At 47.8% G+C, this 57671-nt stretch carries 57 protein-coding genes (2 of these 57 running past the window's edge); 34 read left to right on the top strand and 23 right to left on the bottom strand.

From position 1 onward, the window contains the following. The 3 genes from EST55_RS11520 to EST55_RS11530 form a co-directional block, all read left to right on the top strand. Window positions 1–1784 carry the 3' portion of a DUF885 domain-containing protein gene (locus tag EST55_RS11520; RefSeq protein ID WP_129497576.1) on the top strand. Its footprint begins 85 nt before the window's first position, so only the last 1784 of its 1869 coding nucleotides appear in the window; the start codon falls outside the window, past its left edge; the stop codon is at window positions 1782–1784. A 134-nt stretch (window positions 1785–1918) separates the two neighbouring features. Continuing rightward, window positions 1919–3751, top strand: a complete 1833-nt coding sequence (locus tag EST55_RS11525; protein WP_129497577.1) for an ABC transporter ATP-binding protein — start codon at window positions 1919–1921, stop codon at window positions 3749–3751. Window positions 3752–3754: 3 nt separating this feature from the next. Beyond that, the gene (locus EST55_RS11530; RefSeq protein WP_088767276.1) at window positions 3755–4198 is read left to right on the top strand and encodes a YaiI/YqxD family protein; all 444 of its coding nucleotides are present in this window, start codon (window positions 3755–3757) and stop codon (window positions 4196–4198) included. Window positions 4199–4204: 6 nt separating this feature from the next. Here the strand turns inward: EST55_RS11530 and EST55_RS11535 are convergent, their stop codons facing one another. After that, a complete protein-coding gene (locus EST55_RS11535; RefSeq protein ID WP_276318905.1) occupies window positions 4205–4507 on the bottom strand; it encodes a peptidylprolyl isomerase in 303 nt (100 codons plus the stop codon). Between the two features lie 89 nt (window positions 4508–4596). Here EST55_RS11535 and EST55_RS11540 point away from each other — a divergent pair, with 89 nt between their 5' ends. Beyond that, complete coding sequence (locus tag EST55_RS11540; RefSeq protein ID WP_100691301.1) at window positions 4597–5274, top strand: DNA-3-methyladenine glycosylase I; 678 nt, start codon at window positions 4597–4599, stop codon at window positions 5272–5274. Here EST55_RS11540 and EST55_RS11545 read toward each other — a convergent pair. Continuing rightward, window positions 5271–6446: an MFS transporter gene (locus EST55_RS11545; protein WP_129497578.1), complete on the bottom strand. Its 1176-nt coding sequence runs from the start codon at window positions 6444–6446 to the stop codon at window positions 5271–5273. The genes EST55_RS11540 and EST55_RS11545 overlap by 4 nt on opposite strands. A gap of 72 nt (window positions 6447–6518) precedes the next feature. On the opposite strand from EST55_RS11545, the gene EST55_RS11550 reads away from it, so the two are divergent. Beyond that, entirely contained in the window at window positions 6519–6773 is a 255-nt protein-coding gene (locus EST55_RS11550) for a YkoF family thiamine/hydroxymethylpyrimidine-binding protein (protein ID WP_100691303.1), read from the top strand. A gap of 62 nt (window positions 6774–6835) precedes the next feature. Next, window positions 6836–7915, top strand: a complete 1080-nt coding sequence (locus tag EST55_RS11555) for a GGDEF domain-containing protein (protein WP_100691304.1) — start codon at window positions 6836–6838, stop codon at window positions 7913–7915. On the opposite strand, the gene EST55_RS11560 is transcribed toward EST55_RS11555, so the two are convergent. Both EST55_RS11560 and EST55_RS11565 read right to left on the bottom strand, forming a co-directional pair. Continuing rightward, window positions 7863–8012 carry a DUF2256 domain-containing protein gene (locus EST55_RS11560; protein ID WP_100691305.1) on the bottom strand — a complete coding sequence of 50 codons (150 nt, stop codon included), beginning with the start codon at window positions 8010–8012 and terminating at the stop codon, window positions 7863–7865. The two genes, EST55_RS11555 and EST55_RS11560, sit on opposite strands and share 53 nt — an antisense overlap. 6 nt (window positions 8013–8018) lie before the next feature. Further along, window positions 8019–8630, bottom strand: coding sequence for an isoprenylcysteine carboxylmethyltransferase family protein (locus EST55_RS11565; RefSeq protein WP_198511814.1), 612 nt, complete (start codon window positions 8628–8630; stop codon window positions 8019–8021). A 127-nt stretch (window positions 8631–8757) separates the two neighbouring features. Between EST55_RS11565 and EST55_RS11570 the strand changes: the two genes are divergently transcribed. Beyond that, a complete protein-coding gene (locus EST55_RS11570) occupies window positions 8758–9252 on the top strand; it encodes a hypothetical protein (protein WP_129497579.1) in 495 nt (164 codons plus the stop codon). Here the strand turns inward: EST55_RS11570 and EST55_RS11575 are convergent. Then, window positions 9239–9670 carry a nuclear transport factor 2 family protein gene (locus tag EST55_RS11575; RefSeq protein ID WP_129497580.1) on the bottom strand — a complete coding sequence of 144 codons (432 nt, stop codon included), beginning with the start codon at window positions 9668–9670 and terminating at the stop codon, window positions 9239–9241. The two genes, EST55_RS11570 and EST55_RS11575, sit on opposite strands and share 14 nt — an antisense overlap. Window positions 9671–9749: 79 nt before the next feature. Between EST55_RS11575 and EST55_RS11580 the strand changes: the two genes are divergently transcribed. The 3 genes from EST55_RS11580 (at window position 9750) to EST55_RS11590 (ending at window position 11588) form a co-directional block, all read left to right on the top strand. After that, the gene (locus tag EST55_RS11580; protein ID WP_100691308.1) at window positions 9750–10172 is read left to right on the top strand and encodes a secondary thiamine-phosphate synthase enzyme YjbQ; all 423 of its coding nucleotides are present in this window, start codon (window positions 9750–9752) and stop codon (window positions 10170–10172) included. 2 nt (window positions 10173–10174) lie between these two features. After that, a complete protein-coding gene (locus EST55_RS11585) occupies window positions 10175–10621 on the top strand; it encodes a GNAT family N-acetyltransferase (protein ID WP_129497581.1) in 447 nt (148 codons plus the stop codon). Window positions 10622–10691: 70 nt separating this feature from the next. After that, the gene (locus EST55_RS11590) at window positions 10692–11588 is read left to right on the top strand and encodes a TIGR00730 family Rossman fold protein (protein WP_129497582.1); all 897 of its coding nucleotides are present in this window, start codon (window positions 10692–10694) and stop codon (window positions 11586–11588) included. On the opposite strand, the gene EST55_RS11595 is transcribed toward EST55_RS11590, so the two are convergent. From EST55_RS11595 to EST55_RS11630, 8 genes are all read right to left on the bottom strand, one after another. After that, entirely contained in the window at window positions 11571–12686 is a 1116-nt protein-coding gene (locus EST55_RS11595; RefSeq protein WP_129497583.1) for an ABC transporter permease, read from the bottom strand. The two genes, EST55_RS11590 and EST55_RS11595, sit on opposite strands and share 18 nt — an antisense overlap. After that, entirely contained in the window at window positions 12687–15413 is a 2727-nt protein-coding gene (gene rbbA / locus EST55_RS11600) for a ribosome-associated ATPase/putative transporter RbbA (protein ID WP_129497584.1), read from the bottom strand. Beyond that, on the bottom strand, window positions 15410–16468 hold the full coding sequence (locus EST55_RS11605; RefSeq protein ID WP_129497585.1) for an HlyD family efflux transporter periplasmic adaptor subunit: 1059 nt from the start codon (window positions 16466–16468) through the stop codon (window positions 15410–15412). Before EST55_RS11605 ends, rbbA begins: the two co-directional genes overlap by 4 nt. 181 nt (window positions 16469–16649) lie before the next feature. Then, the gene (pgsW, locus tag EST55_RS11610) at window positions 16650–17801 is read right to left on the bottom strand and encodes a poly-gamma-glutamate system protein (protein WP_129497586.1); all 1152 of its coding nucleotides are present in this window, start codon (window positions 17799–17801) and stop codon (window positions 16650–16652) included. A gap of 15 nt (window positions 17802–17816) precedes the next feature. After that, window positions 17817–18392 (bottom strand): poly-gamma-glutamate biosynthesis protein PgsC, encoded by a 576-nt coding sequence (pgsC, locus tag EST55_RS11615; RefSeq protein WP_088767290.1) that lies wholly within the window; start codon window positions 18390–18392, stop codon window positions 17817–17819. Beyond that, on the bottom strand, window positions 18389–19594 hold the full coding sequence (pgsB, locus tag EST55_RS11620; RefSeq protein ID WP_129497587.1) for a poly-gamma-glutamate synthase PgsB: 1206 nt from the start codon (window positions 19592–19594) through the stop codon (window positions 18389–18391). Before pgsB ends, pgsC begins: the two co-directional genes overlap by 4 nt. Window positions 19595–19725: 131 nt before the next feature. Next, entirely contained in the window at window positions 19726–20064 is a 339-nt protein-coding gene (locus EST55_RS11625) for a zinc ribbon domain-containing protein YjdM (protein ID WP_129497588.1), read from the bottom strand. A 59-nt stretch (window positions 20065–20123) separates the two neighbouring features. Next, window positions 20124–21488 (bottom strand): SLC13 family permease, encoded by a 1365-nt coding sequence (locus tag EST55_RS11630; protein WP_129497589.1) that lies wholly within the window; start codon window positions 21486–21488, stop codon window positions 20124–20126. Window positions 21489–21549: 61 nt separating this feature from the next. Here EST55_RS11630 and EST55_RS11635 point away from each other — a divergent pair, with 61 nt between their 5' ends. Continuing rightward, window positions 21550–22491, top strand: a complete 942-nt coding sequence (locus tag EST55_RS11635; protein ID WP_129497590.1) for an alpha-L-glutamate ligase — start codon at window positions 21550–21552, stop codon at window positions 22489–22491. A gap of 76 nt (window positions 22492–22567) precedes the next feature. Here the strand turns inward: EST55_RS11635 and EST55_RS11640 are convergent, their stop codons facing one another. Beyond that, entirely contained in the window at window positions 22568–24706 is a 2139-nt protein-coding gene (locus tag EST55_RS11640; RefSeq protein WP_129497591.1) for a TonB-dependent receptor, read from the bottom strand. A 228-nt stretch (window positions 24707–24934) separates the two neighbouring features. Between EST55_RS11640 and EST55_RS11645 the strand changes: the two genes are divergently transcribed. Genes EST55_RS11645 through EST55_RS11655 form a run of 3 tightly spaced genes read left to right on the top strand, consistent with a single transcriptional unit; the run spans window position 24935 to window position 27631 of the window. Then, window positions 24935–25870, top strand: a complete 936-nt coding sequence (locus EST55_RS11645) for an META domain-containing protein (RefSeq protein ID WP_129497592.1) — start codon at window positions 24935–24937, stop codon at window positions 25868–25870. Between the two features lie 25 nt (window positions 25871–25895). After that, window positions 25896–26345, top strand: coding sequence for an Rrf2 family transcriptional regulator (locus EST55_RS11650; RefSeq protein WP_088767297.1), 450 nt, complete (start codon window positions 25896–25898; stop codon window positions 26343–26345). A gap of 14 nt (window positions 26346–26359) precedes the next feature. Further along, window positions 26360–27631, top strand: coding sequence for an amidohydrolase family protein (locus tag EST55_RS11655; RefSeq protein ID WP_100691321.1), 1272 nt, complete (start codon window positions 26360–26362; stop codon window positions 27629–27631). Between the two features lie 15 nt (window positions 27632–27646). On the opposite strand, the gene EST55_RS11660 is transcribed toward EST55_RS11655, so the two are convergent. Then, complete coding sequence (locus EST55_RS11660; protein ID WP_129497593.1) at window positions 27647–28534, bottom strand: MaoC/PaaZ C-terminal domain-containing protein; 888 nt, start codon at window positions 28532–28534, stop codon at window positions 27647–27649. A gap of 114 nt (window positions 28535–28648) precedes the next feature. Then, on the bottom strand, window positions 28649–30688 hold the full coding sequence (locus EST55_RS11665) for a BCCT family transporter (RefSeq protein ID WP_129497594.1): 2040 nt from the start codon (window positions 30686–30688) through the stop codon (window positions 28649–28651). A 146-nt stretch (window positions 30689–30834) separates the two neighbouring features. Between EST55_RS11665 and EST55_RS11670 the strand changes: the two genes are divergently transcribed. Next, window positions 30835–32001: a PAS domain-containing protein gene (locus tag EST55_RS11670; protein WP_240665307.1), complete on the top strand. Its 1167-nt coding sequence runs from the start codon at window positions 30835–30837 to the stop codon at window positions 31999–32001. Between the two features lie 16 nt (window positions 32002–32017). On the opposite strand, the gene EST55_RS11675 is transcribed toward EST55_RS11670, so the two are convergent. Further along, complete coding sequence (locus EST55_RS11675; protein ID WP_129497595.1) at window positions 32018–33253, bottom strand: AMP-binding protein; 1236 nt, start codon at window positions 33251–33253, stop codon at window positions 32018–32020. A gap of 1 nt (window position 33254) precedes the next feature. Beyond that, entirely contained in the window at window positions 33255–33632 is a 378-nt protein-coding gene (pyp, locus tag EST55_RS11680) for a photoactive yellow protein (RefSeq protein ID WP_129497596.1), read from the bottom strand. A 146-nt stretch (window positions 33633–33778) separates the two neighbouring features. On the opposite strand from pyp, the gene EST55_RS11685 reads away from it, so the two are divergent. Next, window positions 33779–34369 carry a TetR/AcrR family transcriptional regulator gene (locus tag EST55_RS11685; protein WP_129497597.1) on the top strand — a complete coding sequence of 197 codons (591 nt, stop codon included), beginning with the start codon at window positions 33779–33781 and terminating at the stop codon, window positions 34367–34369. Here EST55_RS11685 and EST55_RS11690 read toward each other — a convergent pair. Further along, on the bottom strand, window positions 34353–35504 hold the full coding sequence (locus EST55_RS11690; RefSeq protein ID WP_240665308.1) for a cyanate transporter: 1152 nt from the start codon (window positions 35502–35504) through the stop codon (window positions 34353–34355). The two genes, EST55_RS11685 and EST55_RS11690, sit on opposite strands and share 17 nt — an antisense overlap. Before the next feature lie 170 nt (window positions 35505–35674). Between EST55_RS11690 and gmk the strand changes: the two genes are divergently transcribed. The 4 genes from gmk (at window position 35675) to EST55_RS11710 (ending at window position 39251) form a co-directional block, all read left to right on the top strand. Continuing rightward, on the top strand, window positions 35675–36316 hold the full coding sequence (gene gmk / locus EST55_RS11695) for a guanylate kinase (protein ID WP_100691328.1): 642 nt from the start codon (window positions 35675–35677) through the stop codon (window positions 36314–36316). Between the two features lie 63 nt (window positions 36317–36379). Continuing rightward, window positions 36380–36649: a DNA-directed RNA polymerase subunit omega gene (gene rpoZ, locus EST55_RS11700; RefSeq protein WP_088767306.1), complete on the top strand. Its 270-nt coding sequence runs from the start codon at window positions 36380–36382 to the stop codon at window positions 36647–36649. 102 nt (window positions 36650–36751) lie between these two features. Then, the gene (gene spoT / locus EST55_RS11705; RefSeq protein ID WP_088767307.1) at window positions 36752–38857 is read left to right on the top strand and encodes a bifunctional GTP diphosphokinase/guanosine-3',5'-bis pyrophosphate 3'-pyrophosphohydrolase; all 2106 of its coding nucleotides are present in this window, start codon (window positions 36752–36754) and stop codon (window positions 38855–38857) included. A 1-nt stretch (window position 38858) separates the two neighbouring features. After that, entirely contained in the window at window positions 38859–39251 is a 393-nt protein-coding gene (locus EST55_RS11710; RefSeq protein WP_053953304.1) for a RidA family protein, read from the top strand. A 3-nt stretch (window positions 39252–39254) separates the two neighbouring features. Here EST55_RS11710 and EST55_RS11715 read toward each other — a convergent pair whose 3' ends face one another. Then, entirely contained in the window at window positions 39255–40598 is a 1344-nt protein-coding gene (locus EST55_RS11715; RefSeq protein ID WP_129497598.1) for a Na+/H+ antiporter NhaC family protein, read from the bottom strand. Between the two features lie 136 nt (window positions 40599–40734). Between EST55_RS11715 and EST55_RS11720 the strand changes: the two genes are divergently transcribed. The 3 genes from EST55_RS11720 to EST55_RS11730 are packed head-to-tail and all read left to right on the top strand — an operon-like array spanning window position 40735 to window position 43435. Further along, complete coding sequence (locus tag EST55_RS11720; RefSeq protein ID WP_129497599.1) at window positions 40735–41958, top strand: hypothetical protein; 1224 nt, start codon at window positions 40735–40737, stop codon at window positions 41956–41958. Beyond that, window positions 41958–42512, top strand: coding sequence for a hypothetical protein (locus EST55_RS11725; protein ID WP_129497600.1), 555 nt, complete (start codon window positions 41958–41960; stop codon window positions 42510–42512). Before EST55_RS11720 ends, EST55_RS11725 begins: the two co-directional genes overlap by 1 nt. Continuing rightward, on the top strand, window positions 42512–43435 hold the full coding sequence (locus EST55_RS11730; protein WP_129497601.1) for a cation transporter: 924 nt from the start codon (window positions 42512–42514) through the stop codon (window positions 43433–43435). Before EST55_RS11725 ends, EST55_RS11730 begins: the two co-directional genes overlap by 1 nt. On the opposite strand, the gene EST55_RS11735 is transcribed toward EST55_RS11730, so the two are convergent. Next, a complete protein-coding gene (locus EST55_RS11735) occupies window positions 43432–44640 on the bottom strand; it encodes an HDOD domain-containing protein (protein ID WP_129497602.1) in 1209 nt (402 codons plus the stop codon). The two genes, EST55_RS11730 and EST55_RS11735, sit on opposite strands and share 4 nt — an antisense overlap. Window positions 44641–44734: 94 nt before the next feature. Between EST55_RS11735 and trmH the strand changes: the two genes are divergently transcribed. The 11 genes from trmH to hemB are packed head-to-tail and all read left to right on the top strand — an operon-like array spanning window position 44735 to window position 55489. Beyond that, window positions 44735–45418: a tRNA (guanosine(18)-2'-O)-methyltransferase TrmH gene (gene trmH / locus EST55_RS11740; RefSeq protein WP_129497603.1), complete on the top strand. Its 684-nt coding sequence runs from the start codon at window positions 44735–44737 to the stop codon at window positions 45416–45418. A 9-nt stretch (window positions 45419–45427) separates the two neighbouring features. Then, window positions 45428–47509 (top strand): ATP-dependent DNA helicase RecG, encoded by a 2082-nt coding sequence (recG, locus tag EST55_RS11745; RefSeq protein ID WP_129497604.1) that lies wholly within the window; start codon window positions 45428–45430, stop codon window positions 47507–47509. 42 nt (window positions 47510–47551) lie between these two features. Then, on the top strand, window positions 47552–48307 hold the full coding sequence (gene ubiE, locus EST55_RS11750; RefSeq protein WP_129497605.1) for a bifunctional demethylmenaquinone methyltransferase/2-methoxy-6-polyprenyl-1,4-benzoquinol methylase UbiE: 756 nt from the start codon (window positions 47552–47554) through the stop codon (window positions 48305–48307). Continuing rightward, window positions 48307–48912, top strand: coding sequence for an SCP2 sterol-binding domain-containing protein (locus EST55_RS11755; protein ID WP_129497606.1), 606 nt, complete (start codon window positions 48307–48309; stop codon window positions 48910–48912). Before ubiE ends, EST55_RS11755 begins: the two co-directional genes overlap by 1 nt. Next, window positions 48912–50570 (top strand): ubiquinone biosynthesis regulatory protein kinase UbiB, encoded by a 1659-nt coding sequence (gene ubiB, locus EST55_RS11760; protein WP_129497607.1) that lies wholly within the window; start codon window positions 48912–48914, stop codon window positions 50568–50570. Before EST55_RS11755 ends, ubiB begins: the two co-directional genes overlap by 1 nt. Before the next feature lie 20 nt (window positions 50571–50590). After that, window positions 50591–50815, top strand: a complete 225-nt coding sequence (tatA, locus tag EST55_RS11765) for a Sec-independent protein translocase subunit TatA (protein WP_129497608.1) — start codon at window positions 50591–50593, stop codon at window positions 50813–50815. Continuing rightward, window positions 50816–51166, top strand: coding sequence for a Sec-independent protein translocase protein TatB (gene tatB, locus EST55_RS11770; RefSeq protein WP_088767319.1), 351 nt, complete (start codon window positions 50816–50818; stop codon window positions 51164–51166). Beyond that, the gene (tatC, locus tag EST55_RS11775) at window positions 51163–51906 is read left to right on the top strand and encodes a twin-arginine translocase subunit TatC (protein WP_129497609.1); all 744 of its coding nucleotides are present in this window, start codon (window positions 51163–51165) and stop codon (window positions 51904–51906) included. Before tatB ends, tatC begins: the two co-directional genes overlap by 4 nt. A gap of 2 nt (window positions 51907–51908) precedes the next feature. Further along, the gene (locus EST55_RS11780; protein WP_129497610.1) at window positions 51909–52688 is read left to right on the top strand and encodes a TatD family hydrolase; all 780 of its coding nucleotides are present in this window, start codon (window positions 51909–51911) and stop codon (window positions 52686–52688) included. A gap of 39 nt (window positions 52689–52727) precedes the next feature. Further along, a complete protein-coding gene (locus EST55_RS11785; RefSeq protein WP_129497611.1) occupies window positions 52728–54470 on the top strand; it encodes a diguanylate cyclase in 1743 nt (580 codons plus the stop codon). Window positions 54471–54484: 14 nt separating this feature from the next. Beyond that, window positions 54485–55489, top strand: a complete 1005-nt coding sequence (hemB, locus tag EST55_RS11790) for a porphobilinogen synthase (RefSeq protein WP_129497612.1) — start codon at window positions 54485–54487, stop codon at window positions 55487–55489. 3 nt (window positions 55490–55492) lie between these two features. On the opposite strand, the gene EST55_RS11795 is transcribed toward hemB, so the two are convergent. Together EST55_RS11795 and rhlB are read right to left on the bottom strand one after the other, a co-directional pair. Beyond that, window positions 55493–56458: a Ppx/GppA family phosphatase gene (locus EST55_RS11795; RefSeq protein WP_240665309.1), complete on the bottom strand. Its 966-nt coding sequence runs from the start codon at window positions 56456–56458 to the stop codon at window positions 55493–55495. Continuing rightward, window positions 56427–57671, bottom strand: the 3' portion of a protein-coding gene (gene rhlB / locus EST55_RS11800) for an ATP-dependent RNA helicase RhlB (protein WP_100691346.1). 27 nt of this gene lie beyond the right edge of the window; only the last 1245 of its 1272 coding nucleotides appear in the window; its start codon lies beyond the right edge, outside the window; it ends in the stop codon at window positions 56427–56429. The genes EST55_RS11795 and rhlB overlap by 32 nt, the downstream gene beginning before the upstream one ends.

Genomic DNA, 57671 nt, shown 5'->3' on the forward strand with positions numbered 1-57671 from the left:
CCACAGCAAATGCTCAGTCTCAAACCGCAACGTCTGAAAACACTACTCAGAATGCTGAACAGACTGAATCTGAAAAAGCCAATAAGCTGTTTGAAGACATTTTCATGGAAAATGTTATGCGCAGCCCAATGTACCAGTCCTACCTTGGTATTAAAGACGACCAGGATAAATGGGATGACATTTCTGAAGCACAGGCGGAAGAAGATCTGGCACTGACGAAGAAGCACTTAGAGCAAGTTAAAGCGATTGACGAGTCGAAGCTGAACGAGCAAACCAGAATCAGCTGGATGCTGATGAAGCAAAAACTCGAAAACGAGATCGCTGACTTTAAATGGCGCCATCACAACTACCCGGTTAACCAAATGTTTGGGTTGCACTCAAGCGTGGCATCACTGCTGATTAACCAACACCGCATTAGCAGCGTGGATGACGCGCAAGACTATATTTCTCGCTTAAATGGCTTACCGGAATTGTTTGAACAGTTAGCGGAAAACCTAGAGCTGCGAGCTGAAAAAGGCATTATCGCACCGAAGTTTGTGTACCCGTACGTCATTAGCGATAGCAAAAACATTATTACCGGTGCACCGTTTGACGATGGCGAAGCCAGTGCACTGTGGGGCGACTTCACCGGCAAACTGGATAAGTTGGAAATCGACGAAAGCCAGCGTGAACAGCTGCTCGCAGACGCTAAAAAAGCGATGTTAGAGTCAGTGAAACCAGCTTACGAAAACTTAATTACTGCGGTAGAGGGTATTGCCGAACAGGCCACGACGAAAGACGGTGCCTGGAAGTTCCCTGATGGCGAAGCGTTTTATAATAACGCGTTGCAGCGCACTACTACGACCGACCTGACAGCCGAAGAAATTCACGAAATTGGTTTAAGCGAGATGGAGCGTATTCATAACGAAATGCGCGGCATCATGGAGAAAGTGGGCTTTGAAGGCACGTTGCAAGAGTTCTTCGTGCACATGCGCAACAGCGATGAGTTCGTTTATCCGAATACCGAAGAGGGCCGTCAAAAATACTTGAATGAAGCGAAAGCGATCATTGATGATATGCGCGGTCGTTTGGATGAACTATTTATCAACAAGCCGAAAGCCGACCTGATTGTTAAAGCGGTTGAACCTTTCCGTGAAAAGTCAGCGGGTAAAGCCTTTTATCAGCAGCCTTCTATGGACGGCTCACGACCAGGCACCTACTACGCTAACCTGTATGACATGACTGCTATGCCAACCTATCAGATGGAAGCTTTGGCCTACCATGAGGGGATTCCCGGCCACCATATGCAGATCGCCATTCAGCAAGAACTGGAAGGCATTCCTAAGTTCCGCCGTTTTGGGCGCTATACCGCTTACAGCGAAGGTTGGGGTCTGTATACCGAGAAACTGCCAAAAGAGATTGGTCTATACAAAGACCCGTACTCAGACTTTGGTCGCTTAGCGATGGAATTGTGGCGCGCAGTTCGATTGGTTGTCGATACTGGCATCCACGCGAAAAAATGGACGCGTGAAGAAGGCATCGATTTTTATGTCACCAACACCCCGAATGCAAAATCTGACGCAGTGAAAATGGTCGAGCGTCATATTGTTATGCCAGGGCAGGCAACAGCCTACAAAATTGGCATGAACAAGATTCTTGAACTGCGTGAGAAAGCGAAGTCAGAGCTGGGCGAGAAGTTTGATATTCGCGAGTTCCATGATGTGGTCCTGGGTAGTGGCCCAGTACCGCTAAATATTCTGGAGCAGTTCGTTAACGATTACATTAACGAGAAGAAAAACGCGTAAAGCAATCGCGAATTAAAGCCTGCAACCCAAAATAAACAGCGCATTGCTTTAGTCGGCTCTGCGCTGTTTTTTTATAAAAGTCAGAACACCTTAAAACTGATATTATAGGCTCGATATTCATCGAGGAGTGATTCATGTTTTCCTGGTTTGAGCGCCGACTAAATCCCTTCCCACCTGAGGAGCCGCAACAGGCTCCAACAGGCTTTTTCGCTTTTTGTTGGCATTACACTAAGGGCGCGACACCGTTTATTCTTGTGACGGCTTTATTAATGGCGGGCATCGCCATTGCAGAAGTTTGGCTATTTGGCTTTTTAGGGCAAATTGTCGACTGGCTGGCTGCGCAAGACCGCAATACGTTTTTAAGTGACCAATTTTGGCCGCTTATTGGTATGAGTGCCTTGGTATTGCTGGGCTTACCTTTACTTGTATGGTTTCATTCGCTGCTGACGCATCAAACGCTGTTAGGCAACTTCCCTATGCGTATTCGCTGGCTGGGACACCGCTACCTGATGAAACAGTCTATGAGCTTTTATCAGGATGAGTTTGCCGGTCGTGTTGCTACTAAGCTGATGCAAACCGCGCTGGCGCTGCGGCAATGCATTATGACGTTTATTGAAATCGTCAACTATGTGGTGGTGTACTTTCTGGGGATGTTCGTCATTATCGGTAGTGCCGATTGGCGAATGATGCTGCCATTAGCTGGCTGGCTTGTGCTTTATGCGTTGCTGTTGCGTTATTTTGTGCCGAAGCTTGGCAAAGTGTCGGCAGAGCAAGCCGATGCCCGCTCCGTCATGACCGGCCGAATTGTAGACTCTTATACCAACATTCAAACGGTGAAACTGTTCTCCCACTCTCAACGTGAAGCTGCATTTGCGCACGAGGGCATGGACACCTTCTTAGGTACAGTTCATAAGCAAATGCGCCTGGTGACCCAGCTTTATGGCGCACTGTATTTCATTAACTGTGCATTATTGTTTGGCTCAGCGGCCACCGCCATTTATCTGTGGATGGATAACGCAGTCACGTTAGGTGCTGTCGCCGTAGTTATTGGTCTGGTTTTGCGGCTTTTTGGTATGTCACAGATGGTGATGTGGCAAATGTCGACGCTGTTTGAAAGCATCGGTACGGTGCAAGATGGTATCGGGTCTATTGCGGTGCCGCAGCGTATCGTTGATAAATCTAACGCGCCTGCATTAACCGTGGAGCGTGGTGACATTCAGTTTGATCACGTGCAATTTCATTATGGCAAGGGCCATGGCGTGATGGATGACTTTAACCTGCATATACAGCCGGGTGAAAAAGTGGGTATTGTCGGGCGTTCCGGCGCTGGAAAGTCCACTTTTGTGAATCTGCTATTGCGGTTTTACGACGTGGAGCGTGGCGAGATTCGTATTGATGGACAGGCGATACATAACGTTCAGCAAGACAGTTTGCGCGAAAATATCGGCATGGTCACACAAGACACGTCGCTGCTGCATCGTTCGGTGCGAGACAATATTTTGTATGGGCGCCCTGACGCCAGCGAAGAAGAGTTAATGAATGCAGTCCGCCGGGCGCATTGCGAAGAGTTTATTGATGAGCTCAGTGATAGCAAAGGACGCAAAGGTCTGGATGCTCATGTCGGTGAGCGTGGCGTCAAACTTTCCGGAGGTCAGCGACAGCGCATAGCTATTGCCCGTGTCATGTTAAAAGACGCACCAATATTAATTTTAGATGAGGCGACATCGGCACTGGACTCTGAAGTTGAAAATGCGATTCAGGAAAACCTGTATCAATTGATGCAGGGGAAAACGGTGATAGCCATTGCACACCGTCTTTCAACAATAGCGGCGATGGATAAGCTGGTGGTGATGGATCAGGGACAAATTATTGAGCAGGGCTCTCATGAAGAACTACTGGCAAAAGGCGGTTTATACGCCAAATTATGGCGTCATCAGTCCGGTGGCTTTTTGGCAGAAGAGGCATAATCAATGAATATTTGGGTAGATGCGGACGCTTGTCCCACGGTTATTAAAGACATTCTGTATCGGGCTGCAGAGCGCAAGCAGCTGCCGCTCATTTTAGTTGCGAATCAACCGCTGCGAGTACCGCCGTCAAAGTTTATAAGAACCATGCAAGTGTCCGCCGGTTTTGATGTTGCGGATGATGCCATTGCCGAGCAGTGTGAGCCGGGCGACTTAGTCATTACCGCCGACATTCCGTTGGCGGCGGACGTGATAAAAAAAGGTGGGCAGGCGCTGAGCCCACGGGGTGAGCTTTTTACAAAAAGTAATATTGGTTCGCGTCTTAATATGCGCGATTTCATGGACACCATGCGCAGTAGCGGTGAACATACTGGTGGTCCACCGCCTTTGCATCAGCGTGACCGCATGGCTTTTGCGAACGAGCTGGATAAAATTCTGGCGCGGGTTTAATGAACCTTAGCCGCGTGATAGCGTTTTTATTAAATGCCAGCCAAACGCGGTTTTTACCGGACCATGCACTTCCAGCGTGGGCTTGCCGAAAACGACTTTGTCGAAAGCCGGTACCATTTCTCCGCGGCGAAACTCACCCAAGTCGCCGCCCTTTTTACCCGACGGGCAAAGTGAGTGCTTACGGGCTAAATCTGCAAACTTAGCGCCGCCAGCCAACTTCTTTTTCAAGTCTTCTGCTTCTTCTTTGGTTTTCACTAATATGTGTACTGCGTGTGCTCGTGCCATATCGGACTCCTTAGTTTCTTTGATGCATTTTACCTAAATTTGCATCGTGAGCCGAATGGAATCATTATTTGGCTCAAAAGGTGAGCCGAATAGCGAGACTGGAGTAAACCAGAATGACTGACATTATCGACTTTTCAGTATTTTATGAGCGCGCCTGCGAACGCAAGGGCGGAGAACAAGCGATGCTTGCGTTAATGCCTAAGATGGCAAGTGACGCGGAGCTCGTGAAAATGACTGATGATCGCGTACTATCACTCATGACCCGTTGTATCTTTCGGGCAGGTTTCGTATGGCAAATTATTGACCGTAAGTGGCCACAGTTCGAAGAAGCCTTCAGTGGTTTTGTACCGCTTTACTGGCAGCAAGTGCCACCGGAGCGACTCGAAGAGCTGGCGCAAGACGAGCGTATTGTGCGTAATTTTCAAAAAATAATAACCGTACCGGTTAACGCCCGAATGATTGTCGAAGTGTCGGAAGAGCACGGGAGTTTTGGTAAGTTTTTGGCTAGCTGGCCGCATGATGACCAAGCTGGATTGCTGCTCTTTCTCAAGAAGAATGGTGCTCGCTTAGGCGGTAACACGGGGCAGTATTTATTGCGTATGTTGGGCTGGGACGGTTTCGTTTGCGCAAGCGATGTGCTCACTGCACTACGGAATTTTAATTTACTGGATGCCTCACCAACCAGCCAAAAGGGCCTTAAGCAAATACAAACAGCGATTAATCACTGGCACCAGGAAACTGGACTGCCACGTAGCCATATTTCCCGGATATTGTCATACAGCGTTGGTTAATGCGTACCAAATTTTCGCATTGCCCAAAGCCCTAAAACAGGGCCGGGTAATAGCAGCCAGGCAACCCATTCGTTTAATACTGGCCAGCTCCAGCTAGCTAACCAGATGGCCGGAATGGTCAGGGCAAAGCCAACCGAGTTCATTACGGCTAAGGCACTGCCAACTTTGTCAGCTGGCGCCTCTTGAGCGGCTAATGCTGAAAACTGAGGTGAGTCAGCAATAACCGAAATACCCCAAAGCGTTAGAGTTAAAAGGGCAACCGAGGCTGGCAATTCAGTAATGAATGGGTATAACAAGCACATTGCGCCGGAAGTGATAAGCGCGAGTCTGGCAACCGATATGCCGCCGTGCTTTTTGCTAAGCCAACCACCGCAGATACAACCAAGAGCGCCTACCCCAATTAACGAGAATGATAACCAGGGAATGGAAGACAAAGACCAGCCAAGCTGAGATACCGGTGCTAAAAGGAGCAGAGGTACCAGCATCCAGAAGGCGTAGAGCTCCCAACAGTGGCCAAAGTAGCCACCGGCAACCGCACGGAATCGTGGCTGTTTAAGCGCCGATAATCCCTGACTTAGCGCCGCAGGTTTAGCTGTTGCCGGCAAATGTGGCCCACTACCGAGGAGCCCCACGCCTATACCGCCTAAAACGGCTAGTATAGAGGCGGCAAACAATGAGATGTGCCAATCTAAACCAAGAGTGAAGCCTCTCATTAAGTGCGGAAGTGCGGTTCCTAAAGTCAGCATAGCCAGCAACCAAGACAATGCAGCGCCTGCGTATTTAGGTACCCATGAAATAACCAGTTTCATGCCCATTGGGTAGATACCGGCTAAACACAGGCCGGTCAGTAAACGCAGAAACCACGCGAGCGAGAAATGGTCGACGGCAACGATGAAAAGCGCATTAACTGACGCACCGAGTAAACTGGAAAGGCAGAAAATAGCGCTGGCTTTGTAGCGGTCAGCCAAACCGGTAAGTGCTAAAGATAAAGTGCCTACAATGAAGCCTAACTGAACAGCGAGAGTTAATGCCCCTAAGTCGGCTTCTGAAAGTCTTTGTTCTGACGAAAGACTTAACCAAACACCGTTAACACTGAACCATAACGAAGTACCCAGTAGCTGAGCTAAAATAATAACGGGTAAAGCAATGCGCGAACGGACATCCGATGTCATTCATAAACCTCGTGTTAGTATGAACGGTCTGGTATTTTGCGTCGCAATAGTAACGACAAAGGAGTGACTATCATGAAACTGACGGTTGAAATTAGCAAGTACCCACTGGCGGATGATTATATTGGTCCAATAAAAGGTTTTATTGATGAGCTTAATAAAACCGATGATGTAAAAACTATCACCAATACATTGAGTACTCAGGTATTTGGCGACTACGACAAGGTGATGGACGCCCTGCAACGCTGCATAAAATGGTCATTTGAGCGCTATGGCAAAGTCGTCTTTGTTTGTAAATTTTTACATGGTGATTTAAGTCCTGAAGACTAAGATGATAAGTATTCCAAGTATCGCTAGTTAGAGCTACTATAGTCAAAAATAGAGTGGCTTTTATGAAGTATTGGCGTAAGTATCATCCGGAAATTAATGTTGATGACCCGCGTTACCATCAGGTGTCGTTAATATACAGTATACTATTGATAATGCTGGCTTACTTTAGTGTTATAGGCCTGCTGAACGTTACGCTATTTGATGCGGCACATATTGCAGTATATGACTTTTCCGGCTTTCTTCTTATCGCTGGTATTTATTTTTATGTCAGCCGTGGAAGCAACTTTACGGTTGCTGGGTGGTTGGTTACAGGCACACTGATATTCGTGCTCTTGGCATTCATACACTTGGCGGAGGGCAGAAATTATTCATTAATTTGGGTCACAATACTTCCTCCTATTGCTTTTTTTCTTCATGGTCCTCGAGCGGGTGCCTGGGTAACCGGGGTTGTTTTTGCTTACTGCGGTTGGTTTCTTTACGTGCAGTTGAGTCGTGGGGTTCCGGGGGATTTGAGCCTTGGCGCATTTCTTAACTTTATTGAAGTTGCGACGGCACAGTTGTTTCTCTTCCGTTATTACGAGCGCTCCAGAAGAGAAGCTTATGAACAACTTCAGGCCACTTCTGTTACTGATCCTCTAACGGGTTTATATAATCGCCTGCATCTGGACGTTAATCTCAACATGTTACTTTCGTCCTCCCGGCATAAAGACTTAAACCTGTCTGTCTTATTAATCGATGTTGATCATTTTAAGAAAATTAATGATGAATATGGCCACTTAATGGGCGATAGAGTGCTTTGTTCTATCGCGACGATTCTCAAAGAAGCAGTGAGAGAGTGTGATTTTGTGGGTCGGTGGGGTGGCGAAGAGTTTTTAGTTGTTTGTCCTGAAACCGGCAGCAAAGAGGCGATGACTCTGGCTAATAGAATCGTCGAAACTATTCAGTCTCGGCCACTCGTTGAAAGCATACATGCTACCGTTAGCATTGGGGTTGCTGAGGCATCAAATAACACAAACTTGACGGCTGAAGGGTTACTGCACCTGGCTGATAAAAACTTATACATGGCCAAAAGTAGAGGAAGAAATAGGGCTATTTCAATGTTGAATGCCGATTCCTTCGACAACGCTCTGAGCAATATTTAACGCTATCCCAGCAGCCTTTCCATTTTTTTCGCCATGAAAATGGTCGTTGGCAGGTTTCACAAACCTTGTTAGGCAGGTGGGGCTTTTTGTGAGGCATAGCTAATTAGATCTTCAGCCATCTGGGCGTTTGAGCCTTATAGCTTTGATACTCATTGCCGTAAAGTTCGCTTAATGCCTGCTCCTCTTTAACCGCTTGAGCGCGCATCATGGCGATGCCGACCAATAAGCAAATCAAGGTGAAGACACTGGGGAGTGTCAGGAAGAGACCCAGTTGGCCGAGCATAATGGCTAAGAACATCGGGTTACGCGAGTGCGAAAAAGGCCCCTTCGTTAACAGTGCCCGGGAGTTATCGCTGTCGATACCTGAGCGCCAGTCCTGACGCATATAGGCGTGGCTGTAACTGACAAACCCAAGTGACACCAACATTGTGATCATGCCAATAGACAGCACCCAGGGTGTGTAAAGTGGTTCTATAATGCCGAGCCAGGTATCAATAGGGTAAAAGACCCGGGCAATACAAATAACCAAAATTGCACCGCGGAAAAGGTTAAAAACCTGGCGTATCCACCATGTCGTACTGCCTTTTTTACCGTATTGAATATGGCTTTTTGAGGTGCGGCTATTCAGTCCAATAGCGGTACTCGCGTAGTGGACTGCTATGAATAGAAAATACACGGCTAAAAAATGGCGGCTAATCAGGTCAATATCGAACAAAAAGATCTCCAACTTCGGAACACGCAATCGTTTTCCATTCTACGGTTCTTTAAAGAGATTGAAAGAGTCAGGTGAAATATCGTTTTATGTGCTATTGATTAATTATGTTCTTGGCAAAGGAAGTCGTATGCGTTTTATAACCTATAGTGCTGTTTTATTGTTTGGTATGGCGCTGACAGGCTGCGCGTCACCCACCTCTTCCATTCTAATTGGAGACGCTCGGCCGGAAATACCGGTAGCACAAGTAAAAGTGTACTTAGAGGCGCCTGAGAGCTATGAAGAAATAGCTTTAATTGAAGCAAGCAGTGATGCCTCCTGGAGCTTTGGTGAACAAGCGAAAATGGAAGCAGTATTGAAGCGGCTGAAACAGGAAGCGGCTAAAGTAGGTGCTAATGGCGTCTTGCTGCAAAAAACCGGCGACAAGCAAGGCGAGTCAGTTTATGTCGGGGCTGGCTCAGGTGGTTACTCAGGCAATGTGGGATTTGGGGTAAGTGTTGGTAAAGCCTTCGGTTTGACCGATAAAACAGGGGAAGGCATCGCCATTTATGTAAAACCAGACAATGGCGATGCGGCATCAGAGAACGACTCGTCAGAAATTAAGGAACCTGTTAAGGAACTTTAGTCGCGTTCCAGTTAACCGCTTGCCAACGGTCGTTGCGTTGAATTAAAACACCGGTATTATAAAAATATTGAGTGACTTTACCTTCCTCTTCAGCGGTTAACGTAAAGTTGAATACCACGGTGTCACCAAATTGTTTTACCTCGATGTCTTCAGCGCCATACCAGACACTAACGTTGTCTGGGTCTTTGGGTTTAGCGTCTTTCATACCCGACATAAGTTGCTCTTTACCAAAACGCTCGCCGCTGGAGCTGGTGTAGGTCAGTTCTTTCGCCCAGAAGCGATCATGCGCTTTAGGTGAACCAATGCTGGCGCCGTATAAAAAGGCCTCTACGGCTTTGGTTGTAGCTTCTTCAACGCTTTCTTGTGCGGTGCACGTGGCACTGAACAAAACCGCGATGGCTAATAATAAGTAACGCATTGTCGTTATTCCTTTCGGTTGTTTTTCGGTATGCTGTAAGCATATGGCAAGCACAGAGACACGGCAAACAGGTTTACAAATGCTTATCAAACAAACAGAACTGCAATTGGCTCCTCACCCAAGGGGCTTTCACCTTATTACTGACGAGATTGAACGGGCTCTGGTTGAGCTTGGGCAAGTATCAGCCGGGCTATTACAGGTGTTTATTCGGCACACATCGGCATCGTTGACCATTAATGAAAATGCAGACCCGACGGTTCGTCAGGACTTTGAAAGCCATTTTAATGAAATGGTGCCAGAAAATGCGCCGTACTACCGTCATACGTTTGAGGGGCCTGATGACATGCCAGCACATTTAAAGTCGAGCATATTAGGCAGTAACTTAACCCTACCGGTGACCAATGGACGTTTAAATTTAGGCACTTGGCAGGGAGTCTATCTTTGTGAACATAGAGATCACGGCGGCGCTCGCACCTTAATTCTGACTCTACAAGGCGAGTGAGCATGCTACAACGAGCAACAATAGATGAACTCAAAGAAGCACTGACTTGGCCGGACAATGCGGCGGAGTTTCGCCTGTGGTTTGGTGAAAAAGTACCTTATGGCAGTTCCGCAGAGGCTATTTGGGAGCAGATTAAAGCAGAAGAGCGTGGCACTTATACCTTTTATCAAGATGGTGAGTTTATCGGTTTTGCACAAGCCTACCAAAAAGTCGAAAACGGTATACACATCGCGTGTCTTATTGTGAACTCTGCAGTTCGTGGTCAGGGGCTGGGTAGAAAATTTGTCGAGGCTCTGTTTGAAAACGCTTGGTCACAGGAAGAAACTCAGTTTATTACTTTGAATGTGTATCCGGAAAACGAGCCTGCCAGACGGTTATACAACAGTCTGGGCTTTGATGAAGTTGGCGAAAATCAAGGTATGGTTGCAATGCGGCTGGAGTCTCAATAAATCAGCAGATTTAAGTCGTTTTTACGGTAAACTGATGCGAAACAATACATAAACCCCAACGGGACTCTCCATGACAGAAAAAGAATTGCATCGACGTCGCCTCATCTCGGCAAAACAGTCCGAAGAGTCTATCGCCAAAATTGAAGGGCAAGGCTCCTACAAATTGGCTTTTGCTGATCATGACTTTTTGCTGAGTGATGACTTACGAGCCGTGCGTCTTCAGCTGGAGTATTTGAAGCCACAGCTGACGTTAGAAAAGCATAATGTTGATGCCACTATTGTGGTGTTTGGCAGCGCCCGCTTTTTGCCGCCGGAGCAGGCGCAACATGATGTTGGTGTTGCTGAGCAAGCGTTGGAGAAAGACCCTGACAACGACACGTTGATGGGAAATTTGAAGCGAGCGAAAAGAGCACTTAAGAATAGTGCTTATTACCAACAAGCAATGGATTTTGCTCGCATCGCCACTGAACATAATCTCTGTCATGATGATGAAAACCTAATGATCGTCAGTGGTGGCGGCCCGGGTATTATGGAAGCTGCAAATAGGGGAGCTATGGAGGCAGGTGGGCACAGTATTGGCCTGAATATCGTGCTACCTCATGAGCAGCGACCGAACCCTTATATAACGCCTGAGTATTGCTTTCAGTTTCATTATTTTGCTATTCGTAAAATGCATTTTTTGCAACGAGCCCGTGCTCTGGTCGCTTTCCCCGGTGGGTTTGGTACGTTGGATGAACTGTTTGAGACGTTAACATTGGTGCAAACGAAAAAGTCCGAACCTGTACCTATCGTGCTCGTTGGAAAAGAGTTCTGGCAGCGGTTAATTGACTTTGATTTACTCGTCGAGGAAGGGACTATCTCCGAGCATGACTTAGCATTATTTGAAATTGTCGATACCGCTGAAGAAGCCTGGCAGGCCATTTGCCATTGTTATGATTTAAAAAATGGATCACGCCATATCCGCTAAGCGCTCTCGGAAGTGGCGCCACGAGATCCAAAAGAATAGAGCGCCAATAGCGCCTAATGCTAACAGCTGTGGCCAGACGATATTGATACCGGCCCCCCGGAATAAGATGCTCTGGCCAAACTCAGTAAAATGAGACGTTGGAGCAAAGTACATAACCGCCTGCACTACTGTTGGCATACTGTCGAAAGGTGTCATGCCACCGGACAGTATCTGCATCGGCATGATAATGAGCAAAAATAACAAGCCGAACTGTGGCATCGAGCGAGCGTAAATTCCTAAAAATATGCCGATGGATGTGGTCGCAAATAGATGCAATGCGGTGCCGAATAAAAAGAGGCTCAAAGAGCCACTCGTTGGTATTGCCAATGCTTGCTTTATAACCACGACTAAAGAAAAAGCGGATGCTACTAAGACCACTAAAGCCATGGACCAAACTTTACTGACCATAATTTGAAAAGGCGTTACCGGCATCACCATCAGATGTTCGACGGTGCCATGTTCTCGCTCCTTGATCAGCGCAGCGCCAGTTAAAATAATCGACAGCATGGTGATTTGGTTAATGAGCTCCATGATGGCGCTAAACCAGCCACTATCGAGCTCTGGATTGAACTGCGCTCGCACAGCAATATCGATGGGCAGTTGAGCTGCTGATTGAGTGAACGTACTGACCTCCCGGTTAATAATTGACTGAATGTATCCGTTACCAGTAAACGCCTGGCTCATTCGGGTCGCGTCGACAATAAGCTGAACTTGTGGTCGTTCGCCATTGAGTAAATCTCTTTGCAGCCCCTCCGGAATATCCAGAATAAAGGTGTAACGACCTTCGTCCATGAGCTGATCGGCTTGATCCGCCGAAACGGCTTCTGGTGGCAGAAAATAAGGCATTAAAAAGCTATTAATTAATTGGTTAGACAGCTGTGAGCGATCATTATCGATAACGGCTATGGGTGTTTTGTAAAGGGTTTGTGGTGTGGCTGATGCAGCGGTATAAACAAAGACGGTAAAAGCCAGCATAATAAATAAAAGCAGCATGGGATCGCGTGACAAGCTCACTAACTCTTTTATGCCTAAATGCGAAATGTTTTTGAGAGAACGCATTTATCGCTCCTGCTTTTTCACTAAGCTAATGCCAACCGCTATAAAAATAATGGCAGCAATAATGAGTCCTACCAACATGACGTGCAGCTCATTAAAGGACAAGGCTTTTGAGAAAACACCACGGCTAACAATCATGTAATAGGTCGTCGGGTAAACCTCCCCAATAATTTTGGCCAACCCTTCTAATGATGTGACTGGCGTTATCATGCCGGAAAACTGTGAGGCTGGAAGAATGGTGGCCAGAGCGGTGCCAAAAAGTGCGGCAATTTGGCTGTTCAGGAAAGCCGACATAATAAGCCCTAATGCAGTGGCGCAAATGACGTAGAAAAACGTGGCGAGAGTAAACGCCAGAAAACTGCCGGTAAGTTCGACCTCGAAAATAAATAAAGCCTGTCCAACCAGTATTAGGAAGTTAACCATCGCAAGGACGACATAAGGCAGCTGCTTACCCAGGAAAAACTCACTTTTACGCGTTGGAGTGACATAAAAATTGGTAATGGAGCCTAACTCTTTTTCCCGCACGACAGAGAGGGAAGTCAAAATAGACGGAAACAGCATTAACAGAAGCGGTATTACTGCAGGGACCATAGCCGGCAAGCTTTTAATATCGGGGTTGTAACGGTATCTGGAAGCAATATCGATAGTGGCTGTTTGGGGTGTAGGGGCACTCAGTTGCTGTTGTTGCTTCTGTAGCCAGTCTATGTGCATACCCTGAATATAACCCTGAGCAGTTTCTGCCCGCATAGGCATAGCGCCATCGACCCACGCACCGACGGTGACGTTGTCGCCTCTTTGTATATTGCGGGCGAAATTGTTGGGTATTTCAATGGCCAGACTAATGTCGCCACTCTGCAGGCGGGCATCAACTTCTCCATAGCTCTTTAAAGGCGGCTGCTCGTTAAAGTAGCGAGAGCCCGATAAGCTAAGAATGTAATCACGACTGGTGCTGGTCTTGTCACGGTCAAGTACGGCAAAGTCAATTTCATCGACATCCATATTAATACCGTATCCCAGCACGAACATCAGGATAACGCTACCGACTAAAGCCATGACAAGTCGAACGGGGTCCCGGAACAATTCTAATGTTTCGCGGTGACTGATGCTAAGCAGTCGTCTTACACTAAAGCCGTGACTTAGCTGAAGGTCACTATGAGTTTGTCGCCTTAGCGTCGGCTCTTCACGGTTATTATCGGGTTGCCCTGATGCCGCCTCTAAATAGTCAACAAAAGCGTCCTCAAGAGAGTTTTTGTTACAGCTCTGGATAATGCCGTTAGGTGTGTCGGTGACTAACACCTTTCCTGCGTGCATGAGTGACACTCTGTCACACCGTTCCGCCTCATTCATAAAGTGAGTGGATATAAAGATAGTGACGCCGTGCTCGCGGGAAAGTCTCAATAAAATATGCCAGAAACTATCGCGGGCGACAGGGTCGACACCGGAGGTTGGCTCGTCCAGAATCAGTATTTCTGGCTCATGAATCATGGCGACAGCCAGTGATAAGCGCTGGCGCTCACCAATGGGTAACTGCTTGGGGAGCTGCTGGAATAGCCGTTGTAAATCGAATTGCTCCGCTATCGCCTCTATTCGCTCGTCAATGTTCTCTTTAGGAATATCAAATAGCTGAGCGTGCAATTTAAGATTTTGGTAGACCGTAAGCTCGCTATATAGAGAAAAGCTTTGCGCCATATAGCCAACGCGCTTACGAGTTTCTAAAGAGTGACTGTCAATGGGCTCATCGAAAAGCCAGGCTTTACCTGAGCTGGCTGTTAGCAGCCCGGTCAGCATTTTCATTGTTGTTGTTTTACCGCATCCATTCGACCCTAAAAAGCCGAAAATCTCACCTTTCTGAATACGAAAGCTGGCCTTATCAACAGCGGTAAAATCGCCAAAACGCATGGTCAGTTCTTTTGCCTCTATCGCTGTAGGGCTGTCTTTGTCGGACTGATGCGGCTGGCTCGTAAAAGGCTCTATAGATTGAGCACCAAGCAGTGATACGAAAGCGTGCTCTAAAGAAGACGTTGAGGTCTGAGTTAAAAGTTGGGTGGGAGATCCTGATGCGAGCACCTCTCCGTTATTCATGGTCGCTAACCAATCAAAGCGTTTGGCTTCATCCATATAAGCCGTTGCCACCAGCACGCTCATGTCCGGGTGTTGTTGTCTAATGTCGTCGATAAGCTGCCAAAACTGACGGCGAGACAAAGGATCAACTCCTGTTGTCGGCTCATCCAATATCAGCAGTTCTGGCTCATGAATCAATGCGCAACATAACCCCAGTTTTTGCTTCATTCCGCCTGACAGCTTTGCGCTGGGGCGGTCTTTAAACTCCCACAGACGGGTCGCTTTTAATAAGCGAAAAACGTGTTGTTCGCGCTGTTGGCCCTTAAGTCCAAAAAGCTGCGCAAAAAAGCTGAGGTTTTCTTCCACTGACAGTGTAGGGTAGAGGTTTTTCCCCAACCCTTGCGGCATATAAGCAACACGGCGATACAGCCGCTTGCGTTGACGAGATTTACTCAGATCTTCGCCTAACACAAACAGCTGGCCTGACTGTAACGCTCTAGCGCCGGAGATAAGGGATAGTAACGTTGATTTACCAACGCCATCAGGGCCAATGACACCGCACAACTTTCCTCGAGGGACAGCCAAAGATACAGAGCGCAGTGCTGGTTGCTTGCTGTAGTGATAGTTGAGCTCATTTAGAGAGACAACAACGTCATTCTCTTGGGTCATTCATTGAGCTCCGACTTGAGCTCTTCGGGCCAAGCTTCTTGCTCATCAAGCTTCACGTAGGCAACGCCAGGTAGTCCCGTTTTTACACGTTCAAGATGCTTCTCTAAGAGTGCTTTGTCGATGCTGGCACGAACTCGAAACATGAGTTTTTCTCGTTCTTCCTGGGTTTCAACCGTTTTGGGTGTGAACTGTGCGATATCCGATATAAAGCTGATACTAGCGGGTATGCGATAGTTTGGCAGCGCATCTAACACAATGCGTGCTTCACTTCCTACTGATATCTTTCCAATAGCGCTGGTGGGGAGAAAGAACGTCATATAAACATCGCTCAAGTCCACCATGTTCACAACTCGACCTCCGTTGCCAATAACCTCCCCCGGCCGAGCAATAACGTATTGAATGCGGCCGTCGCGAGGCGCAAGAAGTGTGCTGTCATCTATTTGAGTTTGTATGCGTTCAATCGTTGCTCTGACGGCTTCGGCACCGGACTTAGCTTCCTCATGTCTTGAAATCGCTGTCGCTATGGCTGCATCGGTTGCGGAAATCTGAGATTTAGCTGCGGTGACGGCCGACTCGGCGCTAATAACGGACGCTTTTGCATCATCGAGATCTTGTACTGACATCGAGCCCGTTTGAGATAGGCTTTGAACTCGGGTGAGTCGCTTTTTAGCAAGCTCTAACTCAGCGTTGCGCTGTTTCAGTAACGCTTGCGCCGCGCTTTTTTCCGCTCGACGTTGCTCAATTTGACTTTCGGCTGTGTTAATTGCGCTCTTTGCTTGGTTGAATTGTGCCTGTGCTTGGTGAAGTTCGGCTTCTAGCGTCGTGGTATCAATGCTCGCAAGCTTGCTTCCGGTAAGCACGAAGTCACCTTCCGCCACCGACAGGTTAGCGAGTCGCCCGGCAACTTTAGTGGCAACATTAATTTCAGCGGCTTCGATTCTCCCGTTGCCACTGACAATTCCCTCATAGCCTTCGCTTTCCTTGTTAACACCAAGGTAGACAAAAAAAACAAGACCGATAATGACTACGAGCCAAACAAGGTTTCTTTTATTCATAGAGTCATCCCACCCTGGCGCCAGGAGGATAAGAACAGAAATACTGTGGTGGGTTTATTGGTTAAATGTCGATTCATAAAGGGAGCCTTACATGGAAGTTGCCATTTATAGTTTTAGCATTAAACGACATAAATGTAAGGCTCTCTTTTAGAGAAGAGAAGCTACTTTATAAGAGGTAGTGTTAAACCATCGGTTTTGTGCCTTTCCCGCTATGACCAGAGCGCTGCCATAAACTGGTAATACGTGCGGAGCGGACGATAAGCCAAGTAAGCCCAAACAAGCCGACAGCTAAGCCCAGTGCTAACCAGCGGTTGTAAGTCGTGGCTGAGTATATACCGCCATTCCCTACTGGTACTGCCTCTGGTGGCATTAACGGTAAGCCATGGCGTTCTGCCATGGTTTTAATGCCAATAAAATGAATACCCGGAATGTCTTCCTGCAGGAAGTAGCCCATAACGGTTTCTACCGCAAAGGCACGCGCTGGTGCGTCTGTCTGCAAGCCAGATTTGAACATGTCATCAATGCCAGGGGGACCGACAACCGTCGCGCCACCACCCACGTTGATGTAGGCAGTGTAATTTCGCTCGGCAGAATACTCCCGAAAAATGGCAATTCTATCGGCGACCGCTTCTTGGTAGTTGGCAGGGTCAATGAATTTAACATCAGCACGCTCAATTGAACGGCGAATGGATTGAATGCCTTCCTCAGGAATGCCAATGCCTCTATCTTCAATGCCGCCAATCGATGCATAATCGGCATGGAGCGAAATAACGCCAGCTTCACGAAGTTTTCGTTCCATATCCAGCCATAGAAAATTAGGGGTATTAGCGCCCCACTGCGACGATGAGGCAGAAGCAACAATAACGGCATTTGCTTCCATAGCCTCAAGTGCTGAGTAGACAGCCAAGTTGAGCGCTGGGAACGAGCCTGAAACTGTCACGGCAACTAAATCGCCCTTTTTCACACCAGCTTCTGCTAATAACTTAACAGCAACTGCCGCCCAATTTGGGTTAATAGTGGTTTGCTTAGACTCTCGACCGCCGTGATTGGTTGTGACAATACTGTTCTCTAAACCGACCAAGCCCGATCGTTGAGGATCAAACTCAGGATTAATGGGGGCTATTTGAGCTCTCAGTGGTTGCAACACGTTCATGCCCTGGCGCATGATTTTCGCCGCATTTACCATGGTCGCGTAGTTGTCTTCCACAACGGGGTCACGCTGCTTCATTTTTTCTGCCGCAACAACCACAATAATTGCGACGACAATTAAGAAAATGAGCCCCCAGGTCGGTACACCTGAAGAGCGCCAATAAATTTTAGTAAAACTACTCATTATAGGGTTCTCCTGTTACCAACCGGGCATTTGAAAAGCTTGACTCGCTTCATACATTTGCAAAGATTCAGGCATAATAACAATAAGCGCCAACCTCACTAACACGGCGGTCACTGCCAACCCACACAAGGTTTGCAGTACGCCTTGTCGCTCAAACCAAATAGCAATAAGCCCCGGGATAATATAGCCAATGATGCTGCTCTCCATGACTGACATCATTACCGTCGACTCGAGAGCGCCAACTTGTGCTTGTGCATTGTCGCCGCCGGCTATCATTTGTAAGTCTGCCCAGTTCACTAAGTTGCCAATAAATAGGTCGAACAGACCGGCAATTAAATAGCCGGTTAGAATCATAATAATGGTTTGGCGACGACCATAAATAATCGCAAAGCTCGCTATGACTTTAACAATCAAATAGGTAATTAGGGCGGCGAGTAATGTAATTGCCAGACTTAGTGGGTCGGTCAGTTGCAATGCAACATAACCCGGAACAACTAACCCCCCTGCGGCCAGCCCGAGCGTATGGGTAAGCAGCAACGTAAAAAATAAGCCAACACCAATGGCAACAGCCAATATATTGAGCGCTATCATAAATCTTCCTCTTTAACGGCACGGTTTTGGAAGAAGCGAGCGACTTCTTCGCCGCCGCCGTGAATATTGCACATACCAACAACCAGTGCGTTGCCTGCGGATTCTTCTAAAATGGTTTCTGTTATATCGGTTGTGTCACCGCCTTCAAGCACAAGTAGCTTTTCCGGATCGAGTCCGTGCTTTACTGCGTTGCGAACAAAGACAAAACAACCAGAGCCCATTAAGATGACTTTATCGGCTTTGGTCCATTTTCCGGCTTCTTCAGCCATTTGCTGAGACCGATGTGGGCGGTCGGCCCGGCAGTTAATCAACATGATTTTGCGGCGATTTTCACCGAACTTCTCAATCATGTTTTCCCAAATTTTTCCGGTCGACTCCGGGTCGTTAGCGGCAAAGCCATTAACAAATACAATTTCACGCTTGAAATAGTTAATGTGCAGAACTTGCATAGCACCAGCTTCTGGCTCAAGTTCGGTCATGCCTTTTAACGCTTTATCTCGGTCAACGCCAAGGTGTTCGCATATTTTTAATGCCAGAGCGACGTTTTCTTTATGCTCGGCGTAACGAAATTGACTCATCGTGTCATCAGAAATGGCCTCAACCTCTTCCAGTGTGACACCGTGGAGCTGTGACTTTCTGTCGTTACAGGAGTGTTCAAAGGTGGGGAGTAAATCTCGTTCGGCGGTGAACAAATTGCCTTTAACGGGCGTACTCCCAGCCAAAGCTAAGGCGACGTCTTCTTCGCCAGGTCCCATCACATCTAAATGGTCAGGGCGGGCATTGGTAATTACACCAACGTTGGAACGCACCATGCGCAGCTCGCTCAGTGACTGATACTGCGGTTGCAGTGCCATGCACTCCATAACCACAATTTCCGGCTTTAATTTAGCCATGCGCTTTAGCGTGCGCATTTGTTCAATGATATTTGCACCACTGATGCGGTAAATTGGAAACTCACGCCCGTCAGGGTCAGTGACTGCAGCGGCCGAGCCCGTTGTTTTTGCGCATACTCGCTTATCGCCGGCGCGAAGGCCTGCGGCAATCAACCGAGTGACACTGGTTTTCCCACGCGTACCATTCACATGAACACGTACCGGAATGCGGCTAACCAGCCAACGATGTTTTAGCGCTTCTAAACCACCTGCAAGAACAAGTGCTACCCAAAGTCCTGCAACAATGGCGAGCAAAACTGGTATTTCCATAATCGCTCCCCTTAACATACATAAATGTATGTATTCTTTTTAGCGAACCTTTATGAAAAAGACCAATGAATTTAGGGATCTTTACACTTTAGTTCGCAAGAAGAAGCGGATTAGAGTCTGGCGAATTGGGATTACGCTTTTTTCACGAATTCGGACTTCAACTTCATTGGGCCAATACCGTCAATTTTGCAGTCGATGTCGTGGTCACCGTCTACCAGGCGAATGTTTTTGACTTTCGTACCGACTTTAACGACGGAAGATGACCCTTTTATTTTCAAGTCTTTAATCACAGTGACGGTATCGCCGTCTTCAAGCGGTGTGCCGTTAGAGTCGCGGTACTGAGGGGTGTTTTCAGTGTCTGTTGGTTCATCTTCAGACCACTCATGGCCGCATTCAGGGCAAACCAGTAAGTTACCGTCGTGATAAGTGAACGTTGACTGGCATTCAGGGCAGGCGGGGAAGTCGCTCATTAGAAATCCTTTTAAATTAAAAAGAGGCGCAATTATAGCCTGTTAGCGCCACGCCCGCATTAAACGAACAGCAACACCGCAATTGTTGTTATTACGGCCAGTAGAACGTTAAGAACAACTCCCTCTCGTGCCATAGCTTTTATCGTAATGCGTTTAGAGGCAAACACAATAGAGTTTGGCGGTGTTGCGACAGGCATGCAGAATGCACAGCTACAGGCAATAACGGCCGGAATCATCAGTAATTCAATCGGTAACTGTAATGCCGTAGCGGTGGCTGCCAAAATAGGCATAAGTAGAGTGGCGGTCGCTGTATTGGATGTGACTTCGGTGACAAACGAGACGGTCAGAGTGAGCACAAAAATGAGCAACCATAAAGGAAGCGCACCTAACGCTGTGAGCGACTGGCCAATGATATCGCCCAAACCGCTTTCCATTACGCCCCGGGCCAGACAAATGCCGCCGGCAAATAGCAATAAGATGCCCCAGGGAATGTCTTTCGCCAGTGTCCAGTTAAGCAGTTTTTCGTGCTTAACTTTGCCGCTTGGAATCACAAACATCGCAACCACACCGGCTAAAGCGACAGTGGCATCATTTAAGCTGCCCAGCCCTAAAAAGCCGGTCCAGCCGCCAAATGGTGCTGTGCGGGTTATCCACAGGAAAACGACGGCACCAAACACTATTAATACGCGCTTTTCATAGGTGGTCATTTTACTCGTAGTGGGAAGCTCTAATGGTTTTGTGAGCTTGACGTGTCGGGTGAGCCACAAAGCAATCACTGGTAACCCGAGCAGAACCATCGGTAAACCAATGCCAAGCCAGCGGGTAAAGCTGAACTCGGTTCCGGTAATATTCTGATAAATGGAGGCGAAAATTAAATTAGGCGGTGTACCGACTAGGGTAGCAATACCGCCTAACGAGCCGGCGTAAGCAAGACCCAATAACAGTGCGCATTGAAAGCTTTCGTCGTCGCTGGCATCGGCGAGTGCCAGAGCGACGGGCAAAAGTGCCAGAACACCCGCGGTATTCGATATCCACATGGATAAAAATGCGGTCGCAGCCATAAACGAAATAACCACTTTGCGACCATTGTCAGCTCCGATACGGGCGATAAGCGTTAATGCCATACGTTTGTGAACGCCGCTGGCTTCCACCGCTTTGGCCAACATAAAGGCACCCATGAACAATAAAATGATATTGTCACCCAGCGCGCCTGCAGCGGTGCTGGTATCAATAACTCCGAATACGGGCAGTAACACGAAGGGCAACAATGAAGTGACAGGCAGAGGAATGCATTCGGTGACCCACCACCAGGCGACCCAGACAACGGTGCTTAGAGTGAGAGCCGCCGGTAAAGGCATGTTGGCGAGTTGGGTGGCAAGCAGTACAATGAGAGCGGTTAAAGGCCCGAGCGCTAAATGTTTCATTAAACGACTTTTCTATCCATTGCGTATCTTTCCCAGTAAAGATAATAGATAAGAGGTTCACATGCGAGATATTGTTATTCTGCACGAAAATGAAGAGTGGCTAGTGCCATTGAGAGCAGAATTTGAGAAGCGCGGAGTTGAGGCCAAAGAGTGGTTTTTAGATACTGGTGTCATTCCTTTTACTGAACTGCCTGACGATGCGGTGTATTACAACCGCATGAGTGCCTCTTCGCATACCCGCGGGCATCGTTTTGCGCCAGAACTCACTCGTATGGCCTTAACTTGGTTGGAAAGCAACAATCGAACGGTTGTGAATGGTACCGGCGTTCTTGCGCTGGAAGTCTGCAAGTTATCGCAGTATGCGGCGTTGCAAAAAGCCGGGCTGAATGTGCCTAAAACACAAGCGGTCGTGGGTAAGAGTTTATTGGTTGAAGCTGCTGAATCGTTTGCCCAGTGGCCCGTTATTTTAAAACCGAATCGTGGTGGCAAAGGCTTGGGTGTTATTAAGTTTGATGATGCTGCTGGTCTGCAAGCTTATATTCACAGTGCCGACTACGAAGAGCCTCTGGACGGTGTTTGGTTGTTGCAGGAGTACATCAAACCGAAACAACCCCACATTACCCGCAGCGAGTTTGTTGGTCAGAAATTTGTTTATGCAGTGAATGTGAATACCGAACAGGGGTTTGAGCTTTGTCCGGCCGATGTCTGTAGTGTTGATGATGCGTTTTGCCCGACCAGCGAAGCGTCGGCGGAAACGCCGAATAAATTTACGATTACTAAACGCTTTAACGACCACGAAATTATTTTCGCCCTTGAAGCCTTTTTAAAGGCCAATGATATTGATGTCGCCGGTATTGAATTCATAGAGGACGACAAAGGTGAGTTGTACGTGTATGACGTGAATACCAATACCAATTATAACCAAACGGCCGAGCGAGAGGCGGGCGTAAAGCAAACCGGAATGGGTGCTCTGGCTGACTATCTTATTGATTTAGCCAAATAACGACGCCCTCAATAAGGGATAAAAAAACGGCCCCAACACGTGGGGCCGCAAAAAAGCCAGGGAGAGAGTCTGGCGTTTAGAAAGTGTATTCCACACCAAAAGACGCTGTTTGAGGCTTATTAGGACGAGCACCATGCGGTGAACGAGCGACAATTTGTTGCTGATCAAACAGGTTTTCGACTTTGAAATAAACCGCCATGTTGTTGTTCATCTCATAACGGCTGACGAAATCAGTGACAAACACAGATTCCGTTCTGTCGAATTGACTGTTGGTACGGTTACAGCCAACATCGACACACATCTCGTCTGCGTATTTAGCCACAACGTAGTTTATCCAACCGTTTTGGTTGTCTAAAGCAACGCGCATACTGAAGGTGTTTTGCGGAATATCGTTTAACTCATCGCCATCCATAAGACCTGACACGGCGTTGTCTTTGCTAATTTCACCTTTGGTGTAGGTGTAAGTCACATCTACAGGTATCAGGAAACTACCCGCTTCAAAGGTGTTGCTCGCCTGGAACTCTAAACCGCGAACGACCGACTCGCCCAGTACGTAGTTGCCTGATTCAGCACCGTTGTCACAAGGGTTAGCAATAGAGCATTGCTGTGTGGTGTCGTTAAAGTCGCTGTAGAAGCCAACCGCCTCGACAAATAAAGTGCCTTGGTTGTAACGTACGCCAGCTTCATAGTTCGTGCTGGTTTCAGGCTCCTGGTTTTCTGTTGCACCGCCACCTAAAGGAGAGAAGCCTTTGTGAACGCCAGCCAGAACCTGCCAGTTGTCGTTTACGTCATAAGTAAAGGAGGCACCCGGCAACCATTCGCTGCTGTCGTTAGAACGAGTGCTGTCTAATTCGCTGCGATCCGGTACTGCAAACTGGAGGCGTGAAGATTCAACGTTTTCATGACGAAGTGCCAGATTAACCATCAAATCGTCAGTAACTTGCCACTGGTCAGTAACCCAAAAGCTGACGGCTTCCGCTTTTTCTAAACGGTTGTCGCCACCGGTTGGTTGAATGAACGAGTCAAACACCAGGCTACCGTTAACTTGATCGAAGACTTCTTTTAACTGGTAACGATCCATTTCGTCAGTGTGATCACGTACGCCAATTTCGAGGAAATGCGATGCCAACTCAATACCGGTATTTACTTCAACACCATAAGAGTCGTAGCCACGGTTACCGTTGGTCCAGGTTATGTCTTGGTAATCTTGCTCGCCGTGCAAAACCGCTAGCGCGTCTGTGTCACCCGCATTGGCTAAGTCAACTAAGTCATTAACAACACCCGCTTTAAACCAGTTGCGCTTAAAGTGGTTCTTATAAGTCAGAACATTCAATTCAACGGTGTCAGTTAGCTCCACGTTGTAGTTAAGACTGATAGCGTCATGATGATTGTTCATCTGGTCAATTTCAGACAGCCCATAACGGCGGTTAGGGTCTTCCGCAAAGTCTGCGTCAGTAAGCCCTGCATACGTTTCGTTTGAGGTTTCTTCTGAATACTGGAATTTAGCCAGTAAACTTTGGCTATCCCCTGTCCATTTTAATTTCGCAACATAGTCTTCAATGTCGAATCCAGCGTCACGGCTGCTGCGGTCGATATCTTTAAAACCGTCGCTGCTGCGTTGAACGGTTTCTAGCAAGAAGCCCCACTGACCTTTTGTGCCGCCAACATGCGCATGAATATCGCGGCTGCTGTTTTCACCGAACTCAGTCAATACTTGACCACCGAACTGCTCCGGCACGGGTGTCGTAACCAGGTTAAGTACACCACCAGTGGTTTGAGGACCATAACGCAATAATGGAGCGCCCTTCAGCACTTCAATAGACGACATGCGGAAGGTGGTTGGGAAGTAATATGCCGCCGGGTTTGAATAGGGTGCTGGCGCCATCATCACGCCGTCTTCCAAAATAGTGACTTTACTGACACGGCCGGCGGTTGCGGCACGGATGCCAATGTTTGGGCGGAGGCCTTGGCCGTCTTCTTCACGCACATAGACACCAGGGATGGTTTTCATCAACTGGTTAATGTCGGATGGTACTTCAATTCGCATTTGCTCTTCGTCGATAACGGCGCTTGAGCCTGCAGTGGCTCTGGAGTCAGTTTTTGTACCGATAATTTTGATTTGTTCAATGTCATCAGTTCGGTCAATAGCAACTTCTGCAAAGGTCGGAGCAGCGAAGCTTGCAAGAATAGCCGTAGTCAGTAACGTCTTTTTCATGATCTACCCTGTTAATGTTTTTTGAAAGGTTATTTCATTATTGGTTTATCAAATCGCCGCGAATGCTAATATAAATAATAATGATTCGCAACAACAGTTTTGATCTTTAGCAATTCTTTGGTCGGTTTTTTTGTGGTACTTGTCGTTGTCTTAGTCAGAGAGTTTGGTTAAAAGCGCTTGGGCGAGGTAAAGTGTTTACAAAGAGGGGAAACCGTTAAGGCGCTTTAAATGACGAAAATAATAAAACTGACCACGGTGCTAACCGTATTAGCTGGTGTAGTCGGTTGCAGTTCATTAACCAGTGACTCAGAGCAAACCATTCAGTATCAATGCGGGGCGGCCGAAGTTGCGCTCAACTTTACTGACGCGGCAGCGACACTTCATTACAAAGGCAGCTCGACACACTTGCATCAGGTGGTTAGTGCATCGGGCGCACGCTATAACGACGGTGCTGATCCCGTCACCCAATATTGGGGGAAAGGTAATGAAGCGACCATGACCTGGCAGGGACAGGAATTGCCAACCTGTGTGGAAAAAGGCACTTTGCCTAAGCACTTTACCGGCCGGGGCAACGAACCTTTCTGGCAGGTTGCGGTTAATCCGCAGCATATGACCATTACGACACCGGATACCGAAGCAATTGTCGATGTCTCGCCGGCCAAAGTCGTTTCTGAGAACCCTTATGAATGGCGCATTGACTCAGCCACAGCAACGCAGTTAGTGGTTATTGATACGTTATGTCGGGACTCGATGAGCGGCAGGCTTTACCCCTACCAAGTCGATTTGCACGAAGACGGTAACGTTTATTCCGGCTGTGGTGGCGACAGCGAATGGCTGGTGCAGGGCGTTGAGTGGCAATTGGTTAAATTTGGCGATCATCCGCTCAACACAAAAGCGCCAACATTGAGTTTTCTGGCCGGCGGTCAGCTGACTGGATTTAATGGCTGTAATCGGTACTTCGGGCAATACAACTTAGGTGGTGAGTTGGCGCAAATACAGCTTATGGGAAGTACCAAAATGGCGTGTCCGGAAACCGCCAGTCAACTGGAAAGAGAGTTCAGTGACGCTATGCAACGTGTCTATCAAGTATTTATTGATAACAATGAGCGCTTAGTGTTGACCACTCGCGGTAATCGACAACTGATTTTTGTCGAGCAACAGTAGCAATATCCTGATAGGGTTAACGCCTATGCAACTTAAAAAATACACCGATTATGGTCTGCGCGTTTTAATGTATCTTGCGGCCAAAAAAGACGACAACAGAGTCACGATTGATGAACTCAGTGGTATCTTCAATGTGCCCAGAAATCACTTAAATAAAGTGGTGCATCAGTTAGGAAAAGAAGGGTTTATTGACACTCGCCGGGGGAAAAATGGTGGTTTTTTGCTGGCTGTTGACCCTGCCGATGTGCGGTTAGACAAGATCATACGCCGGCTTGAAGGTGACGAGTACTGGATAGATTGTCATAAGCCGGAATGCGCTATATTCCCGGCCTGCGAGCTGAAGAATTTAATTAACGAAGGTAAGGAAACGTTCTACCGGTTTTTATCAGACTATACATTAGCCTCGCTAATGCAGAATGATGCTGATATTCGCCGACTCTGGGGACAGGAAATTCCAATAAACGAAGCACAATAATGAAGGGGAGTTCCATGCTTAAGAAATTAGCAGTAGGCATAGCCGTTGGTTTGGCGGCGACATCAGCGCAGGCAGGAAACTGGCTGCATTGCGGGGACGTATTCGATAGTCAATCCGGACAGCTTATTGGTGAGCGGTACATTGAAGTTGAAAATGGTGATATTAAGGCGGTCAAAGTGAATTCACCGGGAAGCTCCAACCAAGTAACCGACTTGTCAGACAGTACGTGTTTGCCGGGGTTTATTGACCTCCATGTGCACTTAGACGGTCAGTCCGGGCCAAATTCGTACATCAAGCAGTTTACTCAAAACCCGGCGGACTTAGCCTTGATTGCTCAGCACTACGGCATGAAAACGCTGAAAGCGGGATTCACAACGGTTCGTAACCCGGGTGACTCTGACAATGTGACCATTGCTTTGCGGGACGCCATTAACGCCGGTATTACCGATGGACCACGCATTTACACCGCAGGCAAGTCTATTGCAACAACGGGGGGGCATGCGGACCCGACAAACGGTTGGAAAGAACAACTGATGGGTCGTCCAACTCCAAAAGATGGTGTTATTAATAGCGCCGAAGGTGCTCGAGAAGCGGTTCGTCAACATTACAAAGACGGTGCTGACTTCATCAAAATTACCGCAACGGGCGGGGTATTGAGCATGGCAAGCAGCGGTGACAACCCTCAGTTTACTGACGATGAGTTAGAAGCCTTGGTTGATATTGCTGATGATTACAATTTTCATGTCGCCGCCCATGCGCACGGCAAAGCCGGTATGCTTCGTGCGGTAAAAGCGGGTATTGCTTCAGTTGAACATGGTACTTATATGGACGACGAAGTGATTGCGGCAATGAAAGAGCATGGTACGTATTTAGTACCGACGATTCTGGCTGGAAAATTTGTTGCTGAGAAAGCTGAAATTGACGGATATTTTCCTGAGGTTGTGAGACCCAAAGCGCGTGAAATTGGTCCGAAAATTCAGGATACCTTCGCCAAAGCTTATAAAGCGGGTGTGAATGTGGCGTTTGGTACTGATAGCGGCGTATCTGCACATGGTGACAATGCTCTGGAATTCCAGTACATGGTTGAAGCAGGCATGCCCGCAGCTGAAGCGATCCAGGCAGCGACAAGCGTCGCAGCTGATTTTCTGAAGAACGATAAAATTGGCCGTATTGAAGCGAATAAAAAAGCGGATATTGTTGCTGTAAAAGGTAATCCTTTAGAGGATATTACTCTGCTACAAAATGTCAGTTTCGTGATGAAAGACGGAAAAGTGTATAAGCAATAAAATAACCAAGAGGGGTCAGTCGAAACGCACTGACCCTTCTAGTTTCAAAGAGGTGTGGTCGCTACTGCGCACTTCGTACATGGTTTTATCTTCCTCGCAATTCACCCACAGCTGTACTCTAGCCGGCAAAATAACCGGGCGCTTAAAAGTCACGTCTATGTAGGTTACCGCTTTTGACTGTTTGCGTTCCAGCTCAGCCTGAGCTCGAGCCATCATGTACATACCGTGAATAATCGGTTTTTCGAAACCAAACCAGCGCGACACGAGCGGATGTAGGTGAATGGGGTTAAAGTCGCCGGATATACGGGCGTATCGGCGGCCCATACCGCTGCCTAACTGCCAATGAGCCAAGTTGTCCCAGCCTTCGTCGGGTTCGAAAGGTTTCGGCGGTGCTTTCTTTGTTTGTGTCTTTGCGTTATCGGACTTCATGACTTGATAAACGCTGGTACAGGTCGCCACTTTTTCACCTTCTTGCCAAAACTCGACCGTAAACTGCGGTCTTAACCGGCGTGGAGACACATCAGGTCCGCGCTTAGGTACTTTGACTTTTGACACCAGCTGAAACGACTGGTCAGTTTGAATAACCGCATGGCGCTCTAGTTTGTTGCTGACGTGCACCAGACCCGGTGCAGGCCAAGGGAAGCTGTCGTCGAGCATCTGCGCTAAGTGCGCACGCTGCGCGATGCAATACAGCATGGCAAGCGGGACATCACTAACAAAACCACCAAAAGCCTCGTGATATTTTTCTAACTGTTTAGCTGCCGGAGCCGGAATAGAATAATGCTTTTCCAGCGTTTCTGAATTAGCCTCAGACTCATCGCTACGCTGTAAGGTAAATAATGACCTGAACAGCATAGTTGGCATGGGGGCAAGTTTTTGCGGATGGTTATCCACACGTTCCATAGTGATAGTGACTCCCTACTGACTTAGTGGTTATTCTCGCACATGTTGCAAAAATTCAACAGTCCGACCACTAAAAAGCCGCTCCGAAGAGCGGCTACTCTAGTCTTCCCGGTGTTACTTGTTGGTTTCTATATCGTCATTGAGATCTTCATCGTGCTTTTCGAGATCCCACGGCAGAACACCCGGACTGTGGTGTCTGAAGTGCAGGTAGTTCTCGAATTGGTTAATTACGTCATTGATGATATCTGATGACTCATAACCGTATAGATCATACGACTGACCACCTTGTCTCAGGAACACCTCTGCTCGGTAGTAGCTCTCGCGGTTTTGGTCGTTGCTGAGCACAAACTCCGGCAGTAAGTAGTCGCGTAGACGAATTTCATAAGCAAAATCGAGATCATTTTCTCGTTCAACACTAAGAATGATGCGATTGTGCTCTTCGTCCGTTGTAAATTCGGCAGGCCAGTCCTGACTTTTCAGCTCTTCTTTTACTTTTTTCAAGGACTCCGTCGCCGGTCCGTTAATAAACTCCAATACAGGTTCTTTTTTCGGAAAGTCGACCAGGCCGGCTAAACGTTTTTTCCAATAGTCCGGACCCTCGTTAACACCACGACGGTGATGATGGCGGTGGCTCTTCAGACTGTTGTATTGGTGCCCTTCAATAACCAACGCTCGCCACATTCCGGCTGCGGATATGAGAATAATGACAGCGAACGGTAAAGCACTGGTTATTGCCGCGGTTTGCAGTGCGCCTAAGCCGCCGGCAACCAGCAGCACTGCCGCAACAATACCTTCGCTACTTGCCCAGAAAACACGCTGCCATACAGGCGTTTCCATGCCACCGGATGCTAATGAGTCGATAACCAGTGAGCCAGAGTCCGATGACGTGACGAAGAAGGTAATAATTAAAAGCACGGTGACAAAGCTAATAATGCTGGTCAGCGGCAATTCTTCGTACAGTTTGAATAGGGCTATGGCCTGATTATCTTGCACTTCCGAAATGAGTGTTGTGTAACCTTCGTTCATGATCATATTCAAAGCGGTATCGCCAAATACGGCGAACCAGAAGAACGTGAATATGGTAGGCACGAACATGACCCCAAAGACAAACTGGCGAATAGTGCGTCCGCGACTGATTTTAGCAATGAACAGCCCGACGAACGGCGCCCAGGCTATGGTCCAGCCGAAAATGAATAGCGTCCAGTTACCAATCCAGTCACTGCGTTCATAGGCCTGCAAGTTAAAGGTACGTTCAACAATACCGCTTAAGTAAGCCCCGGTGTTTTGCAGGAAGGTTTCCAGAATGTGGATGGTAGGCCCGACAATGAACACGAATAATAACAGGAAAAGAACCAGTGTCATGTTCAACAGAGACAGTCGCTTAATCCCTTTATCCATGCCGGCAACAACCGACGCTATTGCGGCAAGAGTAATAACACCTATTGCAATAATTTGCACGGTGGTCCCCACAGGAATGTCTTCCCACAAATAGTTCAGGCCGGTGTTTATTTGTATGACCGACAAGCCCAGGGTTGTGGCAATACCAAACATGGTTCCCAGCACCGCAAAGGTATCGACAGCGTGTCCTATTGGGCCATTAATTTTCTCGCCAATTAACGGATACAGCGTAGAACGCATGGACAGTGGAAGGCCATGTCGGAATGAGAAATATGCCAGAACTAAGCCTACTAGGCCGTAAATTGCCCAAATGTGGAAGCCCCAGTGGAAGTAGGCAATTTGCATAGCCTGTTTAGCAGAGCCGATTGTTTCAGCCGCGCCTGCGGGCGGTTCCGCGTAATGTAAGACAGGCTCTGAGACACCGAAGAAAAGTAAAGCAATACCGTAACCCGCCGAAAACAGCATGGCGAACCAAGAGGTAAAGCTGTATTCCGGTTCACAATGGTCGGGACCTAATTTAATACGCCCCCAGCGCGATATTGCCACACCAATAATGAACACTAAGAAAAGAGCGACGGCGAGCATGTAAAACCAACCAAAGTTGTCAGTAATGCCTGCTAACGTCCAATTAAACAGTTCACCGGCTTTTTCAGGTGCACTTAACGTCCCTATTACCAGTAAAGCAATGACAATAACCGCTGGTAAAAACACCGGAATCAGTATTGCGTTGTGCCACTTAGCTTTCTCCGCTGACATAAAAACTCCTGTTTTTATTATGGTTTGTATATATATAGCCTACTTAAATTGTTTTGTAATGGGTCACTTTACATTTCTTTTACTGCTTATTTTGTAGTCTTTACGGTATGATGAATGCCCGTTCATATTTTTCAGTTAGTGGTTATATGAAGGCTCAGAATTCATCAGTTGATTTAGTGAGTTTAACGAATGCACTGCCGGGCGCGGTCTATCAATTAGAGCTAACCGAAAGTGGCGACTGGCACTTTCATTTTGTTAGTGAAGGTATTGAAAGCATTTACGGGTGCACCGTGAGTGACCTTCAGAAAAACACATGCGTCTTGAAAGACATTATTGTCGCTGATGACTATGAAGCGGTAGTCAGTAGCTTACTCGAGTCCGCGAAATATAAAATCCCGTGGAACAAAGAATACAGAGTGGTTCGCAATGGACAAACGCATTGGGTTTATGGTCATGCAGTGACTGAAAAACAGCCTAATGGCAGTACCATCTGGAAAGGTCAATTACTGGATATTACTGAACGTAAGCAGTTAGAGCTGACGGTTAAAAGGCATCAGCGGAATCTTGAACTTGCCGAACGCGTTGCTAACTTAGGCCACTGGAAACTGAATTTAAACACCGGCAAGTCGGTTTGGTCTGATACGGTGTACGAGCTCTATGGTTTGGAAAAAAGCAAGACTGACCCCGGTCTTGATATTGTCATGGAAAAAACGCACCCACAGGATCGAAAAGCCGTAACCGACGCTATTGAAGCCGCCAAAAAGTCAGGTGTGCGCGACGTGGAACATCGTATTATTCGCAGTGACGACACCGTTCGTTGGTTGCGGGAATCCGGTATTTATCAGCTTGATGAGAATGGTGATGAAATTATTTTTGGCACGGTTCAGGATATTACCGACTACAAAGAGATGGAGCTGAAGTTGCGCAGCACCGGTGGAGAGGATGAACACACAGGCTTCTATAACCGACGTATGATGTTGCGTGCTCTCCAGCGACGGTTCAGTTTTTATAAAGCCCACCCGGAATACCCTTACTTTTTACTGGCTTTGAAAGTCACTAATGACTCTAAAACGCTCGCTCGAGCGGCAGAAATTGTTCGCGCGAATATCAGAGATTACGACACACCAGGACATTTAGGCAATGGCTTAATTACCGTTTTGCTGTCGACTCTGTCACGTCCGGAAAATAACAGCAGCCTTCGTCGTGTTATAACGGAACTGAGCGACGCCGGCATTGAAAGCCATTGTATGTTGGAAGAAGCGAAGAATACCGATAGCCGATTCGATGATATCCTGACGCGGGCATTGCCTTGAGAAGGCTCATTGCAGTTTAAAGTGACCAGTCTTGCTGCTTGCCCATTTCATTGACCGGAATGGCGTCTCCAAACGTAATATGCGTGGGGACTTCAATATCGAGAAGATGCTCGCTTAACCAATGCTTCAGATCTGCTTCCGTTATTTTCTCGCTATGGTTTTTCAGAACCACAAACGCTTTTAACCCTTTACCTTCTGCTGGCTTTTTTTGTCTTACGGCAGCTGCACTGACGGCTGGGTGTGACTCGATAAGTGTCATTACTCGCGACGGATAGACATTGGTTCCTTTAATAACAACAGCACTATCAACCCGCTCACTGACAATAAAGCTCTTATCGGATAGCCAGTTGAGCTTATCGGGCAACTCGTAACTTTGTTGTGTGTGTTTTTCCTGCAGGGTGTTTATCGACTCTTGTTGCCAGCGAGGCAGAAGTAGAAAGGGTTGCTCCGGTGAGAAGCGATAACCAATACCGGCAGTCTCAGAGCTGCCATAAATTTCAATAACGCGGGATGCGCCTGCCTCATAAAGCGCATTGGTGGTTTCTGCCGGGCACGGACCCGACGACGTTGTGAAAGTAACTTCGTTGGGTATATGGCTTAGTAGTTTTGTTGCCTGAGTTAAAGCCTCAGGAAAGCCTATAATGAGGTCGCCGGACTGCAAAGAACCGCCGGTTACTTGTTGAAAGGCAGTGAATCCCCGTATAACGGGAACGTCCAGAATGTCAGGCAGTAATACCGAGAATAACAACCCGTAAATATGATGCGACGGAACCAACGCAATGACGCGATGAACACTCGTACTTTGGGTACTAATCAGCTTGGCAAAGTAGTCTGCTTCGTCAGTGAGTTGAGCCCAAGGGTGTCTGCATGGCTTTGGTTGACCTGTGCTGCCAGAGGTCGTGACCGTTATGTTTTGTGATGCAATGTTGCGGGCTTTCTGCACTATTTCCGACCAGTCACCGAGCGTGTTTTTGCGCAATAGATAGTCTTCAATACCGCTTTCTTCCATTTGGAAAAATTGTACAACACGACCAGCAATTGCCATCCATTCAAGCGAGTCGACCACGATTTCGTTGTCGGTGCTATCGGTTGCTTTCCCGGTTGCTTTACTTTGCGGAACCAGCTCGTCGGTCGGCAGCCAGCGACGACGTCGCCACTCGTTACTTTCAGCAGGTCGAAGTCTTGTCAGCTCCTCGGCGATAAGATCACCAATGAGCTGAACAAGTGCTGGCTTTTTTAAGTTGACGCTCACTTTACAGGCGCTTTACAAAGACCCAGTAACTATCACCAGATAAGGCTTTTTTCATATGGACTTTGACTTTCGTGGGCTTCATTTCATAGTCGAAGACATACTCAAACATGGTATTTAAATCACCATTTTTTACGCCGTCGTCAAAGCGACCCTTGAATTCAGGGCTGTTTGTACAAGGTGCAACGTCTCGGAAAAAGTTTTTTCCGACCACTTCTTCAGGGTTACGACCCGTAATGTCGCCTTCCGCTGCATTGTATTGAATAATTTTTCCTTGACCGTCGAGCTGAATAGCACCAAACGCAATATCATTGATTTTGTCATCAGACATTTGCGCCAGTTTGTTTTCAATGTCTTCTGAACCGAATTGAACAATTTCCATCGTCTTTTACCTTTTTTAGTCAATGTCCTTCTTTTAGTATCGAACGGTAGAGATTAGATCACACTCCTTAACAAATTCTTTACTGTCATAGTCAAAATAGAGGTCTATACTTATTCTTTTATTAGCAACGTCGAGGGGACACAAGGATGCCAAGAACACCCCAATTTCACCGTGAAACTGCCTTAAATAACGCGTTGTATCTTTTTTGGCGACAGGGTTATCACGCCACGTCGATGAAAGACATTGAAGAAGCTATGGATATGCGTCCCGGTAGTATTTATGCGGCGTTTGGTAATAAGGAAGCCTTATTTAAAGAAGCGTTGGATGCTTACTTTTCTATGGTTGAGCAAAACTTTCGGGAAACCATCGCGAAGCAGCCATCGGTGCTACAAGGGTTCCGTCAATATTTGAAAGATATTGCAAGCACGGGCGAGAGCTGTGCGCCCACTAAAGCGTGCATGTTGGTCAAAACATTATTGGAGTTTACGCCGGAAGATAAAGCCTTTAGTGACCCGGTATATGCATACTTTGATTCAATTGAGACAATGTTTAAAAGCGCGTTGGAAGACGCAAGAAGCCGTGGCGAGCTCAGTAAACAAAGCTCACCCGGGCAGTTGGCTAGACTGATTCAAACCAATGTGATTGGTTTGAGGACAATGGCACGGCGGAGCCTGCCGCAGGCGCAATTGGAAGTGTTGGTCGATGACGTTATCGCCCGCATTATTCCAATGAATTAAACAGTCCTTTGTAGCCCCTGGGATTAAACTGCCAAGTCATTGCCAGAATAATTAAGCCGACCGCAATGTGCAATTGCCAGCCGAATGTATAGTTGCCGGAAACATCACGAAACCAACCGGTAATTAACGGCATAAAGCTGGCAAACATAAAGCCGATGCCTTGCATGAAGGACACCAGGCGCCCTGCCTGAACGGGGTTATCAATATGGTCTAACGCCATAACAATGCACAGTGGGAAAGCACCACCCAAACCAAAACCGCAAAGTGCCGACCATAGCCAGGGCGACACATTTGGAAACCAACTCAGGCCGATAAATCCAACCATTTGTGTGAGTACAGCCAGCGCCAACCAAGGGCGGCGATCTTGAGAACGTGATAACGCAGGCAGCACTAACGCCCCAATGACTTGAACGAGAGAAAACAGCGCCAACAGGTTCCCTGACGCTTGGGCAGACCAACCAAACTCTGCGTAAAAGGGCGCTATCCAGGCAATAAAGCCCGCATAGCCTGCATTCACCAACGCGAAGTAGGCACCGAGCACCCAGGCTCTTGGCGACTTGTAGGCTCGCAGTAATAAATGCCTGGGTGGAATACTGGCGACGGGTGTCCGATTGACTGGCAAATACCAAATGACTAAAACCAGCGCTGCCAGAAGGCTCCAGCCCCCCATTGCCTGATAGCGTTCTGGCAATAAATTAGCGGCCCAGGGCGTGGCAACAGCGCCTAACGCAGCTCCCCCCATCAGCGCTGCTGACCAAAGGCCGGTTACTAAGCCGAGCCGTTTCAAATATTGCTGCTTTGTCAGCTCAGGAATCACAATGTGCAATAGGGATATGCCGACCCCGCCAATCACCGCGCTGGTTATCATACTGGTGCTGGTTGGTTCAAAGAAGCGAGAGACTAAACCAGTGGTTAAAATGAAAAGTCCCAAACCAATGCCATGGCGGTAACCCAAAGCGGTGGTAACACGCCCGGCAAATAGCGCCATAGCACCAATCATTAAAATAGGAATAGTCGTAAGCAGCGATACTTCACTGAATGACAACCCGGTTATGTCGCGTAATTCACCCGTTAATGGACCGATAGACGTAAGTAACGGTCTTAAATTCAGCCCTAATAGCACTAAAACAGTCAAGCTAACGACGAGTCGAATTCCTGAGGGCGCAGGAGTAAACGTTGGTCCTTTTGACAAAATAATACCGCTGGTTATTTAAAACCTTACTTTACTGAATTTTCATCGTTGTGTGAAACCGTGTTATTCTTTGGCGCCAACAGTCGCTATCCTTTACTGAAAGAGTACCCGTTATGACCGCATCTACGGCGCCAGGGAATTTATTTATCGTTGCAGCCCCCAGTGGTGCAGGCAAGTCGAGTTTAATAAAAGCTTTGTTGGACAAACACGCAGACAACTCCATGCAGGTGTCTGTTTCATCAACCACGCGCGCTCCCAGACCGGGAGAGGTAGACGGTGTGCATTACCACTTTTTAGACGTTGATGCATTTGAGAAGCGCATAGCCGCCGGGGAATTTTACGAATGGGCCAAAGTGTTCGACAACTACTATGGTACGTCACGTAAGGTCGTTGAGTCGCTGTTGGCTGAAGGCAAAGATGTCTTTTTGGATATTGACTGGCAGGGTGCTCAGCAAGTGCGTGAACATCACCCCGAGGTGCGTTCTATCTTTATTGTGCCACCAAGTTTGTCAATTTTAGAGCAACGTCTCAGGGCGCGTGGGCAAGACTCAGAAGAAGTTATTGCTAAACGCATGGCCAAAGCTCAGGCGGAAATGTCGCATTATCATGAGTTCGATTACCTGTTGGTGAACGACGATTTTAATGACTCGCTGAATGCGCTGGAGCACATTGTGATGGCACAACGGCACAAAATGCCGCACCAACAAGTAAGATATTCACAGGTATTGAAGGAATTACTTGGATCGTCAGGCTGAATTCCGTATAATTCTTAGCCTTTCGAAAAATGTCACTCAAGTTTTAGTGGGAGTAAGTAAGCCATGGCTCGCGTAACTGTAGAAGATGCTGTAGACCGTGTAGGTAACCGTTTTGATTTAATCTTGTTAGCGTCACGCCGCGCGCGTCAATTAGCTAATGGTAAAGAGCCACTCGTTGAAACTAAAAACGAAAAACCAACCGTTATTGCGTTGCGTGAAATTGAGCACGGCTTAATTGATGGCGAACGCTTAGACGTAGAAGAGCAAGCGGCTCAGCAAGAGCAAGATGCTGAAGAACTTCGTGCCGTTGATGCACTGCGTGGCATTGAATAATAGAAGTCAGTTCGCCAACGGTATCAATACCGTTGGCAAATCCCTCAAATCCCCTTATTCTGAAAGTATATCTATTATCCAGTCTTAACTGGGGAGTTACTGGTGTACCTATTTGAAGGTTTAAAAGCGCAAATTAGCGAGTATCTGCCGTCTGACCAAGTCGACAGAGTAGCCGAGGCATTTGTTGTGGCTAATGAAGCTCACAGCACGCAAAAGCGCAGTAGTGGTGAACCTTATATTACCCACCCGGTGGCGGTCGCCAGCTTACTGGCCGATATGCGGCTTGACTGCGAAACTATCATGGCAGCGTTGCTGCATGATGTCATAGAAGACACAGAAACCAGCCAGGAAGACCTCGCCGAGCAGTTTGGTTCAACGGTTGCGACCTTGGTAGAGGGCGTGTCTAAACTCGATAAGCTGCAATTTAACTCAAAAGAAGAAGCGCAAGCGGAAAACTATCGCAAAATGATAATGGCGATGGTGCAGGACATTCGTGTGGTGTTAATAAAGCTGGCGGATCGCACACACAATATGCGAACCATTGAACACCTGCGCCCCGACAAGCGTCGCCGAATTGCCCGGGAAACATTAGAGATTTATGCTCCCTTAGCTCACCGGCTGGGTATTCATGACATAAAGAATGAACTTGAGCATTTAGGCTTTTGGGCACTTTATCCGTGGCGTGCACGGCTACTGGAGTCGGAGGTTAAAAGAGCCCGGGGTAACCGTCGTGAATTTACCGATCGGGTCAAAAGTGAAATAAACTCCCGCCTGGAAGGTAATAACATCAGTGCTCGAGTGCTGGGCCGCGAAAAGCATTTACATAGCATTTATCGGAAAATGCAGACCAAAGAGCTCAAGTTTGAGCAAGTTATGGACATTTATGCGTTTCGCGTCATTGTTGATAGCGTGGATACTTGTTACCGGGTTCTGGGCGCGTTGCATAATCTGTACAAACCAATCGAAACGCGTTTTAAAGACTATATTGCGATTCCTAAATCGAACGGCTATCAGTCGTTGCATACCTCATTGAAAGGACCGCATGGAGTACCGGTTGAAATCCAAATTCGTACGGAAGAAATGGATTTAATGGCTGACCGAGGGGTTGCGGCGCACTGGATGTACAAGAAAACCGATGACTCTGGCACTACCGCTCAGGTGCGTGCTCGTAAATGGATGCAAAGCTTGCTTGAACTCCAGCAAAGCGCTGGCAACTCTTTTGAGTTCATTGAAAGCGTTAAGTCAGATTTATTCCCCGAAGAGATTTACGTGTTCAGTCCGGACGGACGAATTACTGAGTTGCCGCAAGGGGCAACCGCGGTTGACTTCGCCTACGCCGTGCATACCGACGTTGGCAACACGTGCATTGGTGCGCGCGTCAATCATCGCACCTATTCACTCAGCAAGCCGTTGGAAACTGGGCAAACCGTAGAAATCAAAACGGCACCGAATTCGCGTCCGAATATTGCTTGGCTGAATTTTGTGGTGACCGGAAAAGCGCGAGCAAAAATACGACAGTACCTGAAAAGTCAGGAGGCCGACGAAGCTCAACAGTTGGGTGAGCGCTTACTTCGCTCAGCGTTGGGTCCTGTCAGTTACGACGATATTCCCGAATCAGAATTTGATCGTGTACTAACGGACACCAAAGTCGCGTCGAAAGAAGAATTGTTGAAGCAAATTGGTCTGGGCAACTTAATGTCTATTGCTATAGCGAAACGACTGTTGGGTGAGTTACAGCCAATAAAAGATGAAAACGCTTCAGAAAAGAGCTTGTCTATTAAAGGTGCTGAGGGCTTGTTGGTGAGCTTTGCGAAATGCTGCCGGCCAATTCCGGGCGATGACATCATTGCACACGTGAGTCCTGGTAAAGGCTTGGTCATTCATCGCCGTGAGTGCAAAAACGTGCGTGGTCATGAGGATGATCCGGGGCGTTACTTCCCGGTCGAGTGGGATAACAAGCCAGAAGCGGAATTTATTTCAGAAATTAGAATCGAAATTATTAACCACCAGGGCGTTTTAGCCCGGTTAACCTCTTCAATAGCGACCACCGGTTGTAATATTGACGGACTGAAAACAGAAGAAATTGACGCCAATATTTACTTTATCGATGTCGCACTAACGATAAGAAACCGGAAACATTTAGCGGATGTCATACGCCACATTCGAAAAATGCCGGATGTTCAGCGCGTGACGCGCTTAAGGAAGTAGTATGTCAAAAGTGATTATTTCTACCGATAACGCACCTGCTGCTATTGGCACGTATTCGCAGGCAGTAAAGATTGGCACAACGGTGTATTTGTCAGGGCAAATTCCATTGGTGCCTGAAACCATGGAACTGGTGAGTGAAGATTTTACCGCACAAGCGGAGCAAGTTTTTAAAAACCTGACCGCTGTCTGCGAAGCTGCCGGTGGTGAACTGCAGGACATGGTTAAGCTACAAATTTATCTGACCGATTTGGGCGAGTTTGCCATTGTGAACGAAGTCATGGCTAAGTTCTTTAAAGAGCCTTACCCAGCCCGTGCGGCTATTGGCGTGAAGCAATTGCCAAAAGGCGCACAGATTGAGATAGACGGTATTCTCGAGTTGCCGAGCACTAACTAAGCTTCACACCACTGTTTCTGGCGCTGGCTCCCTGTCTTCCAGAGGTCGGCGCCAAATAATAATAGCGATAGCGACCGCTGCCAGAATAAAGCAGTAACCGGTGTGGATACTGACCGACAACGGCGATATTTTAAAGCTGGCCCCCATTAGTAAAGCTTGCGCTCCGTAGGGTAATGCTCCTTGTACCACACAGGCAAAAATATCCAGTATGCTGGCGCTTTGGCGTGGCGCTAAATTGCCAATTTTAGCTAGTCGTTTACTGACTTCCCCGGCTAATAGAATGCTGACTGTATTATTGGCAACACACAGGTTGGTAAGGGCGGTGAGTCCAGCAACGCCAATAGCTGAGGCCCGCTGCTTGTGCTTGCTGACTTTGTTTGCGGCGGCTTCGACAAAATGCGCCAGGAAAGCTAACCCGCCCTGCTGACGAATCAGTGCTGATAACCCACCAATAAGCAATGACAGCAAGAAAATTTCCTGCATGCTTTCAAAGCCTTTGTAAATGTCCTGACTGAAGGCAACCCATTCGTAGTCGACGGTGACCATACCGAATGCTGCAGCCATAACGATACCCAGGCCAAGAACTGCAAATACGTTCAGACCTAACACCGCCAGTATAATAATCGCAAAATAAGGAATGGCGAGCCAAAGGTTAGCGTCCGGAACATTCAGAGGGACACCGCTGGTGTCGTAAGTAACCAACCACAAAACAGTGACTATAGCTGCCGGTATCGCAATTTTTAGGTTCGCACGGAACTTGTCACGCATGGTACAACCTTGAGTACGTGTTGCGGCAATGGTGGTGTCAGATATTATCGACAAGTTGTCACCAAACATAGCGCCGCTGACCAGCACACCCGCGAGCAGTGGCAAGCTAATGTCAGTGGCTTCGCCAATACCTAAAACTACCGGCGCTAACGCCGCCAGAGTGCCCATGGATGTCCCCATTGCGGTTGAGATAACCCCGGCAATAATGAACAGACCCGGCAGCAGGAACGCGGCAGGAATAATGCTGAGGCCTAATGCGACCATTGCATCCACACCACCCGTGGCTTCAGCAACTGTACTGAATGCGCCTGCCAGAAGGTAGATAACGCACATGGTAATGATGTTATTGTCACCCACACCGGCGACAAAGGTGTTAATTCTTTCTTCAAAGGCCTGCTTGCTGAGCAGTATACCTAATACAATGGCGGGTAATATGGCGACAGGACTTGGTAGTTGATAGAAAGCGTACTCAACACCTTCGTTCTGAAAGTAGAGGCCAGTGCCTAAAAATAAAATCAGGAATAGCGCGAGTGGAAGAAGCGCTTTAGCACTTGCCGGTTGTGGCGACGAATCTGTCATAAACTACCTTTTATTTTTATTTTGGACGTCCAGAAGCTTATCCGTCCATTGGTTTTTGTGCAACATTTTTTCTGCAACACGAAAGTAATGCATTGATTGTGACCACAGTGGTATATTTTTGCAAAAGGAGGCGTTTATGGATCAGTTTTTTGGCAGGGCTTATGTGTTTATTCCCTGCTATTTGGACGGAAGAGCACTAAAAGCGGTTGAAACTGAACAAGGGTCCTATGTCAGTGAAATGGCTGACAGGTTTTCAGAAGAAGTGTCTAACCGCAGCTGGAACCAGTTCGAACGCGGAACGCTGGGTCGCTTTTCATTTAACTTTTACGGCGAAAGCGAAAAGGACACGAATTGCGAGCAACTGCCGGGTGACGTTTATTTCACCTTAAACCAGCGTACTCAGTTATGCATTTTAACGATTGTATTTGGTGTTAATGGTGAGCCAATAACACAGCTGTTAGACAGAGTCTCGCGTGAAGGCATTGAAATAGCGAATGGTGACGAGCGTAACGCCAGTTTTTATGAGTACTTAAAAGCAAACCATGGACTGCAGGTGTCCGGTAAAGCGCGCGTTTGCCTCAGTACAGGTCAAAAGCTGTCAGACATATTAAAGCCGTCGGTATTTGCAAACGAGATGTTTGAGTCCGATGTTATGGAGTCGGCGGGTTTATTGCCGACTTTTGGTCAAGGCTGCTGGCAGGAAAATATTGCGGTGTACAACAGCAGTGAGATATACGCGAGCAAGACAACCGTGCTTCGTTACGACAGTAATCTGGATAATGGTGACCCTGAGTTATCGGGCATGTCAGTAAATGCCATTCGTCGTGACTTAATGCTGACTTTCATCATTGAGTTATTAATGTTTCGGGAAGCGTCTATAAAGCGCGCTAACTTGCGAGTGACCCATTCAATACAAACCGATGAGAAACTGGAGCTGGACGACATTAATGACTTGATGGGTGACTTTAAAGCGGCCATTTTGTTTTGGGATTTGGATATATTTCTTTACCCATCAGCTCAGCAGTTGGCTGACAGCTTGTTTGAAAAGTTTGATATTGATCGTTCGCTGGAAACGTACCGAAAGAACCAAAGCTTCCTCGAACAGCGAGTAAACCTGTCGAATGCTGCGCAGGCAGAAAAAGAAACCCGCACGATAAACTACATTGCTATTATTGTGTTCTTTTTCGAGGCGGTGCCGTTACTATTCGTGTTAGCGGAATCACTTATCCAGAAAAAGCCGCTTAATATGCTGGCGATATATTCCGGGATAGCCGCGATTAGTGTCAGTTTTGTCTTATTTGTTGCGATTTTGGGCATTGTAAGAATGCGCCGACTCACCAAAAAAGCGGTACGAAGTTAATGCAAGAAAAACAGTTAAGCTCCGGCTTTTTCACCTATGCAGAATTACAGGGAATGGGCTACACCGTTGATGGCATTGTTGAAAAAACCGTTGCGCTATCAGCCGATGATATTTCTGGCTATGACTCGCAAGATAACGAGAGTCAGTATTGGCTAAAACATCGTCGGAACAATATGTCGTTGTTTGTTTGTGCTATGCAGGGTGACACTATGTTGGGCCACTTTTCAGCCATGCGCGTAAAAACAAATGAAGCAATGGCGTTTCTAGAAGGAAAGTGTGCAGAAACCGAGTTTACCGTCGTTTCTGAACAGGACGCCAAAACAACGTCACATTATGTTTATATCAGTGCGGTTGTGGTAAAAAAATCCTTGCGAAACAGTACGGTTGCTCTGAAACTGATACGACAAGGCTATCGTCTTTTGAATCAGTATTTAAAGGAAACCCCGCAAGCTAAGGGGATTTTTGCGGAAGCCTACTCGGAAGAAGGGCGAAGACTCTGCGAACTCTTTGGTATGAATAATATCTCGGCAAATTTTTATCGTAAGGATAGGTAATGTTCAGTAAAAAGCTCGATCCGGAGTTAGAGTCACAGCTGTTATCGTTATCGGTCTTGGCCTCGCTGTTCTTCACGGTGTCGGGTATTGTGGTTGGGCTGTTAACCGGTTCGTCAGTAGTGCTTTTTGACGGCTTGTACTCAGGTATCAGCTTATTACTGTCCTATTTGTCGCTCATTGCTGCTAAAAATGTGAATGCCGACGATAGTGTCTCCTTTCCTTATGGTAAAAGCGCTATTGAACCCTTTTTAGTCGGCGTTAAATACCTCACGTTAATTGTCTTATGTGTGTATTCTGCTTTTGCTGCCGCCTTTGATATTGCCGCTGGCGGCAGTGACGTGAATATCGACGTGGCGTTGGTGTATTCGCTTACCTCCTCGGTTGTCTGTGCGGGTGTTTACTTTTATTTCAAAAAAGCCTCAGCCAATTTGGAGTCAGACTTAGTTCGCTCTGAGTCTTACGAATGGTTTCTGGATACCATTTTGTCTACGGGCATATTTATTGGCTTTGTTGGTGCGCTAATACTCATGCGCGTTTCGATGGGAGAGTGGGTGCCCTATATTGACCCGGTATTGGTGTTGGTAGCGTCACTTGCGTTTATTGCTACTCCGCTGAAAGGGCTAATCCAAAGTGCCAAAGAACTCATTGGTTTTCAGCCGAAAGGAAAACTTGTCAAACAGTTAAACCGAATTGTGGAAGAGGTTGAAAAAGAGAATAACTTCGACTCGAGTGTGGTTCGTATTCAAAAAGTCGGTCGCACCGTATTCCTGGAAATTGACTTTATTGTTAAGGATGATGACTTCTCTGTGACAGTCCTTCGGCAAGATGACATACGTGAAAAAATACACAGTCAAATTGTAAAACTGGGGTACCGCTGGTGGCTCACAGTTGCCTTTACCAAAGACGAGAAATGGGTGGCTTAACTGATGGCGAGGCGGCACCACTGGCTGGCATCGATGTATAATTGACCAACATTAGTCCCGTTCATTTTTTGTTTTAACGGATGCTTTTCCAGTTTGTCCCACTTACCGCGTTCATACAGCTCGGTCATTTCCAGTAAAAAGCCCCAGGCACCCTCACGTTTTAATAGGGCGCGCTCGATGTCTTTCGACACAGGAAGCTGCTTTAATATGTCTTCCATGGACACACCTAAAATAATATCCAGTAATGACAGCATGCCCGTTAAAAACGCAGCAGAATGGTACTTTTCGCTGAGAATTTCAGCACTAATAAGCTCCATAAACCGTGCACGGGTAATTGACTTTATGGTCAGCTCTTCGGGCTCGCCTGCAGACACATTGGCCAAAACCACCAGTGTGATGAAACGCTTTATCTCATTGGTGCCTAAATAGGCCAACGCGTGCTGTATAGTTTCTATTCGTTTGCGGCCACCGTGCAAGGCACTGTTGACCAGCTTTAGCAAACTGTAGGTGAGTGATAAGTCTTGCTCGATAATCTGCCGCAACGCCTTTAAATCAATATCGTCTTTGTGGGTCTCTTTTAGCAGTGTCAGCATGCTGAGCCGGTTGGGAGGCAGTGATTTTCGCTGGAGTACTTGCGGTTGCTCAAAAAAGAATCCCTGAAAGTAGTCAAACCCGAGCTCCAGGCAGAGTTCAAACTCTTCTCTGGTTTCGACGCGCTCCGCAAGTAACGGAACGCCTTGCTCTTTGAAGTATTTTATCTTGTCATCCAGAGCCAGCCCTTGCTCCTGAATATCAATTTTGACCATATTGATCATGGGAATGACGGGCTCCCACTGATTATCGAAGTCGTGATCATCAAGGGCGATGCGATAACCTTTTGACTTGGCGGAGCTGCAGGCTTTTAATAAGGGCTCGTCAACACCAACGGTTTCAAGCAACTCCACCCAGACCGTTCGGGCATTAAGAAAAGACGGGAAGTCATTCAACAACGTTTGCGCATGAAAATTAATAAACGCCTGCTTGCCCATACACAAGGTTTGAATGTCACCCAGTAAGTGCTGTTCGAGCAAAAGCTTTGATGTGGCTTCATTGGGATCAATATTCGGGAAGCTGTTCGCCTCGCTGTCGCGAAACAATAACTCATACCCGTAAACCTTTTGGTCTCGCGTTAAAATAGGCTGTCTGGCAATGTACGAATAAGACATTTATTGTCCTGATTGTGGGCTGTTGTTTTCGGTTAGGACTGATTCACTGACTCGGGTATACTGCTAATAATTAGTTCTTTTTTCAAAAAATGCAATGAGTCCTGAACGCTATTTAAGAATTAACCAAATGCTTGATAAACGCCAGCCTGACTTAACGGTAATTATGGAGAATGTTCATAAGAACCATAATTTGTCTGCGGTGGTGCGCTCTGCCGACGCAGTGGGTGTACATGAAATGCATGCGGTATGGCTGACTAAAAAGGCAAGACTATCGGGTGGCACTGCACTAGGCAGTCAAAACTGGGTGAAAATTCATAACCACCGGTCTATGGATGACGCTATAAGCACTGTGCGTGAGCAGGGAATGCAGGTTGTGGTGACGCACTTGTCAGAGCATTCAGTCGACTTCAGAGACATTGATTACACAGAACCAACGGCGATTCTACTTGGGCAGGAAAAGTACGGGGTGACTGAGCGGGCGTTGGCGCAAGCTGACCATCATGTGATGATACCCATGGTCGGTATGGTTCAGTCGCTGAATGTGTCAGTAGCGGGTGCGGTGATGTTTTATGAAGCACAACGCCAGCGTGAACTGGCCGGTATGTACCAGTCGCCACAAATAAGTGCCAGTGAGCGCCACCGAGTGCTTTTTGAAGGCGGGCACCCTATTTATGCGAAAGCGTGTAAACGCAAAGGTATAGCTTATCCTGAGCTCGATGAAAGCGGTCAAATTATGGCGGATGATACTTGGTGGCAAACCATGCGGGAAAAACGGTAAGGGGGCATTGTGCCGGAAAACGGGCTGCACCGAATTCCATTAACGGTGCTAAAAGGCGTTGGAGACAAAGTAGCGGTTAAGCTGAAAAAGCTCGGGCTTGAGTCTGTCAGTGACGCGTTATTGCACCTGCCGCTTCGTTACGAAGATCGCACCCGTATTGAATCGGTCGCTCAGCTGCGCCAAGGCATGTCGACGAATGTGTTGGTCACTGTCAGGCATGCCGATATTAAATATGGTCGTCGGCGTATGTTGATCTGTCAGGCGTTGGACGACACCGGCAGCATCTCGTTGCGGTTCTTTCAATTCAGTGCCGCTCAGTTAAAGCAATTTGCCGCCGGAACAAAGATTCTGGCATTCGGCGAAGTGCGGCGTGGTATGACTGGATGGGAGATGATTCACCCGGAATACAAAGTGATGCGGGGGGACGACGCTGTGCCCACCGAAGATACGCTGACACCGGTATACCCTATGACTGAAGGGGTCACTCAAGGGCTACTAAGAAAGGTCATAGAACAAGCACTGAGTTACTTAACCCCGGGAGCCTTACCTGAGTTACTCCCCAATACGTTGCAGCCACATCATTTATCATTGGAACAGGCTATTTTAACGCTTCACAAGCCTCCAACAGATGTGTCTCTGCAAGCGCTTGAACAAGGTGAACACCCTGCCCAGCAGCGGCTGGCCATGGAAGAGCTTATTGCTCACCAATTAAGTATGCTGCAACTGCGACATTCGAAACAGCAGCAAGCCGGCTTTAAAGTGGCGGGTTCAGGGCGTTTAACTCAGCCATTTTTAGAACAATTGCCGTTTTCCCCGACGAACGCACAACAGCGTGTTGTGGGTGAAATTACCAGTGATATGGCACAGGGCGCTCCAATGATGCGGCTTGTGCAAGGCGATGTCGGCTCTGGCAAAACACTGGTGGCTGCGCTGAGCGCCTTAGCGGCTATTGAGGCAGGATACCAGGTTGCGCTAATGGCCCCCACCGAACTGCTGTCCGAGCAACACGCCATTACGTTCGACCAGTGGTTAAGTCCGCTGGGTGTTAATGTTGCCTGGTTAAGCGGTAAGTCGAAAGGCAAACGTCGTACCGAGCTGCTTGCTCAACTAAAGGCGGGCGATATTCATCTGCTGGTGGGTACTCACGCGCTTTTTCAAAACGACGTTGAATATCAGAACCTGGCGTTAGTTATTATTGATGAACAGCACCGCTTTGGGGTGCATCAACGGTTACAATTGCGGGAGAAAGGCGTTCAGGCGGGTGTGCATCCGCACCAATTAATTATGACGGCAACGCCAATACCCCGAACATTAGCCATGACGGCTTATGCGGACTTGGCCACGTCAATTATCGACGAATTGCCGCCGGGGCGAACCCCGGTGACAACGGTGGCGGTGCCGGATACACGACGACAGGACGTAGTCGAGCGCGTGCGGGACGTGTGTCAGAGCGAAGGCCGGCAAGCGTATTGGGTGTGTACGCTTATTGAAGAGTCTGATGTATTGGAATGCCAGGCAGCGGAGGACACTGCTAACGATCTTCAAGAGCAATTGCCGGGGTTAAATATCGGATTAGTGCATGGCCGCCTCAAGCATGAACAAAAAGAACAGGTTATGCAGGCATTTAAGGCGGGTGATGTTGATCTTTTGGTGGCAACAACAGTTATTGAAGTTGGGGTGGATGTCCCGAATGCGTCGTTGATGATCATTGAAAATCCGGAGCGCCTTGGCTTAGCACAGTTGCATCAGCTGCGGGGGCGTGTTGGTAGAGGTTCGGTAGCCAGTCACTGTGTGTTGCTTTATCACAGCCCGCTGTCGCAAACCGCACAGCAGCGTCTCGGCGTGTTGCGCGAAAGTAACGACGGTTTTGTGATTGCCCAGAAGGATTTAGAAATTCGTGGACCGGGGGAGCTGCTCGGTCATCGACAAACCGGTTTGGCGGCATTGAAAGTGGCGGACTTAGAGCGTGACGAGCCGCTTATTCCGGAAGCTCAGCGAATTGCTGAAATTGTATTAAAAGAGTATCCGCAAAGCGCAAATGCACTGATTGAACGGTGGTTACCAAGGCGTGACCACTATGCTCAAGTGTGAACATCAAGTACACTACAGGAAATTGAGTTCGGGACAGTTTGAATGAACGATAGAAAAGACGATTCGATAGATTTTGGCTACCAAAAAGTGGCTAGAAGTGAAAAGAAAAACCTGGTTGCCAACGTGTTCCAGTCGGTAGCGTCAAAGTACGATGTCATGAACGACTTAATGTCATTTGGCATTCATCGGCTGTGGAAACGTTACACCATTGACTGCAGCGGTGTTCGAAAAGGCATGAAAGTGCTGGATATTGCCGGTGGCACAGGCGACTTAACCGCACAGTTTTCGCGTCGGGTGGGGCCGGAAGGCGAAGTGGTGTTAGCGGATATTAATGACGCTATGTTAAAAGTTGGCCGCGACAAACTGCGTGACAGAGGTGTTGTTGGCAACGTGCGTTATGTGCAGGCAGACGCGGAAGAGTTGCCGTTTGACGACAATACCTTCGATGTCATTACCATTGCTTTTGGTCTGCGTAACGTGACTGACAAAGACAAAGCATTGAGCTCTATGTTGCGTGTTTTAAAGCCTGGCGGTCGACTGTTAATTCTGGAGTTTTCTAAACCTGTATCAGCCACCTTAAATCAGGTGTACGACTTTTACTCGTTTAATATATTGCCCAAAATGGGGCAGGTGGTTGCGAATGACGCCGATAGTTATCAGTATCTGGCGGAATCGATCCGTATGCATCCTGATCAGGACACTCTAAAGTCGATGATGGAAACCGCCGGTTACGAAAAAGTCGACTATCAAAATATGACAGGTGGTGTTGTCGCTCTGCATAGAGGGTATAAGTTCTAATGACGTTATTACCGCTATTGCCAACGGTTCTGTTTGAGAAGTTAGCAAATTCGCTGTTAAAAAAAGACGCGCAAAGCTCTGAAAAACTGCGCCGTTTAGCAGGTAAACGAGTTCGGCTGAAACTTAAAGAGTTGCCGTTTACAACCACCGTTAGTGTGGATGAAGCGGGTATTTATATCAGCACGGCGGATAGCGATGACGTGGACTGCTGCATTAGCACTGAGCTGGGTGTTTTGCCGGAATTACAAGACACAGCCAATTTAACGCGCCTAATTAAGGCCGACCAGCTCGATATTGACGGTGACCCTATGCTGGCGCAACAGCTGGTGGGATTGTTTAAGTCGTTAGAGGTCGACTGGGAAGCCGAATTGGCGAATACGTTGGGAGATGTTCCGGCGCATTGGTTAATGAAACTGTGGCGCAAAAGTCGCCGCCATGTTGAACAGCAATTGGAAGAAAGTAAACGCTGGTTCAAAGGCGTCGTTACTGATGAAAAACAGCTGCTTCCGACACGCGATGAATTTAATGAATTTAAAGAAAACATGCAGCAGCTACGAGCGAAAATTGAGCGCCTGCAAAGACAGCTCGAGGAAAGGAGCAACTAATGCGGACTCGGCGCTTTTATAAAATTACCAAAACGTTACTGACATACGGGTTGGACGACTTAGTTCCGGCTCGTTGGCTGCCCTGGACGATACGTTTGGGTCGTCATGCGCTGTTTTGGATGCCGAATAAGCACAAAGACAAGCCTGCTGGCGTTCGTCTAAGGTTGGCATTGGAGCAGTTGGGGCCGGTGTGGGTTAAATTTGGGCAAATGCTGTCAACACGCCGCGACTTGCTGCCACCAGATATTGCGATTGAGCTGGCGCGTTTGCAGGACAAGGTACCGCCATTCAACGGTGAAGCGGCTCAGAAGATCATTGAAAAGTCGTTAAACCTGAATAGTATCGACGATTGTTTTATTGATTTTGATACGACGCCTTTGGCTTCGGCCTCTATTGCCCAAGTGCATACCGCTCAGCTGAAACACGCAGACGAAGTTGTCGATGTGGTCATTAAAGTCATTAGGCCTGACATCCGGGAAACCATTCATGCGGATCTTGAATTAATGGAAACACTGGCTTCAGTGGCGGCGCGGCACTTGCCCGACGGTCGCCGCCTGAAGCCAAAAGAAGTCGTCAAAGAATACCGAAAAACGTTATTGGACGAGCTCGATTTATTGCGTGAAGCGGGCAATGCGATTCAGCTTAAGCGTAACTTTGAAAACTCTGACATGCTCTATATTCCGGTGGTTTACAGCGACTACAGCCGTCATAACGTGATGGTGATGGAGCGCATTGACGGCATACCGGTGAGCGATGTTGATACTCTGCGAGCCCGTGGTGTCGATATGAAAAAGCTGGCTGAGCGCGGTGTTGAAGTGTTTTTCACACAAGTATTTCGGGACAGCTTTTTTCACGCCGACATGCACCCGGGCAATATTTTTGTCGCCAAAGACGACCCGCTACACCCACGCTACATTGGCATCGACTTTGGTATTGTCGGCACGTTAAACCGAGACGATAAGCGTTATTTGGCGGAAAACTTTTTGGCCTTTTTTAATCGGGACTATCGTAAAGTCGCTGAGCTGCATGTTGACTCTGGCTGGGTTCCCCGCCACACCAATATTGAAGAATTCGAATCAGCTATCCGCACGGTTTGTGAGCCTATTTTTGAAAAGCCATTGGCGGAAATTTCGTTTGGACATGTACTGATCAATTTGTTTAATACTGCCCGCCGTTTTGAAATGGAAGTGCAGCCGCAGCTAGTGCTACTGCAAAAAACCCTGCTTTATATTGAAGGCTTAGGACGTCAGCTTTACCCCGAGCTGGATTTGTGGAAAACCGCAAAACCTTTCCTTGAGCGCTGGATGAATGAGCAATTAGGTTGGCGTGCCGTTGTTCGCTCGGTAAAAGAGAATGCGCCTTACTGGGCGGAAAAAATGCCGGAAATTCCGAACATGATTTACGACAGCCTGCGCCAGTATCAAACGCAACCTAAGCAGAATGACTATCGTTGGCAAGCGCAGCTTCGAGCGCAGCGTGAGGCGTCCACCTCAACCTTCTGGACTATTCTGAGTGCCAGTGGACTCATTTGTACCACCTTATTATGGACAGACACCGAATTGTCGGCGCCAACCATCGGCTCTGGTATAATTACGATATTATTAGCCGTTATGGCCTGGCGAAGCCGGCCGAAAACGTCGAACGGCGAATTTAACTAAAAACGATTATAGGAAAGCACATGGGTATATCACCTTGGCAGTTAATCATTCTGCTCGTTATTGTTGTTTTACTGTTTGGCACCAAGCGTTTACGTAATATGGGCTCAGACTTGGGTAATGCTGTGAAAGGCTTCAAAAAGTCAATGAATGATGACGCTGACAACAAAGACGACAAAGAGAAAAAGAAAGAGTCGCTGCAGGACAAAGAGCAACATGACGACTCGGACACCTCTGGAAAGCCTTAAATGTTCGATATTGGCTTTTGGGAGTTATTGCTAATAGCTATTGTCGGGCTGCTGGTACTGGGGCCCGAGCGGCTCCCCTCTGCCATCCGTGGCTTCCAACGTATGCTCAGCGGTGTGCGCCAATACACGCAAAAAGTCCAAAGTGAACTCGATCACGAACTCCGTATTAAAGAGTTGCACGAGCACTTAAAACAGGCAGAAAGTCAGGACCTCGAAAACCTTAGCCCTGAATTGCAGCGTTCGCTGGTTGAACTAAGAAATGCCGCTGCCGACGTTCAGCGTCCCTATTCTAAAAAGCCGGATGACTCAAATTCACCGAATACGGCAGATAAGAGCAGGGACAGTGAATGAGTGACTCACCGTTACTGAACCACTTGCTGGAATTGCGTAATCGACTGTTGCGGTCGGTGCTCGTGGTGTTGGTGGTGTTTGCGGCATTGGCCTACTTTGCTAATGATCTTTATAACTTGCTTGCGCAGCCGCTGCTCGTGGCACTACCCGACGATGCTCAGATGATAGCAACCGATGTGGCCGCTCCCTTTTTTACGCCCTTCAAGCTGACATTCGTCATTGCACTGGCGCTTGCCGTACCTTATTTGTTATGGCAACTCTGGGCCTTTATTGCCCCCGGTCTGTACCGTAAAGAAAAACGTTTAGTGGTACCGCTATTGGTTAGCAGTACGCTGCTGTTTTATGCAGGCATTGCGTTTGCGTATTTTGTGGTGCTGCCCATTGCCATGGCCTTTTTTACCGGCGCCGCTCCTGAGGGCGTTACGGTTGCGACGGATATAAGCCGTTATCTCGATTTCGTACTGGCCATATTTATGGCCTTTGGTATTGCGTTTGAAACGCCTGTCGCCATTATGCTGCTGATATGGAGCGGAGTCAGTACCCGCGAATCGCTGGCACGTAAACGACCCTATATCATTGTGGGGGCGTTTACTGTCGGTATGCTGTTAACGCCGCCGGACGTTATTTCGCAAACGTTACTGGCTATTCCCATGTGGCTGCTGTTTGAGTTGGGTTTGCAAATAAGTCGCTGGTACACGCCCGCAAAGTCGAATGACAAAGAACAGGCTGATGAGGCTTAACGATGTGGTTTGATGCCGGAGTGAATTTAACCAACAAACGGTTATTGAAGGCGTTGCCTGAAGTGATGGAGGCTGCGGAAAAAGCTGGAGTGACAGGGCAGCTGATTATAGCGACCTCGCTCGAAGAAACGCGAGAAGCGATAAAGCTTTGTGAGCAATACCCACAGCAGTTAGTAATGACTGCTGGTATCCACCCCCATGACGCTGGAGAAGCCCCCAAAAGTTTTGCTGATGAGTTGAGAGCACTTGCTGAGCACAAAGCTGTTGTTGCTATTGGCGAGTGCGGGCTGGACTTTAACCGAAATTATTCGCCTCAAGACACTCAAGAACAAGTATTCGTTGCGCAAATAAAGTTAGCGAATGAGCTCAACTTGCCGTTGTACCTCCACGAGCGAGACGCTATTGATAAACAAATTGAATTGTTGAACCGCTACTGCGATGATGAGACAACTTGTTTAACGCATTGCTTTACTGGCGGGCCAGCAGAATTAGAGCGGTATTTGGAGAGAGGTCACTGGTTTGGCGTAACAGGGTGGATTTGTGATGAACGTCGTAACAGCGAATTACTGACCGCTTTGCCGAGTATTCCGCTTGAGCGTTTAGTACTGGAAACCGATGCACCGTTTTTACTGCCCCGAGGCATTAAGCCGCGTCCTAAAATGAATGAGCCAAAGTATTTACCGGTTATTGGGACTGCAGTAGCAGAGGCGCTGGATATATCGGCGGAAGCACTGGCGGAACAAACCACTGACAACGCCAAGCGATTATTTAACCTAGGGTAACTTGTATTGCGCTTAACACGACGGCTGACAAAACATTTTATGCTGATGATACTTGTCATCGGTATGGTCGTTGCGTTTTCAGCGAACGCACAGTTACTGAGCAAGACAGGGTCGTCTTTAGGCATTGAATACACAAACAGTGAGAAAAAGCTGTCACTGGAAGAGGTAAAACGGCTTAATGACGAGCAATGGTCTGCCTTAGAATCAGACAGAGCCTCCTTTGGTTACACAACTGACGAATATTGGTTTCGATTTCAGTTACAAGGTTCAAATACCGACAGAGTGCTGCACATTGCTTATCCGCTGCTCGATGAGTTGAGTATTTACATACAAACGGATGCGGGTATAAAAACGTATGAGCTCGGCGATACGAAGCCGTTTCATGAGCGTCCAATTCCCACGTCTGAATTTGCGGTACCACTGCCTGGAGGCACCAGTGGCATGGTATACATTAGCGCGACCAGCCAAAGCTCTATGCGGTTGCCAATAGCGGTGCGATCGAACATCGGCTTCTTTGAAACTCAAATGAATCGGCGTATTGCTGAAGGTATCTATTTCGGTGTTTTGTTGTGTATGGCGGTGTATAACCTGTTCGGCTTTGTCGCGTCGCGAGAGCCGGAGTTTGGTCTGTACTCGTTATATACCGTGTTTTTCGCCGGTCTGATGCTCTCTTTGGAAGGTCTGGGTTTTCACTACCTCTGGCCCGAGTCCATTTATCTTCAGGATAAGGGCATAACCATATTTGGTAGCCTGACATTTTTAACCGCCGCTTTATTTGCCTATCAGTTATTAGAGCTGAAGCGATATCGAAATACACTGGGGCGTGGTTTAATGGTTATGGCATTTTTGTCCGCAGCCAGCTTAGTGGTCGGTATATTTGCCAGTTATCGAATCAGCATTCATGTGCTACTGATCCTGGCCGCTCCGGGGTGCTTTTTCTTGTTGTTGGTGGGTGCTTACTTATGGCGTAAAGGTTTCCTGTACGCTCGGATTTTTACATTGGCGTGGTGCAGCTTATTGCTGTCTGTGGTTGCAAACTCGCTCGGTTATTTGGGTGTCATAGACAGCATGTTCATTCAACGCCATGCCATCATGCTCGGTTCAGGGATAGAAATACTGCTACTTTCTTGGGTATTGGCAGTGCGCTACAACGAGCAGCGCAAAGAACGCCTGGCGGCGCAGCAAAAGTACAATCAAGAGCTTGAAGAAAATGTTGAAGAACGCACTTTTGAGCTGCAAATTGCGTTGCGTGAATTGCAGGACGTGAATAGTGAGCTCGAGCAAAAGAATATGGAAGATCCGCTCACGGGGCTTTATAACCGTCGCTATTTCCAGCAACACCTTGAACGCGAGTTACGCAGAACGTTGCGCAGAGAGTTACCATTGGCGTTACTGATGATTGACGTCGACCGTTTCAAACCCATTAACGATACCCACGGACACATGGTGGGTGACCAAATTTTAAAACAGTTAGCTAACTTAATGAGGCAGCACGCTAAGCGAGCCGCTGATGTCGTTTGTCGATATGGTGGCGAAGAGTTTGCTATTATTCTGCCGGAAACAGACCTTGATGATGCGCGGATCTTTGCTGAGCAACTGCTAAGTATGGTTAGGGAGCAGCGCTTTGAAACTGATGTCGGAGAACAGCGTATCACCATCAGTGCCGGTGTTATTTCAACTAGCAATCGTATTTTTGATAACGTGAATGAGCTTTTCAAAGCCGCAGATGAAGCCTTGTATACCGCTAAGAATCAAGGCCGTGATCAGGTTGCTGAGCAGTAAAGCAGGAGTAATAAATGACGAATGAAGGGGCATTCCCAAAACGCCGCTTAAGACGGTTAAGACGTTCAACTTTCAGTCGCAGGCTGGTTTCGGAAAACCAGCTTTCGGTGAACGATTTAATTTACCCTGTGTTTGTGCTGGAAGGGCAGAATCAACGCGAAACGGTTGATTCTATGCCGGGCGTTGAACGTCTCAGTATCGATTTGTTGGTGACTGAATGTAAACGTTTAGTTGAATTAGGCATTCCTATGGTCGCCATATTTCCGGTAACGCCGGCGTCTGCAAAGTCTGAAATGGCTGAAGCGGCCTATGATGATAATGGTCTGGCGCAGCGAGCAGTAAAAGCGATAAAAGCAGAGTGTCCTGAGTTGGGTGTAATGACCGATGTGGCTCTGGATCCGTTCACGACCCATGGTCAGGACGGCATTATTGACGATACTGGCTATGTTCAAAATGACATTACCACCGAGGTGCTGGTTAAACAGGCGCTGTCTCATGCGAAGGCCGGTGCAGATGTTGTTGCGCCGTCAGACATGATGGACGGGCGCATTGGTGCTATCCGTGATGCATTGGAAAATGATGGTTTTCATAATACTCAGATAATGGCCTATTCCGCTAAATACGCCAGTGCATTTTACGGGCCGTTCAGAGACGCAGTGGGCTCTGCGGGTAACTTGAAGGGCGGAGACAAAAAGACGTATCAAATGGATCCGGCAAACTCTGATGAAGCCCTGCATGAAATTGCGTTAGATATTCAAGAAGGTGCCGACATGGTGATGGTGAAGCCGGGCATGCCTTACTTAGATATCGTGCGCCGGGTAAAAGACGAATTCGGTGTCCCGACCTTTGCGTATCAAGTGAGCGGTGAATATGCCATGTTGCAAGCAGCCATTGCTAATGGGTGGTTGGGCGAAGACGTTGTCGAAGAGAGCTTGCTGGCTTTCAAGCGTGCCGGAGCTAATGGGATTTTGACGTACTTTGCTAAATCTATTGCTGAAAAGTGGGCAAAGTCTGAATAGCCGTTAAGCCGTTACTTCATTGGCAAGCTGTGCGAGTAGTCCCTCGCGCAGTGCACCATAGGTTACTTCAAACTCATCGATATTGAGCGCCTCAGTAATTCCCGCAAGAATCGCTAAGCCGCCGGCAAGCACCGCTTTTCTGTCTTCCCTCAAGCCCGGGAAGTCGAGTGCGTTTACGGTTCCTTTTTGAGCGCATCGTCGAATGAGTTCATTAAGCCACTCACGCGTTAGCGTAGGCTGACTTTCGGCGTTTGCTATTTCACTAACCGCTCTGAATGTGCCGGACGCGCCCAGTACGCGTTGCCAGCTGTGCTGATGGTAGTCGTTGAGAAAAGGCTCAATGAGGGCCGTAGCTTCATGCTTTGCCTGTGCAAAAGCCGATTCACTCATCACGCCGCTTTTAAAATAACGGTTTTGAAAAACCACACAGCCCATGTCTAAACTTTGCAGGTATTTAGGGGTCAGCCCATGCCCAGCGATAACTTCTGTACTGGCGCCCCCAATATCAATGACCAATACATCGTTGGCGCACTGAGACACACTGCAAACGCCCGAGTAAATTAATTCAGCTTCCTGCTCACCGGTAATCACCTGAATAGGACGGCCTAAAGCATTTTCAAATTGCTCTAATAGTTGGACTTGATTACTGGCTTTGCGTAATGCCGCCGTCGCGACAACGGTCACCGCATCTGGCTGGAATTGTTCGAGCTCTGCGGCAAAACCTGACAAGCATTGACATGCCCGTTTCGCTGCGTCGTCATCAATGCTATTCGCTGAGTTAAGTCCGTCTGCCAGTCTGACTTTCTGTTTGTGCCGTGTAAGCACTCGGGGCTTTGGGAAAAAACCGGTCATTGAAACTTCTGCCATCAACAAATGAAAGCTGTTTGAGCCCATGTCGATGGCAGCCAGTTTTTTCTTTTTCAGCGCCATTGGCGAATTACGACCTCGGTGGTCCTGAACGACGACCACGAGGCTTGCCTTTATTGCCTCCGGAGTTATGGCGGCGTCGGCGTTGCGGTGGACGGGGGCGTCTCAGGTCACTCAACATAGCGTCGGCATCGTACTTAGTAACCGGAATGCTGTGGCCAATGTACTCTTCAATAGCCGGAAGGTTATAAACATACTCTTCACACGCCAGGCTAATAGCTGCGCCGCTTGCGCCAGCACGGCCTGTGCGTCCTATGCGGTGTACGTAATCTTCACAGTCGTCCGGTAAATCGAAGTTATAGACATGCGTCACTTCCGGAATATGCAGTCCGCGTGCAGCGACATCGGTTGCGACCAAAAAGTCGATGCGGGCTTCTGAGAAGTCATCGAGAATTTTGAGTCGTTTCTTTTGGGGGACGTCACCTGTGAGTAGACCTGCTCGGTGGCCGTTTGCCACTAACCAACCGTGAACTTTCTCACAGCCATGCTTGGTATTAGCGAAAACAATCGCCTTTTCTGGCCAATCTTCCTCAATAAGCGTTAACAGAAGCGGGAATTTATCCGGCTTCGATGGGTAAAATAATTCTTCGGTAACCCGCACTGCGGTTTTCTGTGCCGGCTCAACTTCCAGTTTCGTTGGCGCGTTCATGTGCTCGTAGGCAAGCTCCTGCACACGATAGGACAACGTCGCTGAGAATAACAGGTTCAGGCGCTTCGCCGGCTCTGGCATTTTTCTAAGCAAGTAACGAATGTCATCGATGAAGCCTAAGTCAAACATGCGATCGGCTTCGTCCAGCACCACCACCTCAATGTCATTCAATGAGAATAAGCCTTGCTTATAAAAGTCGATGAGGCGACCGGTCGTGCCAACGAGAATATCCGGGCTATTGCTCAGTTGTTCCTTTTGAGCGTCGTAGCCTTCGCCACCGTATATGACACCCATGTTCAAACCACAGCTTTCAAGCAATGGTTCTGCGTCGTGGGCAATCTGAATGGCCAGTTCTCGCGTAGGAGCCATAATGAGTGCACGAGGGCCTGAATCGGTTTTTTCGGACGACGCGTTCTGCATTAAGCGGTTGAAAGTCGCCAGAAGAAATGACAAGGTTTTCCCTGTTCCGGTTTGAGCCTGACCAGCAACGTCGCGCTCAGATAACGCAACAGGCAGACTTAACGCCTGGATTGGAGTACAATATTCGAATCCGGCATTGGATAGCGCTTGCTGTAATTTGGGATGAAGCGCCAAATCAGCGAAACG

Origin of the sequence: Idiomarina sp. 29L, from assembly GCF_004123135.1 — a bacterium.
Lineage (GTDB): Bacteria > Pseudomonadota > Gammaproteobacteria > Enterobacterales > Alteromonadaceae > Idiomarina.

What these genes read in the sequence shown, in the direction of transcription:
- EST55_RS11525 (WP_129497577.1), top strand. Translation starts at nt 1,919, where the DNA reads ATGTTTTCCTGGTTTGAGCGCCGACTAAATCCCTTCCCACCTGAGGAG.
- EST55_RS11530 (WP_088767276.1), top strand. Translation starts at nt 3,755, where the DNA reads ATGAATATTTGGGTAGATGCGGACGCTTGTCCCACGGTTATTAAAGAC.
- EST55_RS11540 (WP_100691301.1), top strand. Translation starts at nt 4,597, where the DNA reads ATGACTGACATTATCGACTTTTCAGTATTTTATGAGCGCGCCTGCGAA.
- EST55_RS11545 (WP_129497578.1), bottom strand. Translation starts at nt 6,446, where the DNA reads ATGACATCGGATGTCCGTTCGCGCATTGCTTTACCCGTTATTATTTTA.
- EST55_RS11550 (WP_100691303.1), top strand. Translation starts at nt 6,519, where the DNA reads ATGAAACTGACGGTTGAAATTAGCAAGTACCCACTGGCGGATGATTAT.
- EST55_RS11555 (WP_100691304.1), top strand. Translation starts at nt 6,836, where the DNA reads ATGAAGTATTGGCGTAAGTATCATCCGGAAATTAATGTTGATGACCCG.
- EST55_RS11560 (WP_100691305.1), bottom strand. Translation starts at nt 8,012, where the DNA reads ATGCCTCACAAAAAGCCCCACCTGCCTAACAAGGTTTGTGAAACCTGC.
- EST55_RS11570 (WP_129497579.1), top strand. Translation starts at nt 8,758, where the DNA reads ATGCGTTTTATAACCTATAGTGCTGTTTTATTGTTTGGTATGGCGCTG.
- EST55_RS11575 (WP_129497580.1), bottom strand. Translation starts at nt 9,670, where the DNA reads ATGCGTTACTTATTATTAGCCATCGCGGTTTTGTTCAGTGCCACGTGC.
- EST55_RS11580 (WP_100691308.1), top strand. Translation starts at nt 9,750, where the DNA reads ATGCTTATCAAACAAACAGAACTGCAATTGGCTCCTCACCCAAGGGGC.
- EST55_RS11585 (WP_129497581.1), top strand. Translation starts at nt 10,175, where the DNA reads ATGCTACAACGAGCAACAATAGATGAACTCAAAGAAGCACTGACTTGG.
- EST55_RS11590 (WP_129497582.1), top strand. Translation starts at nt 10,692, where the DNA reads ATGACAGAAAAAGAATTGCATCGACGTCGCCTCATCTCGGCAAAACAG.
- EST55_RS11595 (WP_129497583.1), bottom strand. Translation starts at nt 12,686, where the DNA reads ATGCGTTCTCTCAAAAACATTTCGCATTTAGGCATAAAAGAGTTAGTG.
- rbbA (WP_129497584.1), bottom strand. Translation starts at nt 15,413, where the DNA reads ATGACCCAAGAGAATGACGTTGTTGTCTCTCTAAATGAGCTCAACTAT.
- EST55_RS11605 (WP_129497585.1), bottom strand. Translation starts at nt 16,468, where the DNA reads ATGAATAAAAGAAACCTTGTTTGGCTCGTAGTCATTATCGGTCTTGTT.
- pgsW (WP_129497586.1), bottom strand. Translation starts at nt 17,801, where the DNA reads ATGAGTAGTTTTACTAAAATTTATTGGCGCTCTTCAGGTGTACCGACC.
- pgsC (WP_088767290.1), bottom strand. Translation starts at nt 18,392, where the DNA reads ATGATAGCGCTCAATATATTGGCTGTTGCCATTGGTGTTGGCTTATTT.
- pgsB (WP_129497587.1), bottom strand. Translation starts at nt 19,594, where the DNA reads ATGGAAATACCAGTTTTGCTCGCCATTGTTGCAGGACTTTGGGTAGCA.
- EST55_RS11625 (WP_129497588.1), bottom strand. Translation starts at nt 20,064, where the DNA reads ATGAGCGACTTCCCCGCCTGCCCTGAATGCCAGTCAACGTTCACTTAT.
- EST55_RS11630 (WP_129497589.1), bottom strand. Translation starts at nt 21,488, where the DNA reads ATGAAACATTTAGCGCTCGGGCCTTTAACCGCTCTCATTGTACTGCTT.
- EST55_RS11635 (WP_129497590.1), top strand. Translation starts at nt 21,550, where the DNA reads ATGCGAGATATTGTTATTCTGCACGAAAATGAAGAGTGGCTAGTGCCA.
- EST55_RS11640 (WP_129497591.1), bottom strand. Translation starts at nt 24,706, where the DNA reads ATGAAAAAGACGTTACTGACTACGGCTATTCTTGCAAGCTTCGCTGCT.
- EST55_RS11645 (WP_129497592.1), top strand. Translation starts at nt 24,935, where the DNA reads ATGACGAAAATAATAAAACTGACCACGGTGCTAACCGTATTAGCTGGT.
- EST55_RS11650 (WP_088767297.1), top strand. Translation starts at nt 25,896, where the DNA reads ATGCAACTTAAAAAATACACCGATTATGGTCTGCGCGTTTTAATGTAT.
- EST55_RS11655 (WP_100691321.1), top strand. Translation starts at nt 26,360, where the DNA reads ATGCTTAAGAAATTAGCAGTAGGCATAGCCGTTGGTTTGGCGGCGACA.
- EST55_RS11660 (WP_129497593.1), bottom strand. Translation starts at nt 28,534, where the DNA reads ATGGAACGTGTGGATAACCATCCGCAAAAACTTGCCCCCATGCCAACT.
- EST55_RS11665 (WP_129497594.1), bottom strand. Translation starts at nt 30,688, where the DNA reads ATGTCAGCGGAGAAAGCTAAGTGGCACAACGCAATACTGATTCCGGTG.
- EST55_RS11670 (WP_240665307.1), top strand. Translation starts at nt 30,835, where the DNA reads ATGAAGGCTCAGAATTCATCAGTTGATTTAGTGAGTTTAACGAATGCA.
- pyp (WP_129497596.1), bottom strand. Translation starts at nt 33,632, where the DNA reads ATGGAAATTGTTCAATTCGGTTCAGAAGACATTGAAAACAAACTGGCG.
- EST55_RS11685 (WP_129497597.1), top strand. Translation starts at nt 33,779, where the DNA reads ATGCCAAGAACACCCCAATTTCACCGTGAAACTGCCTTAAATAACGCG.
- gmk (WP_100691328.1), top strand. Translation starts at nt 35,675, where the DNA reads ATGACCGCATCTACGGCGCCAGGGAATTTATTTATCGTTGCAGCCCCC.
- rpoZ (WP_088767306.1), top strand. Translation starts at nt 36,380, where the DNA reads ATGGCTCGCGTAACTGTAGAAGATGCTGTAGACCGTGTAGGTAACCGT.
- EST55_RS11710 (WP_053953304.1), top strand. Translation starts at nt 38,859, where the DNA reads ATGTCAAAAGTGATTATTTCTACCGATAACGCACCTGCTGCTATTGGC.
- EST55_RS11715 (WP_129497598.1), bottom strand. Translation starts at nt 40,598, where the DNA reads ATGACAGATTCGTCGCCACAACCGGCAAGTGCTAAAGCGCTTCTTCCA.
- EST55_RS11720 (WP_129497599.1), top strand. Translation starts at nt 40,735, where the DNA reads ATGGATCAGTTTTTTGGCAGGGCTTATGTGTTTATTCCCTGCTATTTG.
- EST55_RS11725 (WP_129497600.1), top strand. Translation starts at nt 41,958, where the DNA reads ATGCAAGAAAAACAGTTAAGCTCCGGCTTTTTCACCTATGCAGAATTA.
- EST55_RS11730 (WP_129497601.1), top strand. Translation starts at nt 42,512, where the DNA reads ATGTTCAGTAAAAAGCTCGATCCGGAGTTAGAGTCACAGCTGTTATCG.
- EST55_RS11735 (WP_129497602.1), bottom strand. Translation starts at nt 44,640, where the DNA reads ATGTCTTATTCGTACATTGCCAGACAGCCTATTTTAACGCGAGACCAA.
- trmH (WP_129497603.1), top strand. Translation starts at nt 44,735, where the DNA reads ATGAGTCCTGAACGCTATTTAAGAATTAACCAAATGCTTGATAAACGC.
- ubiE (WP_129497605.1), top strand. Translation starts at nt 47,552, where the DNA reads ATGAACGATAGAAAAGACGATTCGATAGATTTTGGCTACCAAAAAGTG.
- EST55_RS11755 (WP_129497606.1), top strand. Translation starts at nt 48,307, where the DNA reads ATGACGTTATTACCGCTATTGCCAACGGTTCTGTTTGAGAAGTTAGCA.
- ubiB (WP_129497607.1), top strand. Translation starts at nt 48,912, where the DNA reads ATGCGGACTCGGCGCTTTTATAAAATTACCAAAACGTTACTGACATAC.
- tatA (WP_129497608.1), top strand. Translation starts at nt 50,591, where the DNA reads ATGGGTATATCACCTTGGCAGTTAATCATTCTGCTCGTTATTGTTGTT.
- tatB (WP_088767319.1), top strand. Translation starts at nt 50,816, where the DNA reads ATGTTCGATATTGGCTTTTGGGAGTTATTGCTAATAGCTATTGTCGGG.
- tatC (WP_129497609.1), top strand. Translation starts at nt 51,163, where the DNA reads ATGAGTGACTCACCGTTACTGAACCACTTGCTGGAATTGCGTAATCGA.
- EST55_RS11780 (WP_129497610.1), top strand. Translation starts at nt 51,909, where the DNA reads ATGTGGTTTGATGCCGGAGTGAATTTAACCAACAAACGGTTATTGAAG.
- EST55_RS11785 (WP_129497611.1), top strand. Translation starts at nt 52,728, where the DNA reads ATGCTGATGATACTTGTCATCGGTATGGTCGTTGCGTTTTCAGCGAAC.
- hemB (WP_129497612.1), top strand. Translation starts at nt 54,485, where the DNA reads ATGACGAATGAAGGGGCATTCCCAAAACGCCGCTTAAGACGGTTAAGA.